The organism is Streptomyces sp. NPDC043996, from assembly GCF_056435225.1.
This window is the reverse complement of record NZ_JBWKEY010000007.1, coordinates 1-54,365: the sequence shown is the minus strand read 5'-3', so window position 1 is coordinate 54,365 and position 54,365 is coordinate 1. Positions and strand designations below refer to the sequence as shown.

Here is a 54,365-nt window from a genome sequence, read left to right as displayed (position 1 = left end):
TACCCGGCCGCTCAGCGCCTTCCCCGGCCGCCCTCGGTAAAGAAAGCAAAGAAGACACGCGGCATATGGAACCTTCGCTACCCCCGGCGGCGTTCATAGGGATGCCGGTAGCTTCGCCCTCAGAGTGAAGCCCGCACATAGGCGACTAGGGAAGGGACTCCCAACAATGGCTGTAAGCCTGTCCAAGGGCGGCAACGTCTCGCTCACCAAGGAGGCACCGGGCCTGACCGCCGTCACGGTCGGCCTCGGCTGGGACGTCCGCACCACCACGGGCACCGACTTCGACCTGGACGCCTCCGCGATCGCGGTGAACCCCCAGGGGAAGGTCTACTCGGACGCCCACTTCGTCTTCTTCAACAACAAGGCCACGCCGGACCAGACGATCGTCCACACCGGCGACAACGTCACCGGCCAGGGCGAGGGCGACGACGAGCAGATCAACGTCAACCTCGCGGGCCTGCCCGCCGACGTCGAGAAGATCGTCTTCCCGGTCTCGATCTACGACGCCGAGAACCGCTCGCAGAACTTCGGCCAGGTCCGCAACGCGTTCATCCGCATCGTGAACCAGGCGGGCGGCACCGAGATCGCGCGCTACGACCTCTCCGAGGACGCCGCCACCGAGACCGCCATGGTCTTCGGCGAGCTGTACCGCAACGGCGCGGAGTGGAAGTTCCGCGCCGTCGGCCAGGGCTACGCCTCCGGCCTGGTGGGCATCGCCCAGGACTTCGGCGTCAACGTCTAAAGTCACGCCCTTGACCTGGGCAAACACGAAGACCCCCCAGCTTTCCCTTGGGGGGTCTTCGTCATGTGCGGCTCAGGAGCGGACAGGCCAGCCCCGGCATCGCGCGAGGGGGGGCAGCACACCAGGGCCACAGACAGCCACAAGGGTCGCTCGAGGTAGAACCCGTGGGACACGTCCCCGCCCCCGCCGAGCCGCTCGGCAGCGGAGCTGACCAGTAGCGCCAGCCGCGTACTGTCGCGGTCCGACTCGGAGGCGAACCGGGACGCATACGCGGCGAGCCGTTCCCCGAGCCATGCCGCCGCTTCCTTCGGCTCCTCCCAGGTGCCCCGGATCAGCTTCTCCGGCTTGATCAGCCAGTACGCCGTTTCGAGCGGCGGAAGGTCCACGACGGGGAACTCCGCCGTCACTTCCCGGTGCCGCTGGATCAGTTCCGGCTTGCCGTCCGCCGGGGGCGGATCGGGGTTCGGGGGCCGCCGCAGGGCCTCGTCGGGCAGGCTGTACAGGTCGGTTCCAGGCATGGGTGTGCCTTCCTGTGGGAGAGCGGTGACGGGGCGGGCTCAGAACTGGTACCGCTCCGGCTTCGACACGTACACAACGCCAGGGCCGAGAGCCGTCGCGGACCCCCGGAACAGCTCGTGCAGCGGAGCCCTAGAGCCGTCTCGCAGAGCGCTGGCCAGATGGTCGGCCAGCAAGGCCGCCTCTGACGGAAGCAGGACCATTTCCGTGTCCGCCATGTGCCGACCGTTCTTCGTCAGCCACATGGGGACACGAATGTTCCCCTCACCATCCCGGAACGCCGGACGGCTGGGGATCGGGTCCATCCGCCAACCTGGTGGCGCCTTCTGACTGTCCTTCTTCGGTTCGGTCGGCATGGAGACATCCTCGGCCTACCGGGCGGGAACCTCTAGCGTTATGCACGTTGCCGAATAAAGATCATTGACGGAATGACCAGGCCCACTCAGTCAATAGCTCTCGCGCGTCGTCATCGAAGAGAGCATGTGCCTCGTAACCGGTGAACCGGTCGAGGAGTGAACGAACGTCTTTCGGGTCTCGGAAGACGGCGGCACCAAGGTCCGTCTCGATGGTTGCCAGGCGATCGTCATACACGGTGAACGTACTCAACGGGATGTTGCTGAACTTCACACGCTTCGGCAGCACACCAATCCGAACATTTGCCTGCAGTGCGAGCGATGCCAGCCGGTCGATCTGCATGGCCATGGCGTCTGGTGACACGAGCGGGTATCTGACGGCTTGTTCGGTGAGGAGGAACGTGAACCGCTTGGAGCGGTCGAGTAGTACAGCCTGTCGTTCGAGCTTCATGCCGACTGCCTTGGCCTGTTGGGCCGGCGGAGCGTGGGCGATGCTCTCCCTGATGTAGTCCGGCGTGGCTAGCAAGCCCGTGGTCATGGACAGCATGAAGTACCGGAAGTCCGTGGTCGCGGCCTCCAGCCCGGCCAGCTCCAGTTGTTTCTTGTCCAACCCCTTCCGATGCAGGGCCTTGCGGTCCTGCCATTCCGTCTGGGCTATTCGAGCCATGGCCATCACTTCCGCCGCGATGGCGCGCGAGGCTCCCACTCCCTTCAGGATCTGCTCAACGTCCACCAAGGACGGGCGGAGCTTGTTCCCTTCGATCCTGCTGATTTTGGACTGAGACATATTGCAACGCGCAGCAAGCCGGACTCCTGAGAGCCCGGCTTGTTTTCGAAGCTGCTTGAGCATGGCCGCCAGTTCTAGACCGGACTGGTCAAGCTGGTCAGGCTCGATGGCCACCGTTCACGTACTCCTCGAAGGGGACCGATTCACTTACGGCGATCCGCTGATATTCGAGGTACGGCGACACGTCACCCTCGAATATTTCGCGATTAATCTGCCTGCCGTCCGCCTCGTAGTTCATGAGAACTACCTCTGCGCGGTCGAACATCCAGAAGTCTTGAACTCCCTCAAGCGGGTTGGCGCGATGGGTTACGTCGAGGATGCGGATCTCATCCCCGGCTCTGGTATGGACCCCGTAGTAGCGGGTGAACTCGAATCGCAGATACTCAGAAAGCGGCTGCGTCACGATGTGCACCCGGCCGTTCCGCTTCCCTTCGGCGCGCTGACGCGAGACGCGCTCCGTGTACGGAGAGACCGTGTACGGGGTCAGAGTTCGTCCCTCACGGAAGGCCGCGAACTCCTCCGCCTCGTGAGGTACGAGGTACTGCGGCAGCGTCTCGAGTCGCCATGCTTCCTGCTTGATCTCGGCGAACCGCCGACGCCACTCGTCACCATCCAAGAGCACGTACAGCCTCCCTCAGAACTTCTTCCGGGATCTCTACCAGAGCCTCACCGGACGGCGGCGTGAACGCCTCGGAGACGCTGCCCTGAACGACGAGCGAGCCGTCCGCCTTCCGGTAGACGTTCGGGCAGTCTTCGTCGCCGCAGGTGCCGTTCCCGTTGCCGGTAAGCCGGGTCAGTTCCTCGCGCGCCATGCTGAAACCCCCTCATAGCTGGTCCCGGTTGGACCGTTGACCGCGACCGTACGAGGGAGGCAGGACGGCGTCCATGCGTGCACGCGTCTATGCCCGTACTCGCATAAAGATCATGGTGGCCCGGAACCGAGCGCTCGATGCCCGAGGCGTCGTACGAGGGGAGTCACGTGACCAACGCGTGGCCGGCAGAGGCCCGACACGAGGTGTGGGCCGCTCTACGGGGTCAACACCAAGTCAGCACGTGACCCACAAAGCAACGGCGCCGCGAGGTAGTTCGACGGGGCGGGGGAACTTCCATGGGACCGGACCGCGTTGCCATGGCGGCGCGCGGAACGCGCGGTTGAACGGACGACACGGGCAGAAGCCGAGGTGGCACGGATGGCTATGTGGGATCGCATCAAGGACCAGGCCAAGAACATGCAGCAGGGGCAGGGCTCGCGGAGCTCCGGGCACGGCGGGTCGAGCGGCGGCAGCCGGTCCGGGGGTTCGAAGGCGCAGCTGGTGGGCCTGCTCAAGTCCCAGCTCACGTCGCTGAAGTCGGAGCTGAAGAGCGGCGCCTACCGCGACGCGAGCATGGCCATGTGCGCCCTGGTCGCCGCCGCCGACGGCACGGTCGACCCGGCGGAGCGCCAGCACGTGGAATCCCTGATCCTGCAGAACGACGTCCTGCAGAACTTCCCGCCCGACCAGCTGCGCCAGCGCTTCAACAAGCACGCCGACCAGCTGTCCTTCAACTTCCAGCAGGGCAAGGCCGAGGCCATGCAGGAGATCGCCAAGGCGGCGAAGAAGCCCGCGGAGGCCCGGGCGGTCGTGCAGACGGGCTTCGTCGTCGCCGGTGCCGACGGCTATGTCGCCCCGGCCGAGGAGCAGGTCCTGCGGGAGGCGTGCACGGCGCTGGGGCTCTCGCCGCAGGAGTTCGGCCTCTGAGGCCTCTTCCGGCTCACCGACTATTCTGTGTTCCGTAATAGTCGGTGAAGGAGAGGAATGGTGGTCCGGTGGCGGTGGACGCGGCGGCCGGTGTTCCGGCGGCCTGGACCCGGGCGGCCCTCCCCCTGTGCCTCCTCGGCGTGCTCGACACCGAGGAGCGCGGCTACGGCTACGCCCTGCTCGGCCGGCTCGCCGAAGCGGGCCTCACCGGCGTGAAGGCCGCCACGCTCTATCCCGCGCTCACCCGCCTCCAGGAGGAAGGTGCCGTGGAGACCGAGTGGGGCGCGGGAGACGGCGGCCCGGGGCGGAAGTACTACCGGATCACTGAGGCGGGACGGCTGCGGCTGCGCCGGGACCGGGACGCCTGGCAGGCGTTCACCGGTGCCGTCGCCGCCCTCGCCGCGCCCGCCGACGGCACGGCGCACGCGCGCGAGGGGAACGACCATGGGTAAGTCGCGTGCGGACGCACCGCGCTGGGACCGCGAGGACGACGAGGACTGGGCCGCCGCCGTGGAGCTGCGGCTCGTCCTCGGCCACGACGCGCCCGCCGGGCTCGCCGACGAGGTGCTCGCCGAGGTCCACGAGGCCGTCCGCGAGGAGGGCCGCCCGGCCCGTGAACTCTTCGGCGAGCCCGCCGCGTACGCGCGCGCCGTCGCCGAGGAACGCGTCAGCGAGGAGCACCGCGCGCGGACCGACGCCCACGGCCTGACCCCCGGCGAGCGCATGACCGCCTCGCTCGGCCTGCTCGGCGCCGTCGGCCTCCTCCTGTGCGCCCTGCGGTGGCTGGACGACGGGCTCTGGGTGGACCTCAGCGGCAGCGGCCTCGCGATCCTCGCCACCGTCGTCGCCGCCGTGACGCTGGTGGCCGGGGCGCCCGTGGCGTGGGCCGCCGGGCGGATCAAGGGCGTGTACGGCTGCGGGGCGGGGGCCGTCGCGGCCGTCGCCGCCGGGGCCGGGGTCGCCTCCCTGCTCTCCGAGGACGCGCTGTTCCGGGTGCCCGTGCCGGTCCTGATGGCGGTGTGCGTCGGCTGGATCGCGGCCGCCGGGGCGTTCCCCAACCGGATCGTCGACCGGTGGTTCGCGTCCGCGCCGGGCGCCCACGACGACGAGGCCTGGCTGCGCCGCCTCGGCGGTCTCCTTCGCGGGCGGCACGCCATGACGGCGGCGGAGGCGCGCGGGCACGTGCGGGAGGCGCGGGCGCATCTGGGCGCGGCGGGCTCCGGGGAGCGGGCCGTGGACGCGTTCGGGGACGTCGAGGTCTACGCCCACCGGTTGGCCGGCGGGCCCCGTAAGGAGGGGCGGCGGGCCCGGCGGAAGCTGTGGGGGGCGGTGGCGTTGCTGGTGGTGGTCGGGGTGCAGTTCGTGGAGCGGGTGGTGAGCGACGGGGTGTCGTGGGACTGGTGGGTGCCGTTGTGGGCGGGGGCGGTGGGGGTGCTTGGGTGGTCGGCGGCGTCAGAATGGCGCGCGGCGCGGCGCTAGGGCCCGCGTGGGACGCCCCAGGCCCGCCCCTTCCCGAACCATGGGGCTCCGCCCCCTGTCACCCCCCGAAAGGCATTGGCGCTTCGCGCCTCGTCCTCAAACGCCGGACGGGCTAGAACCTGCCGCTTGCGGCACGATCTAGCCCCTCCGAGTCAACGGGCGTCCGGCTTGCCGTCTCCGTACAGCCAGTCCGCCCAGACGCGCCGCAGCGCCTCGCGCGTGTCGTCGTCCTCCGCCTGGTCCTCCACGTACGCGGTGAAGTCCCCGGTATCCACGTTCCCGTGCCGGTGCTTCTTCGCCCAGCCCTGGATGATGTCGTAGAAGGCGTCGTCCCCGACGGTCTCGCGGATCTTCTGGATGACCATGGCGCCCCGCTCGTACACGGGCGAGTCGGAGATGCTCGCGGCGTCCGGCTGCTTGGCGGGCGGGAAGTCCCAGACGGCCTCGTTGTCCTCGTCGTCCTCGTAGTAGTCGCCCTCGTAGAGCGCGTCGACGGTCTCCTTGACGCTGTCGCCGCCGTTGTCCTCCTCGTACAGCCACTCGGCGAACGTCGCGAAGCCCTCGTTGAGCCACATGTCCTGCCAGGTCTTGGGCGAGACCGAGTCGCCGAACCACTGGTGGGCCAGCTCGTGGACGAGGGTGGTGGTGTCGGCGTCCGAGACGGGGAAAAGCGGCTTGGTCTGGGTCTCCAGGGCGTAGCCGAGGGGCGCGCGGCCGTCGACGATGGCGCCGGTGGAGGAGAAGGGGTAGTCGCCGAAGTTGTACTCGGCCCACTCCACGATGTCGGGGATCTTGGCGAGGACCTTCTCGGTCCGCTTGTACTTGTCCTTGGGGAGCGTGGAGTCGATGGCCGTGAAGACGGGGATGCCGTTCTCCTCGCCGGTCGTCGACGTCTTCGTGTCGTACGCGCCGACGACGACCGTGGCCACATAGCTGGCCATGGGCTCGGCGTTGTGCCAGGCGAAGGTGGTGCGGCCGCGCGCCGTGGTCTGCTTGGTCAGCTCGCCGTTGGAGATGGCCTTCAGGCCCTTGGGGACGGTCACCTCTATGTCGTACGAGGCCTTGTCGCTGGGGTGGTGGTTGCCCGGGAACCAGGCCATCGAGCCCGCGGGCTGGCCCACGGCGACCGCGCTGTCCCCCGCCCGCAGCCAGCCCTCCTTGGCGCCGTCGACGTCGGTGACGGTCTGCGGGGTGCCGGAGTAGCGGACGATGGCGCGGAAGGTCTCGTCGCGGTCGAGGTCGTCGTGCGGGCGCACGGTCAGCTCGTCGCCCGCGCGCTGGAAGCGGGCCTTCTTGCCCTCGACGGTGACGGACGCGACGTCCAGGCCCTTCAGGTCCAGGTTGAAGGCGCTCAGGTTCTTGGTGGCGCGGGCCGTGATCTCGGCGGTGCCGGTGAGGTGGCGGGACTCGGGGTCGTAGCCGAGCTTCAGGCCGTAGTGCTGTACGTCGTAGCCGCCGTTGCCGAGCTTCGGGAAGTACGGGTCGCGGACGCCCGCGGCGCCCGGGGTGCCGTGGACTCCGCCGCTGGTGCACGCGGTGAGGGCGGTGGCGAGGGCGGTCGCGCACAGCAGGGCGAGGGGGGTGCGGCGGGGCCCCTTGGTCAGGGGGGCGGAGGCTCGGTAGTTCACCTCGGTGATCCTATGGCCACCGGTCCGCCCGCCGGGGGGCGGCGGGCGGACCGGTGGGGTCCTTGGCGGGCGCGCCGGGGTCAGCGGGTGAGCGCCGCCACGCCCGCCTTGGCGAACTTCTCGTCCAGGTCGCCGCTCGGCGCGCCCGCGACGCCGATGCCCGCGACCGGCGCGCCCTTGGCCGTCACCGGGGCGCCGCCCGCGAGGAACAGGGTGCCGGGGATGTCCTTCAGGTTCGGCGCCTGCGCCAGGCGCTTGGCGAGCTCGGAGGTGGGCGCGTTCCAGGAGACGGCCGTGAAGGCCTTGCGCTCGGCGGACTCGTACGCCTGCGGGCCCGCGCCGTCGCCGCGCAGGGTGACCACGGTGTTGCCGTCGCGGTCCACGACGGCGACGGTCACGCGCTGGTTCTCCTTCTTCGCGGCGTCCAGGCTGGCCTGCGCGGCCTTGGTGGCGGCGGCGAGGGTGAGCCGGGTGTTCTGGGTGAGGTTCTTGTTGCCCGCGTCGACGGCGACGGGCGCCTTCGCGGCGGCGTCCGGCGTCCCGGCGGACGCGGAGACCGCGCCGAACGTACCGGCGCCGACGGTGGCGATGACGGCGGCGGAGGTGAGGACGCGGGCACGGTTCGAGAGCTTGGGCATGGGGTCAACTCCTGGGTGGGCGCCGGGTGTCGGCGGGTTCGGGGGCGGCGGGGCGGGGCGGCGCCCGACCGGCGGGGCGGTGCGGTGTCCGCCTCTGCGTCGATCCTCCGCCCGGCCCCGGGCCCCTGCCGTCGGCGTACCGGCTGCGGGCGGCGCGCGGATCGGCCGACGCCCGGGTCAGCCGATCGGTTGACCCCCGCCTGCTCCCCACGGGCCACAATGGTGGTGTTCGCGCAGTTCACAGGCGTACGGACACGCACGTACAGAGAAAGGCGGCGAAGGGAGGCCGACGATGGACCCGCGCGCCGACGGCGACGCCGCCGCCCCCGAGGCCCGGTGGCTCGCGGCCGTCATGCACACGGCGTTCTTCCTGCTCCTCGCCGCGTCCCTCACCCGCTTCCTGCTGCGCCACCCCGGCGAGCCGCGCACCCCGTGGATCATCGCCCTGTCCACCGTGCTCGCCGTGCTTTACGTGCTCGGTCCGGTCCTCGGCGCCACCCCGAACCCGCGCCGCCTGCTGTGGCTGGGCGCGGTGGTCGGCGTCTGGGTGGTCCTCGTGGTGCTCGCGCCGAGCTACGCCTGGTGCGCGGTGCCGCTGTTCTACACCGGCCTGCGGACGCTGCCGACGCGCGCGGCCCTCCCGCTCGTCGCCGTCCTCACGGCCCTGGTGGTCGCCGCGCAGCTGCGGCTCGCGGGCGGCTTCGACCCGAACCTGGCGTTCGCGCCGCCCGCCGTGGCCGCCGTCGCGACGGCCGTGTTCGTGCACATGCAGCGGCAGACGGCGCGGCAGCGGGCCCTCATCGACGACCTGCTGCGCACCCGGCGCGAACTCGCCGCCACCGAGCGGCGCGAGGGCACCCTCGCCGAGCGCCAGCGGCTCTCCATGGAGATCCACGACACCCTGGCCCAGGGCCTGTCCAGCCAGCGGATGCTGCTCCAGGCCGCGGACCGGGTGTGGGACACCGACCCGGCGGCGGCCCGCACCCACGTCCGCACCGCCGGGGCCGTCGCCGACCGGGGCCTGACCGAGGCCCGCCGCCTCGTCCAGGACCTGGCCCCCGCCGACCTCGCCGAGGCGGGACCCGACCCCACCGCCGCCCTGCCGACCGCCCTGCGCGCCCTGGCCGACCGCGAGTCCGGCACGGGCCTGACGGTGCGGTTCCACGCCGAGGGCACCCCGGTGCCGCTGCCGGGGCGGGCCCGCTCGGCGCTCCTTCGGATCGCGCAGGGCGCGCTCGCGAACGTACGGGAGCACGCGGCGGCGCGGACGGCCGCGCTGACCCTCACCTACCTCGACGACCAGGTGGTCCTCGACATCGCGGACGACGGCCGCGGGTTCTCGCCCGGGGCGCCGGGCGAGCGTCCGGGGCGCGGCCACGGGCTGCCCGCGATCCGGGCGCGGGCCGGGCAGCTGGGCGGGACGCTGACGGTGGAGTCGGCGCCGGGCGAGGGCGCGGTGCTCTCGGTGTCGCTCCCGCTGACGGGCGAGGCGTACCGGGCGGGAGCGGCGTCGTACGCGGAGTACGGCGGCGGCCATGACCACGATCACGACCCTGGGAGCAGGCATGACCACGACTGACGGGTCCGCACCGGACGGGTCCGCGCCGGAGGGGGCCGCGCCGGACGGCGGCCCGGTCCGGCTCCTCGTCTGCGATGACCACGCGGTGGTGCGCGCGGGCCTGCTCGCCCTGCTCGGCAGCGCGCCCGGCATCGAGGTGGCCGGGGAGGCGGGCTCCGGCGAGGAGGCGGTGGCCCTCGCCGCGAAGCTGGCGCCGGACGTGGTCCTCATGGACCTCCAGCTGGGCCCCGGCATCGACGGCGTGGAGGCCACGCGCCGCATCACGGCCGCGGCGGCCGCGGGCGCGGGGCCGCACGTCCTGGTGCTCACCACGTACGACACGGACGCCGACATCACCCGCGCCATCGAGGCGGGCGCGACCGGCTACCTGCTGAAGGCGGAGCGCCCCGAGGAGCTGTTCTCCGCGATCCACGCCGCCGCGCACGGCCGCACCGCGCTGTCCCCGCCGGTCGCGTCCCGCGTGATGGCCCGCATGCGCGAGCCGCGCCCCGCCCTCACCCCCCGCGAGCGCGACATCCTCGCCCAGCTCGCCCAGGGCCTCGGCAACCGCGACATCGCCCGCGCCCTGTTCATCAGCGAGGCCACGGTGAAGACCCACCTCGGCCGCGTCTACGACAAGCTCGGCGTGGACACGCGGGCCGGGGCGGTCGCGGTGGCCAAGGAGCAGCGGCTGCTTCCCTGAGCGGCGGCTTCCCTGAGCGGCGCCCGGCCTCGCGGCACCCGGCCTCGCGGCACCCGGCCTCGCGGCACCCGGCCGAGCGGCACCCGGCCGCGGGCACGGCGCGCGCATGACACCATCGACCCCGTGCTCGACATCGGCTACGCCCTCTCCCGCCGCTTCCCCGACCCGCCGCAGGCGGACTACCGCACCGCGGACGTCCGGGCGCTGCGGCACGACCTGTTCTGCGGGGACGTGTACCTGGCGGACACCAAGGCCGACCGGGAGCTGTCCACAGCCTGGGGATGGGTGCCGGTGCTCGACTTCGCCTGGGCGCTGTGCGACATCGTGGAGCGGATCGACCAGAACCCCATGGGCAGCAGGGCCGCGGTGCCGCAGCGCGCCGAGCTGGACTTCACCGAGTCCACCGACCGCATGCTCTTCGAGCGGCGCTTCGGCTGGGTCGACATCGACGCCGACTGGCTGGCCACGGACGAGCCGCCGCTCACCTTCTCGCACACCGAACTGCGCCGCGAGGCCCGGGACTTCCTGCACGACGTGGTGGCCGACCTGACCGACCTGCACGAGTCACTCGGCGAGAACCCGGCGATCTGGAACCTCCTCGCCACCTTCCCGCGCGTGCCCTGAGGGCGGCCCGTTCCCGCGCGTGCCCTGAGGGCGGCCCGCCGGGGCGATGTCACATCCGCGGGGGCCTGTTTCGTCGTACGGGTGAAGGTCCGGCGGCATCGGCGGATTCCGCCGGTCCCGCCGGACCCGGCCGCGCACCCGACGAAGGACGGAGCCCTCCCATGGCCCCCGCCACCAGCCCCCGCCCCCGCCACCGCGCCCCCCTCACCCTCAGCGTCGTCGGCGGCGGCTTCGCCGGGCTCACCGCCGCCATCGCCGCCGCCGAGGGCGGCGCCCGCGTCACCGTGTACGAGGCGCACGACACGCTCGGCGGCCGCGCCCGCACCGCCGAGGGCCCCTACCGCACCAACGAGGGCCCGCACGCGCTCTACAACGGCGGCCCCCACTGGACGTGGCTGCGCCAGCGCGACCTGATCGGCGAGCTCGCCCCGCTGCCGCCCCTGGAGGCGGCCCGCCTGCGCCTGCGCCACCACGGCGTCCTGCGCCGCACCCCGCCGCTCGCGATGCTGCGGCTGCTGCGCCGCGCGCCCGAACAGGCCCCGGTGGACGAGTCCTTCCTGACCTGGGCCACGCGCGAGGTGGGCGAGGAGGGGGCGCGCGCCGCCGCGCACTACACCGCCGTCGCCCTCTTCCACCACGACCCGGGCGCGCTGTCCGCCCGCTTCGTGCACACCCGCTTTCGCCGCGCGGCCAAGCTGCCGCCGGAGGCGCACTACCCGGCCGGCGGCTGGGCCTCCGTCATCGACCGGATGGCGGGCCGCGCCTGGAACCTGGGCGTCCGGGTGGAGACGCTGGCCCGCGTGCACGACGTCGACGAACTCGCCCGACGCGGGCCCGTCGTCGTGGCGACCTCGCTCGACGCCGCGCGGCACCTGTTGAAGGACGAGAGCCTGCGCGGGGAGAGCGGCCGCACCGCGCTCGTGGACCTGGCCCTTCGCTCGCGCCGCGGCGACCTGTTCGCGGTCTCCGACCTGGACGGCACCGGCTGGATAGAGCGTTTTACCGCCCAGGACCGCACCCTCGCCCCCGAGGGCGAGCAGCTGATCCAGGGACAGCTGCCGCTCGCCCCGGGCGAGTCGAAGGCGGACGGCGTTGCCCGCGCGGAACAGCTCCTCGACCTCGGCTTCCGCGGCTGGCGCGAGCGCCTGACCTGGCGGCGCGCGTCGGTGGCCAGCGGCCGCACCGGCGCCGTCGACCGCCCCGGCACGACCTGGCGCGACCGGCCCGCCGTGGACCGCGGCGACGGCGTGTTCCTGGCGGGCGACCAGGTGGCGGCGCCGGGGCTGCTCAGCGAGGTGTCCTTCAACAGCGCCGTCGAGGCGGTGTCCCTCGCCCTGACCGGCACCGGGCGCCCGGCCGCCACCACGCCCTGGGTTGACCTCAAGTCCGCTTGAGGTTGAAGAGTGGGGGCGCTGCCAGGCCCGGACCGCGTCCGGGCCCCGGAACCCACCAGGAGCCCTCATGCGCGCCATCCGCCTGCACGCCTTCGGCCCGGCCGAGAACCTCACGTACGAGACGGTCGCGGACCCGCGGCCGGGGCCCGGCCAGGTGCGGATCGCCGTCGCCGCGGCCGGGGTGCACCTGCTCGACACCGCGCTCCGCGGCGGCGACAAGGGCCCGGCGCCCGCGCTGCCCGAGCTGCCGACGGTCCCGGGCCGCGAGGTCGCGGGGACCGTCGAGTCCGTGGGCGAGGGCGTGGACCCCGCCCTGCTCGGCCGCCGCGTCGTCGCCCACATCGGCTTCGCCCCCGGCGGCTACGCCGAGCTGACGGTCACCGAGGCCGACCGCCTGCACGAACTCCCCGAGGGGCTCGGCTTCCCCGAGGCCGTCGCGCTCATCGGCACGGGCCGCACGACCATGGGCATCCTCCAGTTCGTGGAGCTCGGCCCGGACGCGGTGGTCGTGGTCCCGGCCGCGGCGGGCGGCATCGGCACGCTGCTCGTGCAGTACGCCAAGCACACCGGAGCCACGGTGATCGGGCTCGCGGGCGGCCCCGCCAAGGCGGCCCTCGTCCGGGCGAACGGCGCCGACCTGGCGGTGGACTACACCGATCCGGCGTGGCCCGAGCAGGTGCGCGCGTACCTCAAGGGCCTCGGCGACGGCGGCCGCGCCGCGACGGCCGTCCTCGACGGGGTCGGCGGCGACGCCGGGCGCGCCGCGGTGGACCTGCTCGGCCCCGGCGGCGTCCACGTCATCTTCGGCTGGTCGGCGGGGAAGGGCCCGGTGACCCTCACCGCCGCCGAGCTGACCGCGCGCGGCATCACCCAGGTCAGCCCGCTCGGCCCCGCCATGCTGGAGCGCGCGGGCGGCGACAACCCCCTGCGCACCCTGGAACTCGCCGCCCTGCGCGCCTACGCGACGGGCCACTTCACTCCCGCCGTCCAGACGTTCCCCCTGTCAGAGGCGTCCACGGCCCACCGGGCCCTGGAATCCCGCACGACGACGGGCAAGGTGGTCCTGCTGCCGAGTTTCAGCCCGTCCGGCGTTTGAGGACGAGGCGCGAAGCGCCAATATCGGTGAGCGGGGGAACGGGGGCAGCCGCACCCGGAGCGGGAAGGGGCGGGCCTGGGGCGCCACGCGAAAATCGGATGCCCGTACGGCCGTCGCGAACTACCGTCCGTCACATGGACTCCGCACCCCCCGGCCCCACCCCGTCCACGCCCCTCACCTTCCGCCCCCTCCCAGAAACCGACATCGACCGCGCCCTGGCCCTGGCCTACCTCGTCTTCCACGAAACCCCGGAGGACGAGAAGCGCAAACACCACCACGACGTCCTCCTGCGCTGCGAGCGCTACGGCGCCTACGACGGCGACACCCTGGTGGGCCTCCTCGCCGCGCACCCGTTCACGATGTCGGTGCCGGGCGGCGGCGAACTCCCCTGCCCGGGCGTCACGTTCGTCTCGGTGGCGCCCACGCACCGCCGCCGCGGCGTGCTCTCCGGCCTGATCGCCGCGCTGTTCGAGGCGTGCGCGGCGGACGGCCGCCCGCTGGCGGCGCTGTGGGCGTCCGAGGACGCGATCTACGGCCGCTTCGGCTTCGGCCCGGCCACGTACGGCAACACCATCGAGGTGAGCACCGAGCGCCCGCTGGCGCTGCGCGTCACCCCGGACGACGGTCCCCTGCGCCTGGTGGACCCGGCGGACGCCCCCGAGCTGCTCGGCGCGTACTACGACCGCACCCGCGCGGCCCGCGCGGGCCGCTTCGAGCGCACGCCGAGCTGGTGGCGCGAGGAGTGGATGGTCACGGAGGACGAGGACGACGACGACCTGTCGCCGCCCCGCGTGGTCGTCCTCGGCCACCCGAAGGCCACCGAAGCCACCAACGGCACCGACGCCACCGACCCCACGAACCAGGTGGCCGGATACGCGATCTACCGCACCAAGTCCCGCGACGACGCCCCCGGCCTGGTCCGCCTGGACGAGCTGGAGGCGGACACCCCCGAGGGCGCCGCCGCGCTGTGGCGCTATCTGGCCTCGATCGACCTGACGGGCCTGATCCGCGCCTGGGGCCGCCCGCTGGACGACCCGCTGCTGCTGTTCTCCGCCGACCGCGACCAGGTCCGCGTGACCGGCCAGTTCCCGGCCCTGCGGGTCCGCCTCGTCGACGCCCGCGCGGCGCTGCTCGCCCGCTCCTTCGCGGCCCCCGCCGACGTGGTCCTTGAGGTCACCGACAGCCGGATCCCCGCCAACGCGGGCCGCTTCCGCCTGACGGCCACGGGCGCCGAGGCGCCGTACGAAGCGACGTACGAACCGACCGACGCCCCGGCGGACCTCACCGTCGACACACGGGACCTCGCGTCGGCCTACCTCGGCGGCACCGACCTGCGCGCGTTCGTGCGCGCGGGCGTGGCCACCGAGCACACCCCGGGCGCGGCGGCGGCCCTGGACGCGGCACTCGCCACGCCCCTGGCCCCGCACACGGTCGAGGAGTTCTAACGACCGGCCGACGGGCCCTCGCCCAGCGCGGCGAGGGCCCCGTCGGTCAGCCGGTACACCGTCCACCCGTCCTGCGGCTTCGCGCCCAGCGACTCGTAGAAGGCGACGGACGGCGTGTTCCAGTCCAGGACGGACCACTCCAGGCGCTCGTAGCCGCGCTCGGCGCAGATCCGCGCCAGCTCCGTGAGCAGCGCCTTGCCGTGCCCGCCGCCGCGGGCCTCGGGGCGTACGTACAGGTCCTCCAGGTAGATCCCGTGGACGCCGCGCCAGGTCGAGAAGTTGAGGAACCACAGACAGAACCCGACGGGCTCGCCCGTCGCGTCGTCCTCGGCGACGTGCGCGAACGCGGCGGGCCGCGCCCCGAACAGCGCCTCGCGCAGCTGCTCCTCGGTGGCCCGCGCCTCGTGCGGCGCCTTCTCGTACGCGGCGAGCTCACGGATCATGGTGTGGATGAGGGGGATGTCGGCGGGTACGGCGGTACGAATCATGGACGCAGCAAGCCACGGGCCCCGTGCCCGGGTCAACCGGCGGCGCGGTGTCCGGGGCGGCCTGGCCGCGCTCCTGGCCCTGGGGCTCCTCGCGGGCTGCGTCGCGGACGACGGCCCCGCTGACGAGGGCGGCCGCGCCGTCCAGCTGAAGTTCTACGACCCCCAGGGCCGCGGCCAGCTCCTGTCCCCCGCCCGCGCCCGCGCCGTCTCGCACGGCGACGGCGGCTCCGACAGCGACGCCCTCGTCGACCCGCGCACCCTGCGCGTCCTCCAGGACTTCCCGCTGTACGAACAGGGGCGGCGCCTGCGCTTCGACCTGCCGGGCGCGCGGGCGGCCCTCGCCCTCAACTGGCCCACGGACCAGGGCTTCTCCACGGTGATCGTCGACAACGGCGGCGACGGCTTCGCCCGCGGCGGCACCGTCGTCTTCAACCACCTGGCCGCGCGGGACGCCAAGCGCCGCCTGGACGCGGCCCTGGCCGCCCGCCCCGCCTACCGGCGCTCGGACCGCTTCACCGCCGCCTACCGCGAGGCCGCGCGCGAACTGGCCCGCGCCGACCGGGCCACCACCGACGCGGGCCGGGGCGGCCACGGCCAGCGGGCCCTGAACGCGGTCGACGCGGCGTACGGACAGCTCCTGGAGGAGTACGGCCCGCGCGCCCGCCGCACCGGCGCGCCCTGGACGGGCGTGACCGCCGCCGACGCCCCAGACCCCCGCCGCTGGGCCCCGCTCGCGGCCGGTCTTACCCGCCCGCACGGCTGGGTCCGCCTCGTCTTCGACGCCGACGACGCCCCGGGCGAGCCCCTGCCCCGGCGCTACCGCGAGCAGGTGGCCGCCGCCCACGCCGCCGGTCTGAAGGTCCTCGGCCAGCCCGTCGACTCGGCGTACGCCAACGGCGCCGAGCGGCGCGACCTCGGCACCCGCGCGGGCTATCTGGCCCGTATCAAGCGGTACGTGGACGCCTTCCCCGAGATCGAGGCCTGGGAGATCGGCAACGAGGTCAACGGCTGCTGGACGGACGCGCGCACCACCAAGGACGGCGACTGCACGGACCGGCTCCTTCCGCCCGGCGACCGCATGCGGCACAAGGTCGCGGACGCGGCGGCGTACGTACGTCAGACGCGGCCGGACGCCCAGGTCGTCCTCACCCTCTACTGGCAGCTCGGCACGGACGCGGCCCGCTGGTCGGCGTTCACCTGGCCGCGCGCCAACCTGCCGCGCGCGGTCCGCGAGGACATCGACGTGGTGCTCCTGTCCAGCTGGATCGAGGACGCCCCGCTCGGCCTCGCCTTCGACCAGGTGATGACGCGGCTCGCGGCCGAGTTCCCCGGCCAGCGCGTCGGCCTCGGCGAGCTCGGCTACTTCAACGACGACACGTCCCGGTTCTACTGGGCCTTCGACAAGGCCGACCGGGACGCGGCCCGGCGGGCGGTGGCACGGCGGTACTACGCGGCGGCGCTCGGCTATCCGTCCAGCGTCGGCGGCACGTTCTGGTGGTACTTCGCGCAGGAGATGCCGCGCGACCGGGGGCTGCGGGAAGCGGTCCGCGAGGTCGCCGACCGGAGCCGCCGATGAGCGCCCGCGCCGCGCGCCTCGTACCGGCCCTGCTGCTCGTCGCGGCCCTGCTCACCGGCTGCGGGGACAGCGACCGACACGCCCCCGACCCCGAGTGGTGGTCGCCCGCCCCCGGCGAGGTCACCGACTGGGACTGGCAGATCAGCGAGCCCTACGACCTGTCGGCGCCCCGGCGGATGTACGACCTGGACCTGTTCGACCTGGCGCCCGAGGGCTCCGAACTCCGGTACGCCGACGGCGAGGTGATCGACGTACCGGCGGGCCCGCTCGCCGAGAAGGTCGCCGAACTGCACGCGCGCGAGCCCCGGCCGGTCGTGATCTGCTACGTCGACACCGGCGCGTACGAGCACTACCGCCCCGACGCGGCCCGCTTCCCCGGCCACGAGCGGCGCGCGCGGGACCTCCCGAACCGGCCCCTGCGCCCCGCGAAGGGCTCGGTGATCGGCTGGGACACCGGCTGGGGCGGCGAGCGCTGGCTCGACATCCGCGCGGGCTCACGCGGCGCCTTCGCCCCGCTGATCTGGGCCCGCCTCGACCTCGCCGCGCGCATGGGCTGCGACGGCGTGGAGCCCGACCAGAACAACCCGCGCGGCAACGACCCGGGCTTCCGCGTCCCGCTCGCCGACCAGCTGTCCTGGTACCGGGAGGTGGCGCGGCAGGCCCACGCGCGCGGGCTCTCCGTCGGCATGAAGAACGGGCACAACGAGCCCGGCACGGCGGCGAAACTCGTGGACCACTTCGACTGGGCGCTGCCCGAGGAGTGCGTGGAGTTCGACGAGTGCGGCGAGCTGCGGCCGTTCGTCGAGGCGGGCAAGGCGGTGTTCGCCGTGGACTACCGGTCGTCGGTGGCGAGCCCGGCGAAGGCCTGCGCCACCCACCGGCGCCACCGCCTGGACGGCCTGGTCAAGGACGAGCCGCCGACCGGGGCGTACCGCAAGGCGTGCCGCTGAGCGTCACCGGCCGAGCAGCCGCCGCGCGAGGACCAGGTCCTCCTGGGGCACCGGGCGGCCGTCCTCGATCTCCCACAGCGCGTTCTGCAGCACCCGGCCGAGCGTCCAGGCCAGGGCCCGGTCCCGGTCGAGGCCCAGGACCTCCGTCATGGCGTCGAAGCGCCAGCGCGCGTCGTCCGCGTCGAAGAGGTTGTTCAGGCCGGGCCACAGGTCGAAGCCGGGGTCGCCCGCCAGCGGCTTGGGGTCGATGGCTAGCCAGGGCTCGCGGTCGGCGGCGAGGACGTTGTCGAAGTGCAGGTCCCAGTGGAGCAGCCGGTCGCCGGGCTCGCCCACGACCTCCCGGACGGCGTCCGCGCACCGCTCGACGAGCGCCCGGTCGGCGGGGTCGGCGATGTCCTTCAGGGCGGCCGGGGCGTCGTCCAGCATCCGCCCCGCGATGTCGCCGAGGGTGCGCGTGCCCTCGGGCGCGGGCCCGGCCGTGAGCCGCGCGAGCAGCTCGGCGAGGACGACCACGGCCCGCCGGGTCTCGGCCTTCCCGGCCGCGGCGAACCGGGACAGCTCCCTGCCGTCACCGGCCCGCTCCAGGAGCATCGTGCCGTGCGCGCCGTCGTAGTCCAGGAGCCGCACCGCGCCGTCGCCGTCCCACACCCGCAGGGCGACCGGCTCGCCCTCGGTCTCCTCGTCGAGGACCTGGAACTTCACCACCGCCGGGGAGCCGTCGGCGCGCCGCACGGGCAGCACGAGCGCCGCCATGCCGTGCATGGGGTCGCCTGCCGGGGTCAGCTCCCAGCGCTCCAGGGTGCGCGCGGCCAACTCGGGCAGCCCGGCGACGAAGGCGCGGCCCGCCTCGCCCGCGTACAGGTGCTGGGACGCGACCAGCGCGCCGGGAACGCGAATCTCGATCACCGGCGCGACGCTACCGGCCCGCCCTCAACGGTTCAGCCGAATTGTTCCGGCCACGGACGGCCGGTTCACGAGGGCGGGCGGGCGCGCGCCCGAGTCCACGGCCCTGGTCAGGAGACCCCGGCCTTCTTCAGCTCCTTGGCGAACCCGGCCTCCTCGTACAGGGCGTCGCCGTCGCTCGACACCTTCTTGCCGTCGATGAAGACGGTCGGGGTGCCGGTGATGCCGTCGGCCTCGAAGGCCTTCATCGCGGTGCCGACCCACTTCTTGTACGTGCCGTTGGTGACGGCCTTCTCGAAGGCGGCGTCCCGCAGCCCGACCTTGCCGGCGATCTTCACCAGGAAGGCGGGCGTGAAACCGTCCTCGCTCTCCTCCGGCTGGTGGGCGAAGACAGCGGCGTGGAACTGCGGGAACTTGCCCGCGTCCACGGCGGCCCGCAGGGCGTTCGCGGCGTTCACCGAGCCGCTGCCGCCGAGGTTGTTGTCGAGGAACGAGGCGATCGTGTACTCGACCTTCACGTCACCGGCGACCAACGGCCGCACCAGCGCCCGCGCGCCGCCCTCCTCGAACTTCTTGCAGAAGGGGCAGCGCGGGTCCTCGTAGACCTTGACCGTGTGCTTCGCCTTCGGGTCCCCGACCGTGATCACGCCGCCGCGCACCGCCGCGGGCACCTTGGCGAGGTCCGCGGCGGACGGCTCGGAGGCCGACGTGGCCGGGGACTCCTTCACCTTCGTACCGCCGTTGTCGCTGTCGTCGTCGTTGCAGGCGGTCACGACGGCGCCGAGCAGCGCCACGGCAGCCACCGAGACAACCACGCGCCCGGCCTTGCGTACGGCCATGAGTAAGAGTCCTCCAGAATTTCGCACTGATGCCCCGTCGCACGACGGAGAGTTTCAAGCCCGCCCGGCGCCCGACAGCGAGCCCGCAGCGCGGTGTTCAAGCCCGCCCGGCGTTTGAGGGCGAGCGCGAAGCGCGACAAAGGGGACCAGGGGGCACCCTGACCCCCTGGTCAAGGCGCCCACGCCAGAAAAGGGCGCCCACGCCAGGAAAGAGCCCCCTGTCGGATTCGAACCGACGACCTTCGCTTTACAAGAGCGGCGCTCTGACCAGCTGAGCTAAGGAGGCGCGCACCAGCCGCCGCGCGGCCGTGCCCGTGCAGTGTAACCAACGGGACCCTCATCGCAGTCGAAAATCTCGTCGAAGGTCATCCGCTCCGGAGTGCTGACAGACCGGTGACCAGCGGGGTAGCGTCACGGGCAGTCCAGACGACTGGACTAGACCCATCCTTTACTCGGATCGTCCGGCACGTTCCTGCCGGTGAAGGGGGCCCTCACCATGGCCACTGTGACGTTCGACAAGGCGACCCGGATCTACCCGGGTTCCACCAAGCCCGCCGTAGACGGCCTCGAGATCGAGATCGAGGACGGGGAGTTCCTCGTCCTGGTCGGCCCGTCCGGCTGCGGCAAGTCCACCTCGCTGCGCATGCTCGCGGGCCTGGAGGACGTGAACGGCGGCGCCATCCGCATCGGCGACCGCGACGTCACGCACCTGCCGCCCAAGGACCGGGACATCGCCATGGTGTTCCAGAACTACGCGCTGTACCCGCACATGACGGTCGCCGCGAACATGGGCTTCGCCCTGAAGATCGCGGGCGTCGACAAGGCCACCATCCGGCAGAAGGTCGAGGAGGCCGCGAAGATCCTCGACCTCACCGAGTACCTGGACCGCAAGCCCAAGGCCCTCTCCGGCGGTCAGCGCCAGCGCGTCGCGATGGGCCGCGCCATCGTCCGCGAGCCGCAGGTCTTCCTCATGGACGAGCCGCTTTCGAACCTCGACGCCAAGCTCCGCGTCTCCACGCGCACGCAGATCGCCTCGCTCCAGCGCCGCCTCGGCATCACCACCGTGTACGTGACGCACGACCAGGTCGAGGCCATGACGATGGGCGACCGCGTCGCCGTCCTGAAGGACGGCCTGCTCCAGCAGGTCGACTCGCCGCGCAACATGTACGACCGCCCGGCCAACCTCTTCGTCGCGGGCTTCATCGGCTCCCCGGCGATGAACCTCGTCGAGGTCCCGATCACCGACGGCGGCGTGAAGTTCGGCAACTCGGTGGTGCCGGTGAGCCGCGAGGCGCTGTCGGCGGCCGCCGACAAGGGCGACCGCACCGTCACGGTCGGCGTCCGCCCCGAGCACTTCGACGTGGTCGAGCAGAACGGCGCCGCGGCCAAGTCCCTCTCCAAGGAGACCGAGGACGCCCCGGCCGGTCTCGCCGTGTCCGTGAACGTCGTCGAGGAGCTCGGCGCCGACGGCTACGTGTACGGCTCCGCCGAGGTCGGCGGCGAGCAGAAGGACCTCGTGGTCCGCGTGAACGGCCGCCAGGTGCCCGACAAGGGCGCCCAGCTGCACGTCGTGCCGCGGCCCGGCGAGACGCACGTGTTCTCGACGTCCACGGGCGAGCGCCTCAGCGACTGACCTCCCGGGGGAGGCGGGCCCGCACCCGCACCCCCGCCCCGGAGACCGCGAGGATCACCACCGCCCCGCCGTCAACCCGCACAGGGCCCCGCGCTACGGCGCGGGGCCTTTGGCATGCCGCCGGGACAACTCAACCCGTTGTCGACAAATACCCCGGCACATCGGTCATTTCGCCCCGTGTTCGTCAAGGCCCGTCACGGCAAACACCTTTTCCCATCCCTCGACCGGGTGACTAAATGTCGCCAAATCATCACCTAGCGCTACCCTCACTCGCGTGACACACACCGCCAACCACACCCAGAAGTCGCGCCGGGGCCACCGCGGCCCGGGGCGCCGCATCGGGCGCACGCTCGCCCTCGTCCTGCCGGTCGTCCTGGTGCTCTCCGGCACGCTCGCGGTCACCCGGGTCAACTGGTCCGGCAGCTCATCGGACTCGGTCCTCACCGCGTCCGCGGGCGACCTCTCCGCGCCCGCCAGGTCCCGCGCCCCGCAGCACGTCCTGCGCGACCGGCTGCTCCTGGAGCTCCAGGACAAGAACCCCGGCGTAGCCCTCACGCAGCTCCAGAAGGAGGTCGACCGGCACCCCTCGCTCGCCAAGCACTGCGTGTCCATCGCCCGCGCCCTCGGCCGCGCCGCCGTCCGCGCCTACGGCCCGACCCGCGCCCAGTCCTACGCGCGGCCGGTGTGCGACACCTCCTTCGCCGCGGGCGTCGCCGCCCACCACAACAGCTGAGGCGCGCCGGGCCGACCCCGGCCCCACCCCTAGCGCCCCCTGCCGCCGTCGGCCGCGTCGGAACCCTGCGCGCCCCAACGCGTAGGGTTCCGGCATGACCACCGGTGACCTCCCCACAGCACAGCCCACGCAGGCCGTCGTCCTGGCCGGTGGCCAGGGTTCCCGGCTGCGCCCGTACACCGACGACCGCCCCAAGCCCATGGTCGAGATCCCCGGCACGGGCACCCCGATCATCGGCCACCAGCTGGCCTGGCTGGCCGCCGAGGGCGTGACGGACGCGGTCATCTCCTGCGGCCACCTCGCCGAGGTGCTCCAGGAGTGGCTCGACTCCGCCGACCTGCCGCTGCGGGTCACCACCGTCGTCGAGAAGGAGCCGCTGGGCCGCGGCGGCGGCCTGAAGTACGCGGCCAAGCACCTGCCGCACGCCGACCGGCCCTGGTACGCGACCAACGGCGACATCTGGACCCGCTTCTCGCTGCGCGACATGGCGGCCTTCCACAGCGAGCGCGACGCCACCGCCACCCTCGCCCTGGCCCGCCCCCGCATCCCCTGGGGCGCCGTCGAGACCGACCGCTTCGGCCACATCACGGACTTCATCGAGGCCCCGCCGTCGCCGTACCTCATCAACGCGGGCGTGTACGTCTTCTCCGCCGGGTTCACCGCGCTCCTGCCGGACCTCGGCGACCACGAGCGGACCACGTTCCCGCGCCTGGCCCGCGAGAAGCGCCTCGCGGGCTTCCCGCTGCCGCAGGGCGCGTACTGGCGCGCCATCGACACGGCCAAGGACCTCACGGAAGCGGCCAAGGAACTCGCGGCCCAGCGCGCCTGAGCGCGCCACGCTCCGTCCGGTGCGCGGACAGCGCGAGGGCCCCGCACACAGATCGTGTGCGGGGCCCTCGTCGTGCCGGGGTCAGCCCAGGACGCCGCCCAGCAGCCCCGGGCGGCCGCCGCTGCCGCCGGAGCCGGAGCCGCCCGTGGAGCCGCCGGTGGAGCCGCCAGAGCCGCCCGAACCGCCGGTGGTGCCGCCGCTCGTGGTGCCGCCGCTGGAGGTGGGGCCGCTGGTGGCGGCGGGCGGGCGCTCCTGGGTGGGCGCGGGCTGCTGCTGCGCCGGGGCCTGCTCGCCGGTGCCCTGCGTCGCGCTCGGCTGGCTGCCCGTGCCGCTGGCCGCCCCGCCCGTCTCGCGCGCGGCGTCCGGGGTGCCAGGGCCGCCGGCTTCCGTGGGGCTCGCCGTGCTGCCCTGCGTCGGCGCGTCGGCGGACGCCGAGGGGCCGCGGGTGCTCCCGCCGCGCTCGCGCCGCCCTTCGGGGTCCCCCGGCAGCGGGGAGCCCGGCAGTTCGTTGCGCGGCGCCTCGCCAGGACCCGGCACCGTCACGCGGTCCGCGTCCCGCACCGCGCCGCCGAGCAGCGAGCCGAGCAGCAGCGTCAGACCGACGACGACGGTGCCGACCAGGGCGCCCCTGCGCAGCACGCGCCGCCTGAGCTCCCACAGCGCCGCGCGCGGCCCGAGGGTGCGCCAGGCCTCGCCGGAGAGCCGGGCGTCGATCGAGTACACCGGGGCGCCCGCGATGATCAGCGGCGACCAGGCGGCGAGGTAGATGATGTCCGGCGCGTCATAGGCCGGGACGGTCTTCCAGCTGACCGTCACGAGCAGCGCCACCGACAACAGCATCCCGATCCCGGCGGCGAGCCGCTGCCAGAGCCCCAGCACGGTCAGGACGCCGACGATGACCTGGAGGAAGGCGATGACGAGCCCGGCGCCGACCGGGTGCTGCAGCGCCCAGTCCCGCAGCGGCTCGGCGAGCGCCCAAGGGTGCAGCGAGTTCAGCCACTTGACCATGGACCCGCGCTCGCCGCCGTCGAAGTAGACGGGGTCGCAGAGCTTGCCCATGCCCGCGTAGATGGAGATGAACCCGAGGAAGACGCGCAGCGGGAGCAGCACCACGCCGAGGTTGAGACGGCGCCCCGGGTAGTACGCGTGCCGCACCCCGTTCGGCGACTTGGCCCGGCGCCGCTCGCCGTCCCGGTCGTCCTCGCCGTCGTAGCCGTCGTCGTACGCGTCGTAGCCGTCCGCGCCGCCGACGCCGCGCTGACCGCCGTACGCGGCCTCGTCGGCGCGCGCTTCGTCGTCGGCGCTGCCCGGCATGCGCATCTGCGGGAGCAGCCGGGTGCGGCCGTCGTCGCGCGGGCCGCCCACGGCGGGCGTCTGGACGGTGTCCTCGTACCGCGGGTCGACGTCGACGCGCGGGATGACCTGCGTGGCACCGCCGTCGTCGAAGCCGTCGCGGGAGCCGCCCGGGCCCTCGGCGCCGCCGCCGTCAGCCGAACGGCGGCGCACCCCGCTGCCGCGCACCGCCTGCAGCAGTCCGCCCGCGCCGGGGTCGCCGGGATCGGACTTCCCGCTCCAGACGACCGGCGCGCGCCGACGCGCCGCACCACCGCCCGCGCCGACGGCCGGCATGCGCACGGTGTCCTCGGCGGCGCTCAAGTGGCGGGCGACGCGCGTCGATTGGGTCCGCCCCGCGGTGGGGAGCTGGACGCGGAAGCTCGCGTGATTGACGATGACCTGCGCGGGGTCGCAGGGCACCTTCACCATGCTCAGCGCTGGGGTGTTGTCGTCGAACCCTGACGAGCGGCCCCCCGTGGGTGTGCGGGGTGTTCTGGTGTCCACACTCATCTAACCGAGTGACGCGAGGTTTGGACACTGCCTTGACCTCCGGGATCTGTCCGGACTCCGTCAAGGCGTTCCCCCACGCGCCCGCCCTCACCGCGCTGCGCGCGCGTCCTCAAACGCCGGTTTTAGCCCGTCCGGCGTTTGAGGACGAGGCGCGCAGCGCCGATAAAGCCGGGTCAGCGACGCCGCCGCGCGGCCTCGTACAGGACGACGCCCGCCGCCACACCAGCGTTCAACGACTCCGCCCCACCCGGCATAGGGATGCGCACCCGGAAGTCGCAGGTCTCCCCGACGAGCCGGGAGAGCCCCTTGCCCTCGCTGCCCACGACGATGACGACGGGCCCGCCCAGGGCTTCGAGGTCACCGATCTCGTGCTCGCCGTCGGCGGCGAGGCCGACCACGACGACGCCCGCCTTCTGGTACGCCTCAAGGGCCCGCGTCAGATTCGTGGCCCGCGCGACCGGCGTGCGCGCCGCCGTGCCCGCCGACGTCTTCCACGCGCCCGCGGTCATCCCGGCGGCCCGCCGCTCGGGCACGACCACGCCGTGGCCGCCGAACGCCGAGACGGAGCGCACGACGGCGCCCAGGTTCCGCGGGTCGGTGACGCCGTCGAGCGCGACGATGAGCGGGTCCTCGCCCTCGTCGTACGCGGCGGCGGCCAGGTCCTCCGGGTGCGCGTACTCGTACGGCGGGACCTGGAGGACCAGGCCCTGGTGGTTGAGGCCGTTGGTCATGCGGTCCAGCTCGGGGCGCGGGGCCTCCATCAGGTGGATGTTGCCGCGCTCACCCGCGAGCCGCAGGGCGTCCCGGACGCGCTCGTCGTTGTCGATGAACTGCTGCACGTACAGCGTCGTCGCGGGCACGCCGTCACGCAGCGCCTCGAACACCGGGTTGCGCCCGACGACCATCTCGGACGTGCCCTTGGGGCCGCCACGGCGCTGCTGCGGCCTGCCCTGCGCGCGCCGCGCCTGGGCCTGCGCGATCCGCTGCTTGGCGTGTCCCTTGCGCATCTCGGCGGGCGGCGTCGGCCCCTTGCCTTCGAGGGCCCGGCGCCGCTTGCCACCGCTGCCGATCTGCGCGCCCTTCTTGCCGGACATGCGGCGGTTGTTAGCGGCCATGACCTACCCGTCTGTGTGAAGCGTGGCCGTGTACGCGATCGGCGTACACGGCGCGAATCCAAAAAGTCGTACCTATGTCGTACATGAAGTGTGCCGCCCAGTGGCCCGGGCGGCACATTCACAGGTCCCGCTCGCCGGTCCGCTAGTGCGATCCGAGCGTCCAGCGCGGCCCCGAAGGGCTGTCCTCGATGGCGAGGCCCGCCTGGCCGAGCCGGTCGCGGATGGCGTCGGCGGTCGCCCAGTCCTTGCGCCCGCGGGCGGCCTCGCGCTGTTCGAGCAGGAGGCGGACCAGGGTGTCCACGACGCCGCGCAGCTCCTCGCCGTCGGCATCGGCGGCGCCCGCCCAGTGCGGGTCGAGCGGGTCGAGGCCGAGGACGCCGAGCATGGCCCGCACCTCGGCGAGGCGCGCCACGGCGGCCTCCTTGTCGTCGGCGGCCAGCGCCGAGTTGCCCTGCCGGACGGTGGTGTGGACGATCGCGAGCGCCTGCGGGACGCCCAGGTCGTCGTCCATCGCCTCGGCGAACGCGGGCGGCACCTCGGCGGCGGGCTCCACGACGCCCCCGGCGAGCTCCACCACGCGCTGGAGGAAGCCCTCGATGCGGGCGAACGCCGCCTCGGCCTCGCGCAGGGCCTCCTCGCTGTACTCGATCATCGAGCGGTAGTGCGGGGTGCCCAGGTAGTAGCGCAGGACGATGGGGCGCCAGCGCTTGACCATCTCGGAGACGAGCACCGAGTTGCCGAGCGACTTGGACATCTTCTCGCCGCTCATGGTGACCCAGGCGTTGTGCACCCAGTACGTCGCGAAGTCGTCGCCGAAGGCCTTGGCCTGGGCGATCTCGTTCTCGTGGTGCGGGAAGATCAGGTCGATGCCGCCGCCGTGGATGTCGAAGGCGCTGCCCAGGTACTTGTGGGCCATCGCCGAGCACTCCAGGTGCCAGCCGGGGCGGCCGCGGCCGAAGGGCGTGTCCCAGGCGGGCTCGCCCGGCTTGACGGCCTTCCACATGGCGAAGTCGCGCGGGTCGCGCTTGCCGGTGATGCCCTCCTCGGCGGGCTGCTGCATCTTGTCCAGGTCCTGGCGCGACAGCTCCAGGTACGCGGGCCAGGAGCGCACGTCGAAGTAGACGCTGCCGTCGGCCTCGTAGGCGTGGCCGCGGTCGATGAGGCCGCGCATCATCTCGACCATCTCGGTGACGTGGCCGGTGGCGCGGGGCTCGTAGGTGGGCGGCAGGCAGCCGAGGGCGTCGTAGCCGTCGTTGAAGGCGCGCTCGTTCTCGTAGCCGATGGACCACCAGGGGCGGTCCTGGTCCGCGGACTTCCGGATGATCTTGTCGTCGATGTCCGTGACGTTGCGGATGAACGTCACGTCGTAGCCGCGGTACGCGAACCAGCGGCGCATGATGTCGAAGTTCAGGCCCGACCGGATGTGCCCGATGTGCGGGGCAGCCTGCACCGTGGCGCCACACAGGTAGATCGAGACACAGCCCGGGGTCAGGGGCTGGAAGTCACGGATCTGCCGGGCGCTGGTGTCGTACAGGCGAATCGTCACCACTCCAGGGTAGTGGGCGCAGGGCAGTGCCCCGCGCCCCCTGGGGACACGGGGCACGAACCGTGACGTTCGGGTCCGTCAGACGCGCCCGACGACCTTGCGGGGCGTCACGCGGACGACCACGCGGGGGGCGTCGTCCTTGGACGCCGGGTTGAAGTCGGCGTAGTCCTTGCCCGTGTACTTGCGGGACAGCTCGTCGATCAGCTCCTGGCCGCCCTCGGTGGTCAGCTGGGCGGTGCCCCGGATCTCCGCGTACGTGTAGGGGGCGTCGAAGGGCTGGAGGAGCACCGTCACGCGCGGGTCGCGGCGCAGGTTCTTCTCCTTCTGCCGCCCGAGGGTGGTGGAGATGAGGACGTCGTCGCCGTCGCGCTTCACCCAGACCGGTGAGAGCTGGGGGCTGCCGTCGGGCTGGATGGTGGCGACGGTGACGAAGACCGGCGTGTCGAGCAGGGACTTGAGGTCATCGGACAGTGCGGCGGACATGGCTCACTCCTCGGCCTGGTTGATCGCTGGACGAGTCGTAGCCCTACCGGATCGCGCGAGTCCGCACCATGGGGCGGGGCGGGTTTCGGACGGCTCTCAGCCCGTACGGACCACGAGTGCCGTCGCGATGCCGACGAGCCCGTCGCCGCGGCCGGGGAAGCCGAGGCCGTCCGTGGTGGCGCCGGAGACGGAGACGGGGGCGCCGACCGCGTCCGAGAGGACCTTCTGGGCCTCCTCGCGCCGCTTGCCGATCTTCGGCCGGTCTCCGATCACCTGAACGGAGACGTTGCCGATGGTGAACCCGGCCTCGCGGACGATCCTGGCGGCCTCCGTGAGCAGCGTGAGCCCCGAGGCCCCGGCCCACTGGGGCCGCCCGGTGCCGAAGTGGGCGCCGAGGTCGCCGAGGCCCGCCGCGGAGAACAGGGCGTTGCAGGCGGCGTGCGCGACGACATCCGCGTCGGAGTGCCCGGCGAGCCCGGGCCCCTCGCCCTCCCACTTCAGCCCGGCGCACCACAGCTCACGGCCCTCTTCGAAGGCGTGCACATCGGTGCCGATGCCGACCTGCGGCAGCGGGTACGGGAACGGCGGGGCCGGCGCCGGGGCCGCCGGGGTCGGCTCAGAAGCCATCGTTGGCCCTCCTGCGCGCGAGCACGGCCTCGGCGAGCACCAGGTCGAGCGGCCGCGTCACCTTGAACGCCTCCTCGTGCCCGGGTACGAGCACCACCGGCTCCCCGAGGCGCTCCACGAGCCCCGCGTCGTCCGTGGCGCCCTCGCCCTCGACGTCGGCCCGGTGGGCGCGAAGCAGCGTCGCCAGGTCGAAGCCCTGCGGCGTCTGCACGGCGCGCAGGCGGGACCGCTCGGGGGTGGCGAGGACGGGCTCGGGTTCGCCGGGGGCGGCGGGCTCGACCTCCTTGACGGTGTCGGCGACCGGCAGCGCGGGGACCACGGCGGGCGCCCCGTCGCGGACGGCCTCGATGACGCCGTCGACGGTGTCGACGGGCACCAGGGGGCGGGCCGCGTCGTGCACGAGGACGATGCCGATGTCGGCCGGCAGCGCGTCCAGGCCGAGCCGCACGGACTCCTGGCGGGTGGCGCCGCCGGGCACCACGAGGAAGTCGGTGCGCTCGGGCAGGGCGTGGTCGTCGAGCAGCGTCTTGACCTCCGCCGCGCCGTCCGGCGGGGCGACGACCACGACGAGCGACACGGCGCGGGATGCGGCCATGGCGCGTACGGCGTGGATGAGCATCGGCGTGCCGCTGAGGGCGCGCAGGGCCTTGGGGGCGCCGGGGCCGAGGCGTACGCCGCGTCCGGCGGCGGGGATCACGGCCGCGGTGCGGGGGGTTACGTCAGACATCGGTTCCGTTCAGGTTTGTGCGCTCGGTTGACATGGGTATGGCCACACCGTGCCGGGCGCGGCGCCTTGACCGGACCCTTCCGTGACATCTGGTCGAGCCAGCTGCCCGAGCCCGGCACGCCAAAGTACCGGGGGATCTTTCCGCACCCGCGAACCATGGGTGAAGTCCCGGGGGAAGTCCGGGGCACGCACGGCTTGGACATGCCTGGCTCGGCCATGGCTATGAACATGCCGCAGTGCCCGGCGACACCCTTGGGGGTCGGCGGGCACTGCGGCAGTGGATTCATCCCGGAATCGTCCCGGACGCGGGCCCACAGGGGTCCGCACACGGCGGCGCGGCCGCGTGGGTTCAGGACGCGAGGACCTCGTCGAGCAGGGCCTCGGCCTTGTCCTCGTTCGTGTTCTCCGCGAGGGCGAGCTCGCTCACCAGGATCTGGCGGGCCTTGGCGAGCATGCGCTTCTCACCGGCGGACAGTCCACGCTCGCGCTCGCGCCGCCACAGGTCACGGACGACTTCCGCGACCTTGATGACGTCGCCGGAGGCGAGCTTCTCAAGATTTGCCTTGTATCGGCGCGACCAGTTCGTGGGCTCCTCGGCGTACGGCGCGCGCAGTACTTCGAAGACCCGGTCAAGGCCGTCCTGACCGACCACATCACGCACACCGACGAACTCCGCATTGTCCGCTGGCACACGTACCGTCAGGTCGCCCTGGGCGACCTTCAGCACCAAGTAGGTCTTGTCCACGCCTTTGATCTGGCGAGTTTCGATGGCCTCGATCAGCGCGGCCCCGTGATGGGGATAGACCACGGTGTCGCCAACCTTGAACGTCATGTGACAGGTACCCCTTCCGTGGCTATCCAGGGTAACACGGATACGGCGTCTTCTGAATGGCGTTTTCGCAGGTCAGGGCATATCTCGGGGCTTGACAACAGCAACAGGAACGTGCTGCGAGCGGGGTGCGGAAGGGGGTATTCGCAGGTCGGAGCGGCTCTCCGGCGGGGGTGAAACGCCCACGTTACACATCGCGCGCGACGCCCCCAAGGGGTCGAACGTCCCGGTTTGCCGGGTTCCCGGTGGTGAACTTCCGCTACTCCGTTCGGTGACCGGGGACACGTATGGCTCCGCCGGTGAGCGAAGTGCGGAGCCGCCCCGGAGCGAATCCAGAATTGATCAAGGAACGCGGGCGCCGATGCGCCGAACCGCGCTTCGACGCGCTTGGCCTTACGCGGGGCGATCCACTCCCTGATCGATTTTCGGGGCGCCCCGCATTTTCCCCGGGAAATCCCCGGGGTGCCGTTGGCGGCGGTTATGCGAATGGTGAATGACGGGGCCATTGGGGAGCCCGGGGCGCGAGGGGTGCCGGAGGCTCGTCGTCACCGAGGGGCGGGTCGGGTGCGGCGGCATGGGAACGGCTCGGTAACCTAAGGCCGCTGACACACCCTTAGGGCAGCTTTACAGCCGTCCGCCCCGCACGACCCCTCCGTACGCCCACGTTCTAGGAGTTGCCGCCGCCGTGAGCCGCAGCCTTCGACGCGGCGCCATCGCCGCCACCGCCCTCGCGATCTCGCTCGCCTCGCTCACCGCGTGCGGTGCCGGAAACAACGCCCAGACGATCGAGATCAAGCCGGACAACGCGGCGACCGCCGTCGGCGACATCAAGATCCAGAACGCCATGATCATCACGCAGCCGGACCGCGAGTCGACGGGCCCCGCCGTGGTGTCCGCGACCGTCTTCAACACCGGCCGCACCGACCAGACCCTGCAGTCGATCAAGGTCGACGGCACCGGCAAGCAGGCCGAGCTGAGCCCCGCCAAGGGCGACCGCCCGGGCAAGAAGGGCAAGGGCGGCGGCCTGGTCATCCCGGCCGGCGGCTCCGTCGTCATCGGCGGCGAGGACAATGCGTCGGCCGTCCTGCCGAGCAGCCGCGAGGCCGTCAAGGACGGCAACGCGCAGCCCGTCACCTTCGGCTTCAGCAAGACCGGTGACGTCAAGCTGAAGACGTTCGTCGTCCCGGCCGAGAGCTACTTCGAGAAGTGGGGGCCGAGCGAGCTCCCGAAGGCCCCGGACGCGAAGCCGTCCGGCTCCCCTTCCGGGAAGCCCTCCGGTAAGCCCTCCGAGGGTGCTTCGGGGTCTCCGTCGGGCAAGCCGTCCGAAGGGGCCTCGGGCAAGCCGTCCGAAGGGGCCTCGGGGGCTCCGGCGGGTGAGGCCGAGACGCCGGCGAACGGTGCGGGTGCCTCGCACGAAGCCGCTGGGCACTGAGCCGCGCGTGTAGTACGCGGAAGGGCGGGAACCCCTCGGGGTTCCCGCCCTTCCGCGTATCTGGGTCCGTTGTCGCCTGCGGGCCGTCATGGGCTGGTCGCGCAGTTCCCCGCGCCCCTTCGGGGCGCTGCCCCTCGGGGTGGTTTACCGCTCGGGGCGGATTGCGGCTCGGGGTGGTTTACGGCTCGAACTTGTAGCCCAGGCCTCGGACCGTCACCAGGTAGCGGGGTGCGCCCGGGTCCGGCTCGATCTTGGCGCGCAGGCGCTTGACGTGGACGTCGAGGGTCTTGGTGTCGCCCACGTAGTCGGCGCCCCAGACGCGGTCGATGAGCTGCATGCGGGTCAGGACGCGGCCCGCGTTGCGCAGCAGCATCTCCAGGAGGTCGAACTCCTTCAGCGGCAGGTCGACCTTGGAGCCCGAGACCGTGACGACGTGGCGGTCGACGTCCATGCGGACCGGGCCCGCCTCCAGGGCCTGCGGGGCGACCTCCTCCGGCTCGCCGCGGCGGCGCAGGACGGCGCGGATGCGGGCGACCAGCTCGCGCGAGGAGAACGGCTTGGTGACGTAGTCATCGGCTCCTATTTCGAGTCCGACGACCTTGTCGATCTCGCTGTCCTTGGCGGTGACCATGATCACCGGCACGTTGGAGCGGCTGCGCAGCTGACGGCAGACCTCCGTGCCGGGCAGGCCCGGCAGCATCAGGTCGAGCAGGACGAGGTCGGCGCCGTTGCGCTCGAATTCGTCGAGTCCGTCCGGGCCGGTGGCCGCGATCGCGACCTCGAAGCCCTCCTTGCGGAGCATGTACGACAGGGCGTCGCTGAAGGATTCCTCGTCCTCGACGACGAGCACTCGGGTCACGGAAGGACCTCCGGGGCGGCAGGAATGGGTTCGTATGCGGTTGTGTCGTGGGGCCTGGCGCCCTGGCGCGCGGCCTCGTGGCCAAGGCCGTGCCCGGCACCGCGGTCGCGGCTGGCGCCCGCCTCCGGCAGGCGCAGCGTGAAGGTGGAGCCCTGTCCCTCCGAGCTCCACACGGTGACCTCTCCGGCGTGCGAGGCGGCCACGTGCTTGACGATGGCGAGGCCGAGCCCGGTGCCGCCGGTGGCGCGGGAGCGGGCCGGGTCCACGCGGTAGAAGCGCTCGAAGACGCGCTCCTTGTCCTTGTCGGAGATGCCGATGCCCTGGTCCGTGACCGCGATCTCGATGAGGTCCCCGCCGGGTGCGGTGACCCGGCGGGCGGCTATCCCCACGCGCGTACGGGCGGGTGAGTAGTTCACGGCGTTCTCGACGAGGTTGCCGAGGGCGGCGGCGAGCTGCCCCCTGTTGCCCCAGACGTGCAGGTCGGCGGTGCCGCCCGTGGCCATCGTGATCTGTTTCGTGCCCGCCTGGTGGCGGCAGCGGTCGATGGCCTCGGCCACCAGCTCGTCCACGCGGACGGGCTCGGCGTCCTCCAGCGGGTCGTCGTTCTGCACCCGCGAGAGGTCGATGAGCTCCTGTACGAGGTTGGTCAGGCGGGTCGCCTCGTTCTGCATGCGGCCCGCGAAGCGCTCGACGGCCTCGGGGTCGTCGGCGGCGTCCATGACCGCCTCGGAGAGCAGCGAGAGGGCGCCGACCGGGGTCTTGAGCTCGTGGCTGACGTTCGCCACGAAGTCACGGCGGACCGCCTCGATGCGGCGGGCCTCCGTGAGGTCCTCGACCAGGAGCAGGACCAGGCGGGAGCCGAGCGGTGCCACCCGCGCGGAGACGGCGAGGGCGTCGCCGCGGCCGGTGCCGCGGCGCGGCAGGTCGAGCTCGACCTGCCGTATCTCGCCGTCGCGGCGGGTGTCGCGCGCCATCTGGAGCATCGGCTCGACGGCGAGCTTCCCGCCGCGTACGAGACCGAGCGCGTACGCGGCCGAGCTGGCCTTGACCACGCTGTCGGCCTCGTCGAGCACGACCGCGGAGGAGCGCAGCACGGAGAGCACCGTGTCCACGCCCGGCGGCAGTACGGGGTCGGTGTGCAGGGAAGTCCGGGTGGGGCGTTTCTGGTCGCGTTCGCTCCAGCGGAACGCCAGCATGGCGATGACGCCGGTGCACACCCCGGCGATCGCTGCCGCTGCGGCGACCGCCGCGTTCACGTCCATGTCTCCAGGTTATGCGCCGTTGGAGCACCAGCCACAGCCATCCGGGTGGCCGCTCGAACAGTCGTCGCTCAGAGTTCACCGAGGGGACAGTGATGGTTCATTTCGGACGTGGGGCGGGGTGGGGGTTCCGGCCACCGTGGCAGGGGTGCGTCGCCCACAGTTCACCTCGACGACAGCGGCGATTCACGTGTGGTGCCGACAACGGACGCGTCCACGCCACACCGTGGGAGCGTAGGGGACAGCCCCTGATGACGTAGGGGTCAGCCCCTGTGACGTACGAGAGAGGGACAGCCAGATGCGTGACGCGTACCACGAGGAACTTGACTCGATCGGCGAGGGCCTGGTCGAGATGGCCCGCCTCGTCGGGTCGGCTATCGGGCGCGCCACCACGGCCATGCTCGACGCCGACCTGAAGCTGGCCGAAAGCGTGATCGCCGCGGACCAGAAGGTCGACGACCTCCAGCACGAGCTGGAGGCGCGGGCGATAGCCCTGCTGGCGCGGCAGCAGCCGGTGGCGACGGATCTGCGGATCGTCGTGACCTCGCTGCGGATGAGCGCCGACCTGGAGCGCTCGGGCGACCTGGCCCAGCACGTGGCGAAGCTCGCCCGGCTGCGCTTCCCGGATTCGGCGGTGCCGCGCGACCTGCACGCCACGATCCTGGAGATGGGCCAGCTCGCGCAGCGCCTGATGGCCAAGGCCGCGGAGGTCATCATCACCAAGGACGTCGACCTGGCGCTCCAGCTGGAGCAAGACGACGACGAGATGGACCTGCTGCACCGCACGCTCTTCCAGCACCTGATGGACGACCGCTGGAAGCACGGCATCGAGACGGCGGTCGACGTGACGCTCCTCGGCCGCTACTACGAGCGCTTCGCGGACCACGCGGTGTCCGTGGCCAAGCGCGTCGTGTACCTCGTGACGGGCGAGCACGCCGACGAGATCCAGCCGGGCGGAACGCCGGTCGAGGGGGCCTAGCCGCCCCGCGCGGGCGCGAGGAGTACACAAGGGGGGTGGGGCGCCGCACGGTGTGCGGTGCCCCACCCCCGTTCACTCGGCGGAACGTCAGCCGCAGCCGCCGCCGCACTGGCAGGGGCCGCCGGACTGGCAGCCACAGCTACAGCCGGGACCGCACTGACAACCGTCGGCGTGGATGTCGCGCTCGGGGGATTCGGCCATGGTCTCCTCCTCGAAGGCGTGAGGCGTACGAGAGGCGTACTGCCTGCCCTCCATGCACGCACTCCCTCGCGGGGCGCGTCAACGGCGCACACATGCGCGCCCGCCACCGCATGCGCCGGGTGCCGCCTCCTCCCGTATCCGAACGCCGTGGCGATCGCCCCTGGCCAGAGCCGCGTCCGGGCCCGCCCGCGCGCGTCGTGCGTCGACGGTGCTTCGGGCGACCGTCTCGCACGGCCACTCGGGCGGCCATGTGAACTCGACGGCGCACGGGACGCGGACGTACGTCTACGTCACGCGGTGCCGTCGAGCGCCTTCGCGTACGGGTTCCGGTACGACGTCTTCCCGCGCGGCGCCACCCGTGGCATGCTCCCCGCCAACGCAGACGTGAACTTGGTTCATGTACTTAGACGTTGGGAGAGGGTGGCGGCATGGGGAACCTGAGCAGGCGCGGCGTTCTGGGCGGGGCCGTGGCCGCCGCGGCCCTCGCCGCCACCGGGGGCGAGGCCGTCGCGGGGGCGCCCTCGCGGGCCGCGCTCTGGGAGGAGTTCGCGCGCGCCCCCTTCACCCACCCCCAGATCCCCTACGTCGCCGGGGCGGGCTGCCGCCGGGGCGCCCGCCGCTTCCGCCGCCCCCGCCTCACTCTCCCCGCCCGCCACTACGGCGCGAGGCCCGACGCCCCGGCGGACGCCGCGCCCGCGATCAACCGTGCCCTCGCCGCCGCCGGCAGGTCCGGCGGGGGCACGGTCCAGCTCGAAGCGGGGACGTACCGGATCGACGGCGTCATCCGGATCGCGCACGACGGCGTCGTCCTGCGCGGCGCGGGCAGCGGCCGCACCACGCTCGTCGCCACCCGCCACCTCACCGAGCTCATCGGCCCCTACGGCAGCCGCTACGGCGGCGACAAGTCCAGCTGGTCGTGGGCGGGCGGGCTCATCTGGCTGTGCCCGCAGGCGCGTTGGGACTCCCTCGTCGCCGCGATCCAGGCCAGGGACTGGCCCTTCGAGGGGTGGACCGGCAACAGGCGGGACGAGTGGCGCGGCCTCACCGCCGTCGCCCCCGCCCGCCGCGGCGACAGGACCGTCCGCGTCGCGGACCCCGCGCGCGTGCGCCCCGGCGGCCTCGTCCTGCTCCGCCTCGCCGACGACCGCGACCACACGCTCCTGGAGCACATGGCGGGCGGCGGGCCCGGCCCCGAGGCGTACACCTGGGACGACAAGACGAAGCTGACCTCGTACGTCCCCTATGAGTGGCCCGTGCGCGTCACCCGCGTCAGCGGGCGCGAGGTCACCCTGGAGCGGCCGCTGCCGCTGGACGTGCGGCCCGCGTGGGACCCCTGGCTCACCACCCACGTCACCGCCCTCACCGGCTCCGGCGTCGAGGGCCTCACCCTGGAGGCCGTCCAGAGCCCGCAGTCGCCGCACCTGCTCGACAAGGGGTTCAACGGCGTCACGTTCCAGTGCGCGTACGACTGCTGGGCGGACGACGTCCGGGTGCGCCACGTCGACAACGGCTTCGGGCTCGTCGCCGCGTCCGCCTGCACCCTGCGCCGCACGTCCGTCGGCGGGCGCGGCGCGCACCACCCGTACTTCTGCCGCGAGGGCTCCCACGACAACCTGACCGAGGACTTCCGGATCGAGCGGCGGACCGTGCCCGCGCCCGCGGGGACGCAGCTGCACGGCATCAACGTGGAGGGGCTCTCCTCGTACAACGTCTGGTCGCGCGGGCGCATGGAGATGGGGACGTTCGACACGCACCGGGGGATGCCGTTCGCCAACGTGCGCACGGAGATCGTCGTCGACAACAACGGGCGCCATGGCGGGGACGCCAGCGCGGGGCCCCTCTACGGGGCGCGGTTCACCCACTGGAACGTGCGGGTCGTCAACCAGCGCGCCGGACTGGTCAAAATTGACGGGGTCGCTCCGTACAGTGCCACGGTTGGCATCTCCACCGTGCGGGAGTTCGACCAGATCGACGTGCCGGACTTCGCGGGAGAGCTCAACTCCCGCATCGAGGCGTACGGTTCGCCCGATTCCGTGCGTCCCCGCAACCTGTACGAGGCGCAGCGGGCGCTCGGCGTCTGACGCTCAGCTCAGATCAGCTCAGATCAGCTCACCCGAAGGGCACGAGGCGCACGACCGTCACCGTCAGGACCGAACCCGACACGTAGTAGAGGACGATCGCGCCGCCGACCGTGGCCTCCCTGCGGTCCCGCTCGTCGTCCACGGCGGCGGAGCCGTGCCCGTAGGGGTCGCGGCCGAGGGTGCGCGCCATCGCCGAGCGGAACCGGTCGGCGCCGTCCATCTTGGCGAGGGTGTCGTCGGCGGGCGGCGCGTAGGTGATGCGGTAGCTGCCCTTCCTGTGACGGCTCACGCGATGCTCCGCCTCTCGGCCTCATCGGCCGCCAGGCGGTCGAGCAGCGCCTCGGCCTCGGGGTCGGGGACGGCCTGCAGCATCCAGTGCCGCATCACCGAGTGGATCTCGTCGACGCCCGCCGCGTTGATCGCGCGGTCGAACTCCGCGCGCCTGGCCTCGGGGAGGGCGGCGCGGATGTCCGGGATCGTGTTCGGGACGTCGACCTCCTCGCCGCCGATGAAGGTCTTCAGTGGTTCGGCCATGGTGAGGTCACTCTCCCTGGGGTCCCTGGATGGGGCCGACGCTGATCTCACGGTAGCGGCCGGGCCCCGGGGTTTCAGCCGCGGTCCTCAGGTGCCGGTGCCCGCCGTCTCGGTGTGCTCCGCGGGGGACGCCGGACGCCGCTCCTCCGGCTGCTCGGCTTCCGGAAGCCCCCGCATCAGACCCCAATACCCGAGCGCGGCGACCGTACCCACCACCGCGCACAGGCCCCACAGCCACTCCGCCCCGAGGCGGTCGATGAAGAAGCCGGAGAGCAGCGGCGCCGCGAGCGCGGCGACCGACCACGACAGGGTGTACATCCCTTGGTAGCGCCCGCGCGCGTGGGCGGGCGAGAGGCGCACGACGAGCCCGGTCTGGGTGGGGGCGTTGACGATCTCGGCGAGCGTCCACACGCACACCGTCACGATGAAGAAGCCGACCGACCCGGCGAACGCGGTGAGCCCGAAGCCGTACCCCGCCACCAGCGAGGAGATCACGAGGAGGCGCTGGGGGTCCCGGTGTTCGATGTACCGCGTCACCGGGATCTGCAGCAGGACGATCATGACGCCGTTGAAGGCGATGGCCACGCCGAAGTCGCTGGGCGTGAAGCCCTGTTCGCCCATGGCCACGGGCAGTCCCACGTACGCCTGCTGGAAGACCAGGGCGACCAGGAAGGACAGGCCGACGACGCCCATGAAGCGGCCGTCGCGCAGGACGGTGCCGAGCCCGGCCTCCGGCTCGTCGGCCGCCCCGTCGGCGCCCCGCTCGGGCCGTGACTCCGGCAGCTTCACGAAGACGACGATCGCGCAGGCCAGCGTCATCGCGGCCTCGATGAGGAAGCCCGCGCGGTAGCTGTAGGAGGCGATGAAGCCCGCGGCGGCCGAGGAGATCGCGAAGCCGAGGTTGATGGCCCAGAAGTTCAGCGAGAAGGCCCGCACCCGGTCCTCGGGCTTGACGATGTCGGCCATCATCGCCTGCACCGCCGGGCGCGAGGCGTTGCTCGCCATGCCGACGAGGAAGGCGACGCCGGCGATCGCCACCGGGTGCGTCATAAAGCCGAGCAGCGCCACCGAGCCCGCCGTCGACGCCTGCGCGATCAGCAGCGTGGGCCGCCGCCCGAGCCGGTCGGTCATCACGCCGCCGCCGATGGAGGAGACGACGCCGCCGAGCCCGTGCAGGGCGGCGACGAGGCCCGCGTACGAGGCGGAGTAGCCGCGCTCCAGGGTGAGGTAGAGCGCCAAAAAAGTGGAGACGAACGCTCCGAGCCGGTTGACCAGGGTGGAGGTCCACAGCCACCAGAACGCCGGGGGCAGCCCCGACACGGAATCCTTGACGGCGCGTCTGGCGGCGGTGAGCGGCATGCGGGTCCCCCGGGCGGTACGACTGGACAAGGCGACTCATGTAATAGTCACCCATCAACCTCGCACCTTACGCACCCTCACCCCGTCCGGGCCACTCAATTGACGAGGACCGTCAATCGCTTGACGTGAGACCGTCAATCGCTCCGGCGGCCGCTCCCGGACGCGACCCCCCGGGGAGTTCCATTACGCTCGTGGGCATGGCCGACGCACCGTACAAGCTGATCCTCCTCCGCCACGGCGAGAGCGAATGGAACGCGAAGAACCTGTTCACCGGCTGGGTGGACGTCAACCTGAACGAGAAGGGCGAGAAGGAGGCGGTCCGCGGCGGTGAGCTGCTGAAGGACGCCGGCCTGCTGCCCGACGTGGTCCACACGTCCCTCCAGAAGCGAGCGATCCGCACCGCGCAGCTCGCCCTCGAATCGGCCGACCGCCACTGGATCCCGGTCCACCGCAGCTGGCGCCTGAACGAGCGCCACTACGGCGCGCTCCAGGGCAAGGACAAGGCCCAGACGCTCGCCGAGTTCGGCGAGGAGCAGTTCATGCTGTGGCGCCGCTCGTACGACACGCCTCCGCCCGCCCTCGAGGACGGCACGGAGTTCTCGCAGTCGGACGACCCGCGCTACGCGACCATCCCGCCGGAGCTGCGCCCCCGCACGGAGTGCCTGAAGGACGTCGTCGTCCGCATGCTCCCCTACTGGTACGACGGCATCGTCCCCGACCTCCTGGCCGGCCGCACCGTCCTCGTCGCCGCCCACGGGAACAGCCTGCGCGCCCTCGTCAAGCACCTCGACGGCGTCTCCGACGCCGACATCGCGGGCCTGAACATCCCCACCGGCATCCCGCTCGCCTACGACCTGGACGCCGCCTTCAAGCCGCTGAACCCCGGTGGCACCTACCTCGACCCGGAGGCCGCGAAGGCCGCGATCGAGGCGGTCAAGAACCAGGGCAAGAAGAAGTAGCTTTCGTGTTCATGCCCCTGAGCCGCGCATACGGTGCGGCTCAGGGGCATTTTCACGGCCTGGGACCTCTCTGGGCCAGCGGTCATCGGCGGCCGCGCGCGCCTCTCGGGTACCGTCGTGAGCAGCGCGTACTCAGGCCCGCGCGGCCCCCGGCAGGTCCAGGGCAGCCGTCCGCGGGCCTTCGCGTCCGCCCGTCCTCCGCCCGTCCTCCGTTCGCCGAACGCCGCGGTGGAGCCCCTTTCGTCCCCGGTGGTGTCCGACTCGATGAGCACGTCCGAACGCTGGGCCACGCCGATCGCGTGGGCCGTGTTCCTCGGCGGGGCGGTCGCCTCGATCGCGGTCGGGGACCGGCTGTGGCGGCTCGCGGGTGAGGGGTGGCCCGTAGGGGGGCACGTCTTCGGGGGGCTCTGCGGGTTCGGGCTGCTGTGCGGGTGGGCCGTGGCCGGAGAGGCGCGCAAACGGCGGCGGTGGGCGGTCGCGGCCCCCGCGGCGGGGGTCGGGCTCGTGGCCACCCTCGCGCTGGTGAGCCTGATCCCGGGGCGCGGCGGGCGTCCGCTCGGGTCGCTCGGGGTCGATGGCCGCATGTGGGTCGAGGACCATCCGGACGTGTGGTGGTCCGTCTTCGCCGGTCTGGCGTGCGGAGCCCTTGTGCTGTGGCGGGTGCTGCCGCGCTGGGCCACGGGGCGGCGGCGCTCCAGCGGGAGCCGCCGGGCGCGGGGCTGAGCGGGGCGCCGGGGTCCGGGCGTTACGTGCGGGGCCGCGTCAGGTGGGTGAAGGCGTCCAGGTTGCGCGTGGACTCCCCGCGCGCGACGCGCCACTCGTACTCCTTGCGGATCGCCGTCGCGAAGCCGAGTTCCAGGAGCGTGTTGAAGGAGCCGTCCGCGGCCTCCAGGACGGAGCCGAGGAGGCGGTCCAGCTCCTCGGGGGTGATCGCGGCCAGCGGGAGCTTGCCGGTGACGTAGACGTCGCCGAGGGGGTCGATCGCGTAACTCACCCCGTACAGGCGCAGATTGCGCTCCAGGAGCCAGCGGTGGACCGCCTCGTGGTTCTCGTCGGGGTGGCGGACCACGAAGGCGTTCAGGGACAGCGAGTGGTTGCCGACCCGCAGCGACAGCGTCGTGAAGAGCTTGCGGGTGCCGGGGAGCTTCACCACGTACGAACCGGGCTCGGGGGACTCCCAGTCGAGCTCGGCGTCGGTCAGGGTCTGTTCGATCGTGGTGGCTGCGTCACCCATGGTGCGAGGGTACGCGACGGCGGTGATCGTGCATCGCCGCGGTGTACACGTCCGCCGTGGCGGACGCGGCCGTGCCCCAGCCGAAGGACTCGGCGTGCCGGGCGGCGGCCGCGCCCATGTCGTCGACCAGGTGCGGGGCGTCCACGAAATCGCGGAGCACGCGCGCGTAGTGGGCCGGTTCGTGGTCGGGGACCAGGAAGCCCGTGACGCCGTCCCGTACGGCCACGGGGAGGCCGCCCACCGCCGCCGCGAGGACCGGCGTGCCCGCCGCCTGCGCCTCGATGGCCACCAGGCCGAAGGACTCGCTGTAGGACGGCATGACCAGGACGGAGGCCGCCCGGAACCAGTCGGCGAGCTGCTCCTGGCCCACCGGCGGCTGGAAGCGGACCACGTCGGCGATGCCGAGGCGGGCGGCCAGCTTCTGCAGCCCCTCGGGCTTCGCCAGACCGCTGCCGCTGGGGCCGCCCACGATGGGGACGACGATGCGGCGGCGCAGCTCGGGGCGCTCGTCCAGGAGGACGGCGACCGCGCGCAGCAGCACATCAGGGGCCTTCAGGGGCTGGATGCGGCCCGCGAAGAGGGGGACAAGGGCGTCCTGCGGCAGGCCGAGGCGGTGCCGGGCGGCGGCGCGGCCGTCGGCGGGGCGGAAGCGGTCGAGGTTGACGCCGGGGTGGACGACGGCGACCTTGCCGGGGTCGGCGTCGTAGTGGCGTACGAGCTCGTCGGCCTCTTCGGAGGTGTTGGCGATGAGGCGGTCGGCGGCGCGCACGATCTGGGTCTCGCCGATGACGCGGGCGGCGGGCTCGGGGGCGTCGCCCGCGGCGAGCGCCGCGTTCTTGACCTTGGCCATGGTGTGCATGGCGTGCACGAGCGGGGTGCCCCAGCGCTCGGCGGCGAGCCAGCCGACGTGGCCGGAGAGCCAGTAGTGGGAGTGGACCAGGTCGTAGTGGCCGGGCCGGTGGCCCGCCCAGGCCAGCATGACGCCGTGCGTGAAGGCGCACAGCTGGGCGGGCAGCTCCTCCTTGGCGAGGCCCTCGTAGGGGCCCGCGTCGACGTGCCGCACGAGCACGCCGGGCGCGAGCTCGACGGTGGGCGGCAGACCGCCGGTCGTGGCCCGCGTGAAGATCTCGACCTCGATGTTGATGTCGGCGAGGCGCTTGGCGAGCTCGACGATGTACACGTTCATGCCGCCCGCGTCGCCGGTGCCCGGCTGGTGCAGCGGTGAGGTGTGCACGCTGAGCATGGCGATGCGGCGGGGGCGGCGCGAGGAGCCGGGCAGCCGGATGCGGGCGGCCGCCGTTGGGGAGCGACGCCCGAGCCTGGTCACGTAGTGGCTCACGTGGCGGTCCTCCTTGGCCGGGGCGGCTGGCGTCCTGGACGTGGTGCGTACGGCGGACACCGCTGTGTTCTGGACGTGGTGCGTACAGCGGGCACCGCCGTGTCCTGGACGTGGCGCGTACGGGGGCACGGCTGTGCGGAGGGCGTACGAAGTCCTCCGCAGGGGGCAACACCGGAAGCCTCGCCTCCATTTCCTCTTTGCCAAAGCATTACCTTGGAGGTCCCTGTCGCAGCCCTTGCTTACGCTTGCCCCTATGGCCCCCCGCTCCTCCCACTCCCCCCACACCCCCCGCTCCTCGGGCCGCCCCGTGGGAAGCGTGACGCGAGGGACCACCAACCCCAACCGGCTGCGCCGCATGGACCGCTGGATCGCCGCCGCCCACGGAGCCGCGCTGCGCCGCGCCCCCGACCCGCTCGCCGTCGACCTCGGCTACGGCGCCGCACCCTGGACCGCCGTCGAACTGCTGCTGCGGCTGCGCGCCGCCGCCCCGCACGCGCGCGTGGTCGGCATCGAGATCGACCCGGCCCGCGTCGCGGCGGCCCGCCCCTACGAACGCGAAGGCCTCGCCTTCCTGCACGGCGGCTTCGAAGTGCCGCTGCCCGCGCGCCCGGCGCTGATCCGCGCCGCGAACGTGCTGCGCCAGTACGACGAGGGCGAGGTCGCCGCCGTCTGGGAGCGGCTGTGCGCGCGCCTCGCGCCGGGCGGGCTGCTCGTGGAGGGGACCTGCGACGAGATCGGGCGGCGGCACGTGTGGGTCGCGCTCGGCCCCGAGGGCCCGCGCACGGTGACGTTCGCGGCCCGGCTCGCCTGCCTGGAGCGCCCGTCCGACCTCGCCGAGCGGCTGCCGAAGGCGCTGATCCACCGGAACGTGCCGGGCGAGCCGGTGCACGCGTTCCTGCGCGACTTCGACCGGGCGTGGGCGGCGGCCGCCCCGTACGCCTCCTACGGGGCGCGGCAGCGGTGGATCCGCGCGGTGCGCGACCTGCGCGCGGACTGGCCGCTGGCCGACCGGCAGCCGCGCTGGCGGCAGGGCGAGGTGACGGTGCGGTGGGAGGCGGTGGCGCCTCGGGGGGTGTGAGGCGGGGGCCCTTCGGGGGTGTGAGGCGGGGGCGTGGGCCGGGTGCGCCCCGCCGGGCCGGAGCGCGCCGGTCCGCGCCGGTCCGCGCCGGTCCATGTCCCGCCCTCGGTCCCGCCTGAACGCGCCCGGCGGCGGCGCCCGTTCGCCGCGCGTGAACGCGCGCGGCGCGGGAACGATCTCCGCGTGCCGTTCGTCACACGAGGCGGGTGGGGGGAGAGGAGTCGCCTCGTGACTCTGTCGCATCGGGCGCGGGCGTGGCACCATCCCGGGACAGCGAGACGTTACTGACGGTCTATCAGGTGTGCATCGGCTCTGGGGGTGGCGAGCGTGCCCGGCAAGCGGTACTCGACGGCGACGGCCGTGGCTCTGATCTGCGCGGCGGCGGTCCTGACCGCGCCGGGCACGGCGTTCGCGAGCCCGGCTGACCCCACACCGCCCACACCCGCCGGGGACACCTCCCCGGACACACCCCTAGAGCAGGTCCGCAAGAAGATCGACCGGCTCTACCGCGAAGCGGGCACGGCCACAGACGCGTACAACGCGGCGGAGGAGAAGGCCGACCGCCAGGCCAAGGACATCGTCCGCATCGCCCGCGCCGTCGACAAGGGCCAGCGCAAGCTGGACAAGCTGAAGGCCCAGGCGGGCGCCGCCGCCCGCGCCCAGTATCGCGGCGGCGGCATCCCCAGCGAGGCCCGGCTGCTCCTGAGCGACGACCCGGCGGCGTTCCTGGACGGCGCGGACCGCCTGCGCCAGGGCCAGCACGGCACCAAGTCGCTGCTCACGGAGCTGGACCGCACCCAGTCCGCCTTGCGGACGTACGCCAAGGACGCCTCCGCCGAGTGGAAGAAGCTGGAGTCCCACCGCAAGGCCAAGGCCGCGGCGAAGAAGAAGGTCAAGGCGAAGATCGCCGCCGCCGAGAAGCTGGAGTCGCGCCTGGCGAAGAAGGAGCGCGAGCGGCTGCGCGATCTTGAGGAGGCGGCCGCCCTCAAGCAGCAGTCGGCGTGGGTGAACACCGGGATACTGAAGGACCTCAAGGGCGACGCCACCGGCCGCGGCAAGAAGGCCGTCGCCTTCGCCACGGCCCAGCTCGGCAAGCCGTACGTGTGGGGCGCCGAGGGCCCGAAGTCCTACGACTGCTCGGGGCTCACGTCCCAGGCGTGGGCGGCCGCGGGGCGCGGGATTCCGCGGACCTCTCAGGAGCAGTGGAAGCGGCTGCCGCGCGTCGACGTGCGGAACATGCGGCCCGGGGATCTGATCATCTACCACAAGGACGCCAGTCACGTCGGGATGTACGTGGGGGACGGGGCGATCGTGCACGCGCCTCGGCCCGGGCGGAGCGTGACCCTGGCGGGGGCGGGGTCCATGGAGATACTGGGCGTGGTGCGGCCCGGTTAGCCTCGCGGGTGCGCCCCAGGCCCACCCCTCCCCGCTCCGGGTGCTGGCCGCCCCCGTTCCCCCGCTCACAGACATTGGCGCTTCGCGCCTCGTCCTCAAACGCCGGACGGGCTGAATCTCTCACGCACCGGACGGGCTGGATTTCTCCCGCACCGCCGCGCCCTGGGCTCCGCTCAACCTCCCGGGCGTGATGTTCGTCATCCCAGGAGGACCGAGTTCATGCCCTAATGCGGTCCAGGACACGGCATATGCCGTCGCCCATGTCCCGCGCCGCATTCCGCGGCGGCCCCGGCTACCGCTATGGTCCCCGTCTGGTGTGGGGCGTGCGACCGTCGCCCCCTCGTGCCCTCAGGGGGGAGGGAAGGAACTCACCCATGCCCGTACCCATACCGCGGCAGCGAGCGACCCCGGCCGCGGAAGGCGGTCCGGCCCCGGCGGAACCAAGGCCTGACGGGCCTGGGCTCACCCTGCTGGTGATCGAGGACGACCCCGGCGGCTCCCTGAGCCTGCCCGAGCTGGTCGACTCCGCGGGCAAGCCCATCCGCATCCGCGCCGCCCGCAACCTCACCGAGGCCGAGCGGCTGCTCACCGACGACGTGCACTGCATCCTGCTCGACCTGACGCTGCCGGGCGGCTCCCCGGGCCCGGACGGCGCCGCGGACGCCGACGAGCTGACCCCCCTGCGGCACGTCCTGCGGATCGCTCCCCGGCACGCCGTCCTCGCGCTCACCGCGTCCGGCGACGCCGAGCGCGGCGCGCGGGCCGTGCGGGTCGGCGCCCAGGACTATCTCGTCCGCGACGAGCTGGACGGGCGGCTGCTCAGCCGCGCCATCCAGTACGCGGTCGAGCGCAAGCGCGCCGACGCCGCCCAGCGGCAGCTCAGCGAGTCCCGGCTGCGCGCGCAGGAGAACGCCCGCCTGGAGCGCGGCCTGCTGCCGACGCCGCTGCTCGACGGCTCGCCCCTGCGGTTCGCGTCCCACTACCGGCCGGGCCGCTCCCGCGCCCTGCTCGGCGGCGACTTCTACGACACGGTGCGCATGCCGGACGGCGCGGTGCACGTGATGATCGGCGACGTCTGCGGGCACGGCCCGGACGAGGCGGCGCTCGGCGTGGAGCTGCGCATCGCCTGGCGGGCCCTGACCTTCGCGGGCCTGGTCGGCGACGAACTGCTCTCCACGCTGCAGAAGGTCCTGGAGCACGAGCGCGCCAACGAGGAGATCTTCGCGACGCTGTGCACGGTCGACATCGCGCCGGACGGCCGCCGGGCTGGCCTGTGCCTGGCCGGGCACCCGGCGCCGCTGATCGCCCGCCCCGGCAGGTCCGGAGCGCCAGGCCCTGGACCGGTGGCCGAGCTGCTGCCGTACGACAACGGCGGCCCGGCGCTCGGCCTGCTGCCGCGCGCCCGCTGGCCGCGCCAGCAGGTGGAGCTCGGCGGGGCGTGGAGCCTGATGCTCTACACGGACGGCCTGATCGAGGGCCGGATCGGCGAGGGCAACCAGCGGCTCGGCCAGGACGGGATGGTGGAGATGGTGCGCCGCAAGCTCGCGGCGGGCCTGCGCGGCGACGCGCTGCTCGAGGCGGCCGTGACAGAGGTGCGCGAACTCAACGGCGGCGAGCTGACGGACGACGTGGCGGTACTGCTCCTGGACCGGGAACCGGTCCGGGGGCCGGGCGGCGCCGGGCGCTGAGGCATCCGGCGGCACACCCGGCGGCACTGGCGGCACACCCGGCCGCGCGCTCGGCCGGGGCTAGCGGCCGCCGTTGTACGGACCGTACGGGCCGTCGCTGCTGGAGCCTCGGTGGCCGCCGCCGCCCTTGCCCATGACCTGGCGAAGCGCGGGCCGGACATCGACCATGTACACGATCGTGGCGATGAGGCCGATGATCGGCAGGAACGACAGGATGTTGAAGATCAGGTTCACCACGAAGGCGAGCCCGAGGATGATCAGCCAGAACGGCTTGGTCTTCTTGTCGGCCGCGCGATAGGCGTCCTCGCGCCGGACGGCGGCGTCGATGAGCGCGAAGCCGCTGAACAGGATCAGGGCCAGCGACAGCAGCCACATGAAGTTCGCGAACCCCTGCATCAGCACAACGTCCACCACCAGTCTCGGCGTATCCCACGCGGCGTACTCGCCGTACGCCCCCGTACGTCACGGCATGCGGCGTACGGAGTCACACCGTACCCGCTACCCCGACAACGGGCCGGGCACTCCGGGAGTGCCCGGCCACGTGTGCGCGTTCCGGCCCGGTTACTTGGCGGGCGGGGTGGTCTTCTTCGCGGCCGTCTTCCTGGCGGTGGTCTTCTTCGCGGCGGGCTTGGGGGCCGCGCTCGGCTCCGCCGCGCTGGACTCACCGGACTCGGCAGTCGCGGACTCCGCCTCCGCCTTAGTCTCCGTCTCCGCCTCCGCCTCCGCCTCCGGGTCGGGCTCCACGGTGTCGGCGAGGTCCACGAGCTCATCGGCGGCCTCGCCGCGCAGGTGGCGCACGGTCTCCTCGCCGTGCTCGGCGACCTTCTCGTACGTCTCACGGGCCTGGACCGCGTACTCGAAGGCGACGCCGATGCCGCGCAGCGCGAAGTCCTGCGCGTTCTCGCCGATCCGCTTCAGGTCGGTGTCGACGGAGCCGAACAGCTCGCCCAGCTTGGCCTGAATGGCCTCGCGGGCCTCCTTGGCGCGGGCCGCCGCCTTGTCCTGGACGTCCTTGGGGTTCGTGCCGCGCACCGCGTCGATGCGGGCGGGCGCCTCGGCGGCGAGCTGCTCGATGGCGCCGGGCACCTTCTTCGCCTGCTGGTACGCCAGGTCGGCGCCGCCGACGACGAAGTAGAAGGGGGTCTTGTTGGTGACGGCCTTGCGCACCTCTTCGGTGATGGGCATGACGAGGGTCCTCCCGGACGGGTCAGCTGAGGGGCGGTTCAGGGTGGGCATCGCTGCCGTCGGCCGTGCGGGGTCCGTCAGCGGCGGGGGCCTGTGCCTCGTCCCGGGCGCCATCGTGGCGCGCGCCCTCGGGACCGGCGCCGTTCGTGGACGACGACGCGGCGAAGCCGTTCTCCTTGCGGAACGACTCGTAGATCTGCAGGAGCACCTGCTTCTGCCGTTCGTTGATGGACGGGTCGGCGAGGATGACGGCGCGCGTCTCCAGCTCGACCCGCTCCTTCTCGTCGAGGATTCCGGCCCGGACGTACAGCGTCTCGGCGGAGATCCGCAGCGCCTTGGCCACCTGCTGGAGAACCTCGGCGCTCGGCTTGCGGAGCCCCCGCTCGATCTGGCTCAGATACGGATTGGACACGCCGGCGGCATCGGCGAGCTGCCGCAACGACAGCTGCGCGCTGCGCCGCTGCTCGCGCAGGTACTCACCGAGATTGCCGACGTTGAGCGATGCCATGCCTCCGATACTGCACCCACCTTGCTAACTATTGCAAGCGCCTGCTTGCAATAGTGCGCTACGCCTCAGAGCGGCGCCTGCCCAGGGCCTGCGCGGGCGCGGTCTTGAGCTTGGCCTGGGACGTGTCGATCCAGTTCTGGACGTTCGAGCAGCCCTGTTCCCGGTATTCCACGGCCTGTACGAGGCATTCGAGCTTGTCGGCGTCGTGTGCGCAGATGACTTCGAGGCTGTCGCCGTTCTCGTACTCGGCGACCACACGGCCAATCCCGGCGGCGACGGCCGTGTGTGCGTCGGCGAGTTGGTCGGCGGTGACCTTCTCGTTCGATGCGGCTTCCAGGTACCGGCGGCCGATGTGGGGGATGTCGGACACGCGGGTCTCCTGGGTGTCGTGGAAGACGCACAGGAGGGCGACCTTAGCCGGGTCGGCGCCCTCCATCAGCGCGAGGACGGAGCCGATGACCGCCGTGCCCGGCCGTCGTCAGCCGGGGTCGATCAGGGCGATCCACACTTCAATCAGTACGCGTGGCCTCCGCCGACTGCCCGGCGGCCGGGGGCGCCACCGAATCCGGGCCGTCCTGACCGTTCGGGTCCCGGACCACTGGACGTTCGTGGCCCCGGGACCCGGCATGGAGGCGTCTCCGTGCCGGGGTCTTAGCGGACCAGGTCATAGCGGCCAGGAGTTCGCGGGGTCGTCGAGCCAGGCCTGGGTGCCGTCGGGTGTGACGGTCAGGCCGAAGCGGTCGTGTTCGGGGCGGTCGTTGTCCGTCCACCAGGTGTAGGCGGCCTCGGCCTCGTCCCACAGGCGGCGCGGCCCGGCCTGCCACACGACGGTCCGCTGCCCGTCGGTGAACCACACGCAGGCCCACGACTTGTCGGTGAGGCCGTAGAGCCAGACGGGGCGGGAGGGGCCTCGTTTGTCCGCGATGGACAGGCGTACGTCGCGCAGGCGGAGACCGGCGGCGAAGTGGATGACGCCGAACTTGCCCTGGGTGAACTGCTCCTCACTCGCGTCGGCGGTGCGTTTGTCGCCGTCGTTGATGCTGGCCACGTAGTCGTAGTGGACGATGGTGGGCTCGCGTTGGGCGCGGGCCTTCATGAACTCCGCAGGTCGGGTGAAGCGGCCGGACGCGGTTCCCTCGCCGGTCGCGGTCAGGCGAACGACGGCGTCGGCGTTGGTGTAGTGCGTGCCGAAGGGAGCGACGATGAGGCCGCCGGGCTTCACCGCTTGGAGGGTGTTGCTGAAGGACCGGATGCCGCAGGTGATCAGCACGCGGTCGAAGGGGCCGCCGGGTACGTAGCCGCTCAGGCCGTCGCCGACGACGGTGGTCGGGTACAGGCCGCAGGCGGCGAGCCGTGCCCGGGCCTCACGGGATACCGCCGGGTCGACCTCGACGGTCGTCACGTTGCCGCCGCCGAGACGGTAGGCGAGGAGCCCGGCGGTCTCCCCGCGCCCGGTGCCGACGTCGAGGGCTGTCATGCCCTCGCTCACGTCGAGGTCGCCCAGGAGCCGGTAGACGACCGTGGGCATCGAGCAGGACGACGTGGGGACCATGCCGGGCTGTTCTCCGGCGTGGTGGCCGTCGTCCCACTGCGTGACGATCGGCCAGTCCCGGTCGGCGTAGTCGTACCAGGCATCCGGGTCCTGGCCCTTGTCCACGGTGACCGTCTGCTTGGTGTCCAGGTCGAAGGGCCACATGAGGTCGGGCAGGAACCGGGCGCGGTCGACGGCCGCGAACGCGGGCGCCCAGTCCGAGGGCAAGGCGCCGGATTCCATGAGGGCACGCCCCAGCTTGCCGCGGCCCGGCCGCTCCACGCTCTCGCCCGCCATCACCGGGGGCCGCCGTCAGGTGTGGGGGGCTCTGGTGGCGGCGAGGGCTCCCCAGGACCGGGGCCATCGGGGGTGGGCGGGTTCGGCGGTCCCGGCCAGGGCTCGCCCGGAACTCCAGCCAGCGCAACGATCAGTCGCATCGTCTCGGCCCTCTCGAATTCGGTTATGCGCCGGTCATCCCGATCGGTCGGGGGGCGGGGACGGCCTCGGGCCACCGCGAGCTCACTGCTCACTCGCTTCTCCGAGGAGCCGGTAGGACGCGGCCATGCACCGCGTCTCTACAGCCAGCCGCGCCAGGTGCTCCAGGGCGCCTTCCAGGAACTCCGTCGCGCGCTGCAACTCGGCCCTCAGGGCCTGGTCCTTCTCGGCCGCAGCATGCAGCCGCGACGTGTCGACCAGGAACGCCAGATCCCGCAGGAGCGCGCACGTCAGGTCAGGCAACCGCGAGTCGGCGGCGTCGACCAGGTCGAGCGCGTTCTTCACGTCGAGGCAAGTGCGCTCGGCGTCGAACTCCCACCCTGAAGGACCGGTGCGGGGTGAGCCGCTCAGTGATCCGCTCACCGCTCGTCCCCTCCCTGGCGCTCCCAGTCCCGGTACATGTACGCGATGGTCCGGGTCAGCCAGGCGAGCGCGCGCAGGTGTTCGTACGGCGACTCGCCGAGACGCGGGGCCTGGTGGCTCCGGACGAACGCGTGGGCCTTGCGGATCTCGTCCAGGACGAGCCGGGCCTTGTGCTCACTCAGGCCGGAGCTGATGAGCGCGGCGAGGTCGGACAGCAGGGCCCGGACCAGCTCCTGAAGCGTGGCCGGGTCGTACGGGTCCGGCAGGGCCAGAGCCTCACCACAGCGGGTGAGGATGGCCTCCACGCCGTCCTCGACGACGGCCGCCATCACTCCGCGCCCCCGCCCGCACCGGCCTCCGCCGCGTGCGCCTGCGGGGCCACTTCTGCGATGAAACAGCCGTTCGCCTCCGCCCAGTCGCGTACCGCGGCTTGCTCCTCGGTGGAGTCGGCGACGTCGGCCAGGGACTGCACGACGAGGCCCTGCACGGGACCGTCCGCGTCCTCTATGTAGGCCTTGACCCGCTCCCAGCCGGGCCGCTCGTCGCGGTCGACATCGGCGTTGTCCAGCAGGGTGTCAGCCAGCGGCCAGTCCCGCGCGGTGGCGTAGAACATGGCCTCGCCGATGTACTCCTGTCGCGCCGTCGAGTCGTCCTCGAAGCCGCGCAGGTTCAGGTACACGACGACCGGGGCAGGCTGGACACCACTGGCTGTGTCGGCAAGCCGATCACGTCTCGCTTGTTCTCCCGCGCTCCTCTGCATGGCCCACACCATTCCGTTTGCGAGGAGCCATCGGGAGGTGCTGGATGTATCACCACGTATGTGCGTGTCCATGAAAGTAATACGTCGCGTATCACTTGCCGTCGTCAGGCGTCAGGAGTGGGGCAGCTCCTGTAGCCCCAAGACTGAGGCGATCCGCCGGAGCTGAGAGGTCGACCCCGCACCGATGGATTGGAGGATCAACGGGGGAACCGCCTGGTGCCGTGCCCACTGCGGCGAACGGCGACAGACGGTCTCCAGCGTGTTCAGCGACTTGTCCCACATGCGCGCCCGGCACTGAGTGAGTGCCACATCCAGCTCATATCGATCCCGCACCATGGGAGTCAGGCCCGACAGGTCCGGCATGGTCTTGATGAGGTCCAGCGCGCCTCCGACATCGCCGGTGTACAGCTTCACGTCGACGGCCTTCACTGCTGCTGTCGCGGGGCCGAAAGAGCCCCCATACATCCGGTACTCCCGCCCCAGCCGAGCGCCGACGGCATGGACCTGGGACAGATAGTCACGGGCCAGATCGGCGTACCCCTCCCCCAGGCGCGAGGCAGCGACAGCACAGTGGTTGACCAGGTTCCCGTACGCCGTCAGATGGTCCCTCGTCGCGGTCGAGTACGAGGGCTCGATCCGGGCTGCTGCCCTTGTGACAAGGTCCAGTGACTCCCGGACCCGGCTGTCCCTCCGGTACACCCATGATCGTGCCGCATCCACTCGGGCAACCCGCAAGGGGTCTGCCGACCGCTTGGCCCAGAATCGGGCCTGCGATGCGGCCGCGTACGCCAAGTCACGTGCTTCCAACTGGTTGGCCAGGTATACAGCAAGGAGGAACACATCGGACAGGGCGCCCGTGGCAGGCTCCACCTTGTCTATGCCTGCGACGTCCAAGCAGGCCTGCACGCTGTGGATCAATGGCGGCAGGATCGCGCCGAGCTCACCGTACTCATTGGCCCCGTAGAGATCCCACGCACGCTTGATGACGTCGTCCATGGTGCTCAGGTCGGCTGGTTCTACGGTGAGTGAATGGTCACCTGCGGCCACGTCATGCACAGCATGGGACAGACCGCGGATGATCTTCCGTTCTTGAACGGTCGACCCTCTCCGTGGTGTCGCCTGTCCGAGAATCGTTGAAACGGTCACTCCCAAGGCGGCTGCCAACTTCTCCGCCGTGGGCAGCGTCATCGCCAAGTCCTGCTCTGCTTTGCGGATGGTGGGCAGCGAGAGACCTGTCATCTCAGATAGCTGGGCCTGTGTGATCTCCTTGCCCCGCAGAAGCTTGATCCGCTCTCCATTCGAGTAGTCCGACCACTCCCACGCCTTACCCACGGCTGTCCGTTCCCGACATGATTCGGAGCATGAGCAGGCGCCGACGAGCCCGCTCTCCTCGGGACATAGACGGACCGTTCTTGGCAGGCCCCGTCCGCCCGTCTGGGGAAGGCGCTGGTTCGTTTCCCGACATCAGCCGATGCATGTGCGGCCGGGCGGCAGGGTCACGATCGTTCGACATACTCGACTCAACTCCGTTCTGGGTCACGCCCGTTAGAACGGTACGCGTGGTGTCCCCACAGCGTCACGCGGATGAGGGCCGCTCCCTCTACGTTGAGATCGGCGTTCATCCTGACGAGGGAGAGACGAAGGGCCGAGAATGCCCGACCTGGTGGCCATGGCCACGAACACCGGCCTGGAGGACATGGGCCGAGCTCGTCGCGCCCGCCAAGCCGGGGCTACGGCGTGGGCCGTGCATAGTCCACCGAGACAAACGCAGACCGGGGCGTCTCGAGCGACTCCGGGCGCATCAGATCAGCAGACGGTACTGCCCGCACTCAGCCGAGACAGGACAAGCGCGGTAACGTGCCAAGCATGCCCCCCATCCCCCTCCCCGACCTCGTCCGGCTGCGGCAGGCCCGTGATCGGATGGATCGGGACTACGCGCAGCCGCTGGACGTGCCGGCGCTGGCGCGAGGGGCCCTGATGTCGGCGGGGCACTTCCAGCGCTCCTTTCGTGCCGCGTACGGGGAGACGCCGTACAGCTATCTGATGACGCGCAGGATCGAGCGGGCCAAGGCGCTGCTGCGGCGGGGGGATCTGAGCGTGACGGAGGTGTGCATGGCGGTGGGGTGTACGTCGCTCGGGTCGTTCAGTTCGCGGTTCGCTGAGCTGGTCGGGGAGAGTCCGAGCGCTTACCGGGCCCGGGACCACGGTGAGGGTGCCGCCATCCCCGCGTGCATCGCCAAGATCCACACCCGGCCGGTCAGGAACGGAGAAGCCAAACCGGGCGGCGCGTCCTAGCGTGAACGGCATGGAAATCAACCTCTCCCAGTGCTTCATCGCCGTCGACGACCACGACAAGGCGCTCGCCTTCTACCGCGACGTGCTCGGTCTCGAAGTGCGCAACGACGTCGGCTTCGAGGGCATGCGCTGGGTGACCGTCGCGTCACCCCAGCAGCCCGACGTCGAGATCGTCCTCGAGCCGCCGCTCGCCGACCCCCACGCCTCGGACGCCGACCGGCAGGCCGTGGCCGAGCTGATGGCCAAGGGCCTGCTGCGGGGCGTCATCTTCCGCACCGACGACTGCGACGCCGCCTTCGAGCGGATCCGCGCGGCGGGCGGCGAGGTCCTGCAGGAGCCGATGGACCAGCCGTACGGCGTCCGCGACTGCGCCTTCCGCGACCCGGCCGGGAACATGCTGCGCTTCAACCAGCCGCGCGGGAAGTAAGGGGAAGTAGAGAGTAGTAGTGAGAAAGAGAGTAGTAGTGAGAAGTAGAGAGAAGTAGCGGGGCATGGCGAAGCGGGCGGCTCCCTCGGGGGTGGGAGTCGCCCGCTTCGTCGCGGCGCCGGGGGGCGCCTTGGGGGAGGGTCGCTGGGTCAGCTCTTGGCGGTCTTGTTGAAGGTGGCCTGGGCCCAGACGTAGCCCAGGACGCTGAGGCCCACGCACCAGGCGATGGCGAACCAGGCGTCGTTGCCGATCTCGGTGCCCATCATCAGGCCGCGCAGGGTCTCGTTCATCGGGGTGAAGGGCTGGTACTCGGCGAACCAGCGCAGACCCGTCGGCATCGAGTCCGGGGTGACCACCGCGGAGCCCAGGAAGGGCAGGAACGTCAGCGGCAGCGGCGCGTTCGAGGCGGTCTCCACGCTCTCCGCGGACAGGCCCATCGCCGCCGAGATCCAGCACAGCGCGAACGCCACCGCGAGCAGCAGCGCGAACGCGGCCAGCCACTCCACCACGCTGGCGTTGGGGCGGAAGCCCACCGCGAGCGCCACACCCAGGACCATGACCAGGGCGACGACCGTCTGG

At 72.3% G+C, this 54,365-nt stretch carries 57 protein-coding genes, 1 tRNA gene and 2 pseudogenes; 25 read left to right on the top strand and 35 right to left on the bottom strand.

Annotation, left to right across the window (positions count from 1 at the left end; translation table 11 throughout):
* Positions 1–166: 166 nt before the first annotated feature.
* Positions 167–742 (top strand): TerD family protein, encoded by a 576-nt coding sequence (locus AC07A4_RS19530; protein ID WP_058846294.1) that lies wholly within the window; start codon positions 167–169, stop codon positions 740–742.
* Positions 743–803: 61 nt separating this feature from the next.
* Here the strand turns inward: AC07A4_RS19530 and AC07A4_RS19525 are convergent.
* From AC07A4_RS19525 to AC07A4_RS19505, 5 genes and pseudogenes are all read right to left on the bottom strand, one after another.
* Positions 804–1,260 (bottom strand): annotated as a pseudogene (locus AC07A4_RS19525) (hypothetical protein).
* Positions 1,261–1,299: 39 nt separating this feature from the next.
* The gene (locus AC07A4_RS19520; protein ID WP_478600075.1) at positions 1,300–1,476 is read right to left on the bottom strand and encodes a hypothetical protein; all 177 of its coding nucleotides are present in this window, start codon (positions 1,474–1,476) and stop codon (positions 1,300–1,302) included.
* 199 nt (positions 1,477–1,675) lie between these two features.
* Positions 1,676–2,512: a helix-turn-helix domain-containing protein gene (locus tag AC07A4_RS19515; protein WP_478600072.1), complete on the bottom strand. Its 837-nt coding sequence runs from the start codon at positions 2,510–2,512 to the stop codon at positions 1,676–1,678.
* On the bottom strand, positions 2,496–3,020 hold the full coding sequence (locus AC07A4_RS19510; protein ID WP_478600070.1) for a DUF6879 family protein: 525 nt from the start codon (positions 3,018–3,020) through the stop codon (positions 2,496–2,498). The genes AC07A4_RS19515 and AC07A4_RS19510 overlap by 17 nt, the downstream gene beginning before the upstream one ends.
* Entirely contained in the window at positions 3,004–3,210 is a 207-nt protein-coding gene (locus tag AC07A4_RS19505; protein ID WP_478600068.1) for a hypothetical protein, read from the bottom strand. Before AC07A4_RS19505 ends, AC07A4_RS19510 begins: the two co-directional genes overlap by 17 nt.
* A gap of 378 nt (positions 3,211–3,588) precedes the next feature.
* Between AC07A4_RS19505 and AC07A4_RS19500 the strand changes: the two genes are divergently transcribed.
* Genes AC07A4_RS19500 through AC07A4_RS19490 form a run of 3 tightly spaced genes read left to right on the top strand, consistent with a single transcriptional unit; the run spans position 3,589 to position 5,616 of the window.
* A complete protein-coding gene (locus tag AC07A4_RS19500; protein WP_478600065.1) occupies positions 3,589–4,137 on the top strand; it encodes a tellurite resistance TerB family protein in 549 nt (182 codons plus the stop codon).
* A gap of 44 nt (positions 4,138–4,181) precedes the next feature.
* Positions 4,182–4,589, top strand: a complete 408-nt coding sequence (locus AC07A4_RS19495; protein ID WP_478600062.1) for a PadR family transcriptional regulator — start codon at positions 4,182–4,184, stop codon at positions 4,587–4,589.
* Positions 4,582–5,616, top strand: a complete 1,035-nt coding sequence (locus AC07A4_RS19490) for a hypothetical protein (RefSeq protein ID WP_478600060.1) — start codon at positions 4,582–4,584, stop codon at positions 5,614–5,616. The genes AC07A4_RS19495 and AC07A4_RS19490 overlap by 8 nt, the downstream gene beginning before the upstream one ends.
* A 152-nt stretch (positions 5,617–5,768) precedes the next feature.
* Here AC07A4_RS19490 and AC07A4_RS19485 read toward each other — a convergent pair whose 3' ends face one another.
* Complete coding sequence (locus AC07A4_RS19485) at positions 5,769–7,244, bottom strand: M1 family metallopeptidase (RefSeq protein ID WP_478600058.1); 1,476 nt, start codon at positions 7,242–7,244, stop codon at positions 5,769–5,771.
* Between the two features lie 80 nt (positions 7,245–7,324).
* Positions 7,325–7,882 carry a GlcG/HbpS family heme-binding protein gene (locus tag AC07A4_RS19480; RefSeq protein WP_478600055.1) on the bottom strand — a complete coding sequence of 186 codons (558 nt, stop codon included), beginning with the start codon at positions 7,880–7,882 and terminating at the stop codon, positions 7,325–7,327.
* A gap of 292 nt (positions 7,883–8,174) precedes the next feature.
* Here AC07A4_RS19480 and AC07A4_RS19475 point away from each other — a divergent pair, with 292 nt between their 5' ends.
* The 6 genes from AC07A4_RS19475 to AC07A4_RS19450 all read left to right on the top strand — a co-directional run bounded on the left by AC07A4_RS19475 (position 8,175) and on the right by AC07A4_RS19450 (position 14,702).
* The gene (locus tag AC07A4_RS19475) at positions 8,175–9,461 is read left to right on the top strand and encodes a sensor histidine kinase (protein WP_478600053.1); all 1,287 of its coding nucleotides are present in this window, start codon (positions 8,175–8,177) and stop codon (positions 9,459–9,461) included.
* Positions 9,448–10,143 carry a response regulator gene (locus AC07A4_RS19470; RefSeq protein WP_478600050.1) on the top strand — a complete coding sequence of 232 codons (696 nt, stop codon included), beginning with the start codon at positions 9,448–9,450 and terminating at the stop codon, positions 10,141–10,143. The genes AC07A4_RS19475 and AC07A4_RS19470 overlap by 14 nt, the downstream gene beginning before the upstream one ends.
* A 123-nt stretch (positions 10,144–10,266) precedes the next feature.
* Positions 10,267–10,767, top strand: a complete 501-nt coding sequence (locus AC07A4_RS19465) for a hypothetical protein (protein WP_478600048.1) — start codon at positions 10,267–10,269, stop codon at positions 10,765–10,767.
* 161 nt (positions 10,768–10,928) lie between these two features.
* Positions 10,929–12,161: an FAD-dependent oxidoreductase gene (locus AC07A4_RS19460; RefSeq protein ID WP_478600045.1), complete on the top strand. Its 1,233-nt coding sequence runs from the start codon at positions 10,929–10,931 to the stop codon at positions 12,159–12,161.
* Positions 12,162–12,228: 67 nt separating this feature from the next.
* The gene (locus tag AC07A4_RS19455) at positions 12,229–13,257 is read left to right on the top strand and encodes a zinc-binding dehydrogenase (protein ID WP_478600043.1); all 1,029 of its coding nucleotides are present in this window, start codon (positions 12,229–12,231) and stop codon (positions 13,255–13,257) included.
* 134 nt (positions 13,258–13,391) lie between these two features.
* Entirely contained in the window at positions 13,392–14,702 is a 1,311-nt protein-coding gene (locus AC07A4_RS19450; RefSeq protein WP_478600040.1) for a GNAT family N-acetyltransferase, read from the top strand.
* Here the strand turns inward: AC07A4_RS19450 and AC07A4_RS19445 are convergent.
* Positions 14,699–15,190, bottom strand: a complete 492-nt coding sequence (locus AC07A4_RS19445; RefSeq protein WP_478600038.1) for an N-acetyltransferase family protein — start codon at positions 15,188–15,190, stop codon at positions 14,699–14,701. The two genes, AC07A4_RS19450 and AC07A4_RS19445, sit on opposite strands and share 4 nt — an antisense overlap.
* Between AC07A4_RS19445 and AC07A4_RS19440 the strand changes: the two genes are divergently transcribed.
* Together AC07A4_RS19440 and AC07A4_RS19435 are read left to right on the top strand one after the other, a co-directional pair.
* Positions 15,189–16,766: a hypothetical protein gene (locus tag AC07A4_RS19440; protein WP_478600036.1), complete on the top strand. Its 1,578-nt coding sequence runs from the start codon at positions 15,189–15,191 to the stop codon at positions 16,764–16,766. The genes AC07A4_RS19445 and AC07A4_RS19440 overlap by 2 nt on opposite strands.
* Positions 16,763–17,716 (top strand): endo alpha-1,4 polygalactosaminidase, encoded by a 954-nt coding sequence (locus tag AC07A4_RS19435; protein ID WP_478600034.1) that lies wholly within the window; start codon positions 16,763–16,765, stop codon positions 17,714–17,716. Before AC07A4_RS19440 ends, AC07A4_RS19435 begins: the two co-directional genes overlap by 4 nt.
* A 3-nt stretch (positions 17,717–17,719) precedes the next feature.
* Here the strand turns inward: AC07A4_RS19435 and AC07A4_RS19430 are convergent, their stop codons facing one another.
* The 3 genes from AC07A4_RS19430 to AC07A4_RS19420 form a co-directional block, all read right to left on the bottom strand.
* Positions 17,720–18,622: an aminoglycoside phosphotransferase family protein gene (locus AC07A4_RS19430; RefSeq protein ID WP_478600032.1), complete on the bottom strand. Its 903-nt coding sequence runs from the start codon at positions 18,620–18,622 to the stop codon at positions 17,720–17,722.
* 107 nt (positions 18,623–18,729) lie between these two features.
* Entirely contained in the window at positions 18,730–19,458 is a 729-nt protein-coding gene (locus AC07A4_RS19425; RefSeq protein WP_478600030.1) for a DsbA family protein, read from the bottom strand.
* A gap of 212 nt (positions 19,459–19,670) precedes the next feature.
* Positions 19,671–19,744 (bottom strand) — tRNA-Thr (locus AC07A4_RS19420).
* A gap of 210 nt (positions 19,745–19,954) precedes the next feature.
* On the opposite strand from AC07A4_RS19420, the gene AC07A4_RS19415 reads away from it, so the two are divergent.
* The 3 genes from AC07A4_RS19415 (at position 19,955) to AC07A4_RS19405 (ending at position 22,653) form a co-directional block, all read left to right on the top strand.
* Positions 19,955–21,091 (top strand): ABC transporter ATP-binding protein, encoded by a 1,137-nt coding sequence (locus AC07A4_RS19415; RefSeq protein WP_478600027.1) that lies wholly within the window; start codon positions 19,955–19,957, stop codon positions 21,089–21,091.
* A 274-nt stretch (positions 21,092–21,365) separates the two neighbouring features.
* Positions 21,366–21,824, top strand: coding sequence for a hypothetical protein (locus tag AC07A4_RS19410; RefSeq protein ID WP_478600024.1), 459 nt, complete (start codon positions 21,366–21,368; stop codon positions 21,822–21,824).
* Between the two features lie 94 nt (positions 21,825–21,918).
* A complete protein-coding gene (locus AC07A4_RS19405; RefSeq protein WP_478600021.1) occupies positions 21,919–22,653 on the top strand; it encodes a nucleotidyltransferase family protein in 735 nt (244 codons plus the stop codon).
* 81 nt (positions 22,654–22,734) lie between these two features.
* On the opposite strand, the gene AC07A4_RS19400 is transcribed toward AC07A4_RS19405, so the two are convergent.
* From AC07A4_RS19400 to AC07A4_RS19370, 7 genes are all read right to left on the bottom strand, one after another.
* Positions 22,735–24,492 carry a DoxX family protein gene (locus AC07A4_RS19400; protein WP_478601032.1) on the bottom strand — a complete coding sequence of 586 codons (1,758 nt, stop codon included), beginning with the start codon at positions 24,490–24,492 and terminating at the stop codon, positions 22,735–22,737.
* A 179-nt stretch (positions 24,493–24,671) separates the two neighbouring features.
* The gene (gene rlmB, locus AC07A4_RS19395) at positions 24,672–25,613 is read right to left on the bottom strand and encodes a 23S rRNA (guanosine(2251)-2'-O)-methyltransferase RlmB (RefSeq protein ID WP_478600018.1); all 942 of its coding nucleotides are present in this window, start codon (positions 25,611–25,613) and stop codon (positions 24,672–24,674) included.
* A 142-nt stretch (positions 25,614–25,755) separates the two neighbouring features.
* On the bottom strand, positions 25,756–27,159 hold the full coding sequence (gene cysS / locus AC07A4_RS19390; protein ID WP_478600015.1) for a cysteine--tRNA ligase: 1,404 nt from the start codon (positions 27,157–27,159) through the stop codon (positions 25,756–25,758).
* A 78-nt stretch (positions 27,160–27,237) separates the two neighbouring features.
* Positions 27,238–27,642 carry a PPOX class F420-dependent oxidoreductase gene (locus AC07A4_RS19385; RefSeq protein ID WP_478600012.1) on the bottom strand — a complete coding sequence of 135 codons (405 nt, stop codon included), beginning with the start codon at positions 27,640–27,642 and terminating at the stop codon, positions 27,238–27,240.
* Positions 27,643–27,738: 96 nt separating this feature from the next.
* Positions 27,739–28,269, bottom strand: a complete 531-nt coding sequence (gene ispF, locus AC07A4_RS19380) for a 2-C-methyl-D-erythritol 2,4-cyclodiphosphate synthase (protein WP_478600009.1) — start codon at positions 28,267–28,269, stop codon at positions 27,739–27,741.
* On the bottom strand, positions 28,259–28,996 hold the full coding sequence (ispD, locus tag AC07A4_RS19375; protein WP_478600007.1) for a 2-C-methyl-D-erythritol 4-phosphate cytidylyltransferase: 738 nt from the start codon (positions 28,994–28,996) through the stop codon (positions 28,259–28,261). The genes ispF and ispD overlap by 11 nt, the downstream gene beginning before the upstream one ends.
* Before the next feature lie 349 nt (positions 28,997–29,345).
* The gene (locus tag AC07A4_RS19370) at positions 29,346–29,828 is read right to left on the bottom strand and encodes a CarD family transcriptional regulator (protein ID WP_003953493.1); all 483 of its coding nucleotides are present in this window, start codon (positions 29,826–29,828) and stop codon (positions 29,346–29,348) included.
* A 682-nt stretch (positions 29,829–30,510) separates the two neighbouring features.
* Here AC07A4_RS19370 and AC07A4_RS19365 point away from each other — a divergent pair.
* Complete coding sequence (locus tag AC07A4_RS19365; RefSeq protein ID WP_478600004.1) at positions 30,511–31,257, top strand: copper chaperone PCu(A)C domain-containing protein; 747 nt, start codon at positions 30,511–30,513, stop codon at positions 31,255–31,257.
* Between the two features lie 178 nt (positions 31,258–31,435).
* On the opposite strand, the gene phoP is transcribed toward AC07A4_RS19365, so the two are convergent.
* Both phoP and phoR read right to left on the bottom strand, forming a co-directional pair.
* Positions 31,436–32,116, bottom strand: coding sequence for a two-component system response regulator PhoP (gene phoP, locus AC07A4_RS19360; RefSeq protein WP_030362171.1), 681 nt, complete (start codon positions 32,114–32,116; stop codon positions 31,436–31,438).
* A complete protein-coding gene (gene phoR / locus AC07A4_RS19355) occupies positions 32,113–33,378 on the bottom strand; it encodes a two-component system sensor histidine kinase PhoR (RefSeq protein ID WP_478600002.1) in 1,266 nt (421 codons plus the stop codon). Before phoR ends, phoP begins: the two co-directional genes overlap by 4 nt.
* A gap of 295 nt (positions 33,379–33,673) precedes the next feature.
* Here phoR and phoU point away from each other — a divergent pair, with 295 nt between their 5' ends.
* Both phoU and AC07A4_RS19345 read left to right on the top strand, forming a co-directional pair.
* Complete coding sequence (gene phoU / locus AC07A4_RS19350; RefSeq protein ID WP_478600000.1) at positions 33,674–34,354, top strand: phosphate signaling complex protein PhoU; 681 nt, start codon at positions 33,674–33,676, stop codon at positions 34,352–34,354.
* 629 nt (positions 34,355–34,983) lie between these two features.
* The gene (locus AC07A4_RS19345) at positions 34,984–36,636 is read left to right on the top strand and encodes a glycosyl hydrolase family 28-related protein (protein ID WP_478599997.1); all 1,653 of its coding nucleotides are present in this window, start codon (positions 34,984–34,986) and stop codon (positions 36,634–36,636) included.
* Positions 36,637–36,664: 28 nt separating this feature from the next.
* On the opposite strand, the gene AC07A4_RS19340 is transcribed toward AC07A4_RS19345, so the two are convergent.
* From AC07A4_RS19340 to AC07A4_RS19330, 3 genes are all read right to left on the bottom strand, one after another.
* Positions 36,665–36,856, bottom strand: a complete 192-nt coding sequence (locus AC07A4_RS19340) for a hypothetical protein (RefSeq protein WP_478601030.1) — start codon at positions 36,854–36,856, stop codon at positions 36,665–36,667.
* A 65-nt stretch (positions 36,857–36,921) separates the two neighbouring features.
* Positions 36,922–37,170, bottom strand: a complete 249-nt coding sequence (locus AC07A4_RS19335) for a hypothetical protein (protein ID WP_478599995.1) — start codon at positions 37,168–37,170, stop codon at positions 36,922–36,924.
* A gap of 87 nt (positions 37,171–37,257) precedes the next feature.
* Positions 37,258–38,529, bottom strand: a complete 1,272-nt coding sequence (locus AC07A4_RS19330; protein ID WP_478601028.1) for an MDR family MFS transporter — start codon at positions 38,527–38,529, stop codon at positions 37,258–37,260.
* 197 nt (positions 38,530–38,726) lie between these two features.
* Here AC07A4_RS19330 and AC07A4_RS19325 point away from each other — a divergent pair, with 197 nt between their 5' ends.
* Together AC07A4_RS19325 and AC07A4_RS19320 are read left to right on the top strand one after the other, a co-directional pair.
* Positions 38,727–39,488, top strand: coding sequence for a phosphoglyceromutase (locus tag AC07A4_RS19325; protein WP_478599993.1), 762 nt, complete (start codon positions 38,727–38,729; stop codon positions 39,486–39,488).
* Between the two features lie 264 nt (positions 39,489–39,752).
* Positions 39,753–40,211: a hypothetical protein gene (locus tag AC07A4_RS19320; RefSeq protein ID WP_478599987.1), complete on the top strand. Its 459-nt coding sequence runs from the start codon at positions 39,753–39,755 to the stop codon at positions 40,209–40,211.
* A gap of 22 nt (positions 40,212–40,233) precedes the next feature.
* Here AC07A4_RS19320 and AC07A4_RS19315 read toward each other — a convergent pair whose 3' ends face one another.
* Both AC07A4_RS19315 and mshA read right to left on the bottom strand, forming a co-directional pair.
* Positions 40,234–40,722: a type III secretion system chaperone family protein gene (locus AC07A4_RS19315; protein WP_478599984.1), complete on the bottom strand. Its 489-nt coding sequence runs from the start codon at positions 40,720–40,722 to the stop codon at positions 40,234–40,236.
* Positions 40,715–42,061, bottom strand: a complete 1,347-nt coding sequence (mshA, locus tag AC07A4_RS19310; protein ID WP_478599983.1) for a D-inositol-3-phosphate glycosyltransferase — start codon at positions 42,059–42,061, stop codon at positions 40,715–40,717. Before mshA ends, AC07A4_RS19315 begins: the two co-directional genes overlap by 8 nt.
* Before the next feature lie 253 nt (positions 42,062–42,314).
* Between mshA and AC07A4_RS19305 the strand changes: the two genes are divergently transcribed.
* The 3 genes from AC07A4_RS19305 (at position 42,315) to AC07A4_RS19295 (ending at position 46,222) form a co-directional block, all read left to right on the top strand.
* Positions 42,315–43,139, top strand: coding sequence for a class I SAM-dependent methyltransferase (locus tag AC07A4_RS19305; RefSeq protein WP_478599980.1), 825 nt, complete (start codon positions 42,315–42,317; stop codon positions 43,137–43,139).
* 318 nt (positions 43,140–43,457) lie between these two features.
* The gene (locus tag AC07A4_RS19300; protein WP_478599977.1) at positions 43,458–44,534 is read left to right on the top strand and encodes a C40 family peptidase; all 1,077 of its coding nucleotides are present in this window, start codon (positions 43,458–43,460) and stop codon (positions 44,532–44,534) included.
* 374 nt (positions 44,535–44,908) lie between these two features.
* Positions 44,909–46,222, top strand: coding sequence for a PP2C family protein-serine/threonine phosphatase (locus AC07A4_RS19295; protein ID WP_478599975.1), 1,314 nt, complete (start codon positions 44,909–44,911; stop codon positions 46,220–46,222).
* A gap of 60 nt (positions 46,223–46,282) precedes the next feature.
* Here AC07A4_RS19295 and AC07A4_RS19290 read toward each other — a convergent pair whose 3' ends face one another.
* From AC07A4_RS19290 to AC07A4_RS19250, 9 genes and pseudogenes are all read right to left on the bottom strand, one after another.
* Positions 46,283–46,618: a DUF2516 family protein gene (locus AC07A4_RS19290; protein WP_478601026.1), complete on the bottom strand. Its 336-nt coding sequence runs from the start codon at positions 46,616–46,618 to the stop codon at positions 46,283–46,285.
* 165 nt (positions 46,619–46,783) lie between these two features.
* Positions 46,784–47,407 carry a hypothetical protein gene (locus AC07A4_RS19285; protein ID WP_478599972.1) on the bottom strand — a complete coding sequence of 208 codons (624 nt, stop codon included), beginning with the start codon at positions 47,405–47,407 and terminating at the stop codon, positions 46,784–46,786.
* A 22-nt stretch (positions 47,408–47,429) separates the two neighbouring features.
* On the bottom strand, positions 47,430–47,915 hold the full coding sequence (locus tag AC07A4_RS19280) for a helix-turn-helix domain-containing protein (protein ID WP_478599970.1): 486 nt from the start codon (positions 47,913–47,915) through the stop codon (positions 47,430–47,432).
* 58 nt (positions 47,916–47,973) lie between these two features.
* Positions 47,974–48,375: pseudogene (locus tag AC07A4_RS19275) on the bottom strand (HD domain-containing protein); the annotation flags it as partial.
* 204 nt (positions 48,376–48,579) lie between these two features.
* Positions 48,580–49,743, bottom strand: a complete 1,164-nt coding sequence (locus AC07A4_RS19270; RefSeq protein WP_478599968.1) for a methyltransferase domain-containing protein — start codon at positions 49,741–49,743, stop codon at positions 48,580–48,582.
* A 222-nt stretch (positions 49,744–49,965) separates the two neighbouring features.
* A complete protein-coding gene (locus AC07A4_RS19265; RefSeq protein WP_478599967.1) occupies positions 49,966–50,304 on the bottom strand; it encodes a hypothetical protein in 339 nt (112 codons plus the stop codon).
* Entirely contained in the window at positions 50,301–50,633 is a 333-nt protein-coding gene (locus AC07A4_RS19260) for a hypothetical protein (RefSeq protein ID WP_478599964.1), read from the bottom strand. Before AC07A4_RS19260 ends, AC07A4_RS19265 begins: the two co-directional genes overlap by 4 nt.
* The gene (locus AC07A4_RS19255) at positions 50,633–50,983 is read right to left on the bottom strand and encodes a hypothetical protein (RefSeq protein ID WP_478599961.1); all 351 of its coding nucleotides are present in this window, start codon (positions 50,981–50,983) and stop codon (positions 50,633–50,635) included. Before AC07A4_RS19255 ends, AC07A4_RS19260 begins: the two co-directional genes overlap by 1 nt.
* A gap of 192 nt (positions 50,984–51,175) precedes the next feature.
* On the bottom strand, positions 51,176–52,396 hold the full coding sequence (locus AC07A4_RS19250) for a helix-turn-helix domain-containing protein (RefSeq protein WP_478599959.1): 1,221 nt from the start codon (positions 52,394–52,396) through the stop codon (positions 51,176–51,178).
* Positions 52,397–52,930: 534 nt separating this feature from the next.
* On the opposite strand from AC07A4_RS19250, the gene AC07A4_RS19245 reads away from it, so the two are divergent.
* The gene (locus AC07A4_RS19245) at positions 52,931–53,359 is read left to right on the top strand and encodes a helix-turn-helix transcriptional regulator (protein WP_478599956.1); all 429 of its coding nucleotides are present in this window, start codon (positions 52,931–52,933) and stop codon (positions 53,357–53,359) included.
* Positions 53,360–53,369: 10 nt separating this feature from the next.
* Positions 53,370–53,786 carry a VOC family protein gene (locus tag AC07A4_RS19240; RefSeq protein WP_478599954.1) on the top strand — a complete coding sequence of 139 codons (417 nt, stop codon included), beginning with the start codon at positions 53,370–53,372 and terminating at the stop codon, positions 53,784–53,786.
* A 149-nt stretch (positions 53,787–53,935) separates the two neighbouring features.
* Here the strand turns inward: AC07A4_RS19240 and AC07A4_RS19235 are convergent.
* Positions 53,936–54,365, bottom strand: a 430-nt coding sequence (locus tag AC07A4_RS19235; protein WP_478599951.1) for an ABC transporter permease, incomplete at its 5' end; no start/stop codon positions are given.

What these genes read in the sequence shown, in the direction of transcription:
- AC07A4_RS19240 (WP_478599954.1), top strand. Translation starts at nt 53,370, where the DNA reads ATGGAAATCAACCTCTCCCAGTGCTTCATCGCCGTCGACGACCACGAC.
- AC07A4_RS19450 (WP_478600040.1), top strand. Translation starts at nt 13,392, where the DNA reads ATGGACTCCGCACCCCCCGGCCCCACCCCGTCCACGCCCCTCACCTTC.
- AC07A4_RS19290 (WP_478601026.1), bottom strand. Translation starts at nt 46,618, where the DNA reads ATGCAGGGGTTCGCGAACTTCATGTGGCTGCTGTCGCTGGCCCTGATC.
- AC07A4_RS19325 (WP_478599993.1), top strand. Translation starts at nt 38,727, where the DNA reads ATGGCCGACGCACCGTACAAGCTGATCCTCCTCCGCCACGGCGAGAGC.
- AC07A4_RS19320 (WP_478599987.1), top strand. Translation starts at nt 39,753, where the DNA reads ATGAGCACGTCCGAACGCTGGGCCACGCCGATCGCGTGGGCCGTGTTC.
- ispD (WP_478600007.1), bottom strand. Translation starts at nt 28,996, where the DNA reads ATGTCTGACGTAACCCCCCGCACCGCGGCCGTGATCCCCGCCGCCGGA.
- AC07A4_RS19490 (WP_478600060.1), top strand. Translation starts at nt 4,582, where the DNA reads ATGGGTAAGTCGCGTGCGGACGCACCGCGCTGGGACCGCGAGGACGAC.
- AC07A4_RS19295 (WP_478599975.1), top strand. Translation starts at nt 44,909, where the DNA reads ATGCCCGTACCCATACCGCGGCAGCGAGCGACCCCGGCCGCGGAAGGC.
- AC07A4_RS19415 (WP_478600027.1), top strand. Translation starts at nt 19,955, where the DNA reads ATGGCCACTGTGACGTTCGACAAGGCGACCCGGATCTACCCGGGTTCC.
- AC07A4_RS19340 (WP_478601030.1), bottom strand. Translation starts at nt 36,856, where the DNA reads ATGGACGGCGCCGACCGGTTCCGCTCGGCGATGGCGCGCACCCTCGGC.
- phoR (WP_478600002.1), bottom strand. Translation starts at nt 33,378, where the DNA reads ATGGACGTGAACGCGGCGGTCGCCGCAGCGGCAGCGATCGCCGGGGTG.
- AC07A4_RS19280 (WP_478599970.1), bottom strand. Translation starts at nt 47,915, where the DNA reads ATGGCATCGCTCAACGTCGGCAATCTCGGTGAGTACCTGCGCGAGCAG.
- AC07A4_RS19500 (WP_478600065.1), top strand. Translation starts at nt 3,589, where the DNA reads ATGGCTATGTGGGATCGCATCAAGGACCAGGCCAAGAACATGCAGCAG.
- AC07A4_RS19440 (WP_478600036.1), top strand. Translation starts at nt 15,189, where the DNA reads ATGGACGCAGCAAGCCACGGGCCCCGTGCCCGGGTCAACCGGCGGCGC.
- AC07A4_RS19445 (WP_478600038.1), bottom strand. Translation starts at nt 15,190, where the DNA reads ATGATTCGTACCGCCGTACCCGCCGACATCCCCCTCATCCACACCATG.
- AC07A4_RS19260 (WP_478599964.1), bottom strand. Translation starts at nt 50,633, where the DNA reads ATGGCGGCCGTCGTCGAGGACGGCGTGGAGGCCATCCTCACCCGCTGT.
- AC07A4_RS19315 (WP_478599984.1), bottom strand. Translation starts at nt 40,722, where the DNA reads ATGGGTGACGCAGCCACCACGATCGAACAGACCCTGACCGACGCCGAG.
- AC07A4_RS19405 (WP_478600021.1), top strand. Translation starts at nt 21,919, where the DNA reads ATGACCACCGGTGACCTCCCCACAGCACAGCCCACGCAGGCCGTCGTC.
- AC07A4_RS19520 (WP_478600075.1), bottom strand. Translation starts at nt 1,476, where the DNA reads ATGGCGGACACGGAAATGGTCCTGCTTCCGTCAGAGGCGGCCTTGCTG.
- AC07A4_RS19285 (WP_478599972.1), bottom strand. Translation starts at nt 47,407, where the DNA reads ATGCCCATCACCGAAGAGGTGCGCAAGGCCGTCACCAACAAGACCCCC.
- AC07A4_RS19370 (WP_003953493.1), bottom strand. Translation starts at nt 29,828, where the DNA reads ATGACGTTCAAGGTTGGCGACACCGTGGTCTATCCCCATCACGGGGCC.
- AC07A4_RS19335 (WP_478599995.1), bottom strand. Translation starts at nt 37,170, where the DNA reads ATGGCCGAACCACTGAAGACCTTCATCGGCGGCGAGGAGGTCGACGTC.
- rlmB (WP_478600018.1), bottom strand. Translation starts at nt 25,613, where the DNA reads ATGGCCGCTAACAACCGCCGCATGTCCGGCAAGAAGGGCGCGCAGATC.
- AC07A4_RS19385 (WP_478600012.1), bottom strand. Translation starts at nt 27,642, where the DNA reads ATGTCCGCCGCACTGTCCGATGACCTCAAGTCCCTGCTCGACACGCCG.
- AC07A4_RS19270 (WP_478599968.1), bottom strand. Translation starts at nt 49,743, where the DNA reads ATGGCGGGCGAGAGCGTGGAGCGGCCGGGCCGCGGCAAGCTGGGGCGT.
- AC07A4_RS19345 (WP_478599997.1), top strand. Translation starts at nt 34,984, where the DNA reads ATGGGGAACCTGAGCAGGCGCGGCGTTCTGGGCGGGGCCGTGGCCGCC.
- AC07A4_RS19330 (WP_478601028.1), bottom strand. Translation starts at nt 38,529, where the DNA reads ATGCCGCTCACCGCCGCCAGACGCGCCGTCAAGGATTCCGTGTCGGGG.
- AC07A4_RS19435 (WP_478600034.1), top strand. Translation starts at nt 16,763, where the DNA reads ATGAGCGCCCGCGCCGCGCGCCTCGTACCGGCCCTGCTGCTCGTCGCG.
- AC07A4_RS19305 (WP_478599980.1), top strand. Translation starts at nt 42,315, where the DNA reads ATGGCCCCCCGCTCCTCCCACTCCCCCCACACCCCCCGCTCCTCGGGC.
- AC07A4_RS19530 (WP_058846294.1), top strand. Translation starts at nt 167, where the DNA reads ATGGCTGTAAGCCTGTCCAAGGGCGGCAACGTCTCGCTCACCAAGGAG.
- AC07A4_RS19460 (WP_478600045.1), top strand. Translation starts at nt 10,929, where the DNA reads ATGGCCCCCGCCACCAGCCCCCGCCCCCGCCACCGCGCCCCCCTCACC.
- AC07A4_RS19505 (WP_478600068.1), bottom strand. Translation starts at nt 3,210, where the DNA reads ATGGCGCGCGAGGAACTGACCCGGCTTACCGGCAACGGGAACGGCACC.
- phoU (WP_478600000.1), top strand. Translation starts at nt 33,674, where the DNA reads ATGCGTGACGCGTACCACGAGGAACTTGACTCGATCGGCGAGGGCCTG.
- ispF (WP_478600009.1), bottom strand. Translation starts at nt 28,269, where the DNA reads ATGGCTTCTGAGCCGACCCCGGCGGCCCCGGCGCCGGCCCCGCCGTTC.
- AC07A4_RS19470 (WP_478600050.1), top strand. Translation starts at nt 9,448, where the DNA reads ATGACCACGACTGACGGGTCCGCACCGGACGGGTCCGCGCCGGAGGGG.
- AC07A4_RS19480 (WP_478600055.1), bottom strand. Translation starts at nt 7,882, where the DNA reads ATGCCCAAGCTCTCGAACCGTGCCCGCGTCCTCACCTCCGCCGCCGTC.
- AC07A4_RS19425 (WP_478600030.1), bottom strand. Translation starts at nt 19,458, where the DNA reads ATGGCCGTACGCAAGGCCGGGCGCGTGGTTGTCTCGGTGGCTGCCGTG.
- AC07A4_RS19455 (WP_478600043.1), top strand. Translation starts at nt 12,229, where the DNA reads ATGCGCGCCATCCGCCTGCACGCCTTCGGCCCGGCCGAGAACCTCACG.
- AC07A4_RS19475 (WP_478600053.1), top strand. Translation starts at nt 8,175, where the DNA reads ATGGACCCGCGCGCCGACGGCGACGCCGCCGCCCCCGAGGCCCGGTGG.
- AC07A4_RS19245 (WP_478599956.1), top strand. Translation starts at nt 52,931, where the DNA reads ATGCCCCCCATCCCCCTCCCCGACCTCGTCCGGCTGCGGCAGGCCCGT.